The organism is Bifidobacterium sp. W8103, from assembly GCF_016100775.1.
GTDB lineage: Bacteria > Actinomycetota > Actinomycetes > Actinomycetales > Bifidobacteriaceae > Bombiscardovia > Bombiscardovia choladohabitans.
Map to the genome: position 1 here is coordinate 909,706 of NZ_JACFRV010000001.1, position 57,671 is coordinate 967,376.

Sequence of the window (57,671 nt, forward strand, 5' to 3'; positions counted from 1 at the left end):
GGGTTGCGGTCGGATCGGCCAGCATGGGGTACTGGACCTTGGCGATCTTCTCGTTGGCCTCGTGCCAGGCCTTGTGGACGAACTCGGTGTCGCAGGAGACGGAGTAGATCTCGCAGCCGATCTTCTTGAAGTCCTCGTACTTGCTGGCCAGATCCTCCAGCTCGGTGGGGCAGACGAAGCTGAAGTCCGCAGGGTAGAAGAAGAGCAGGGACCAGTGGCCCAGCAGATCCTTCTTGGAGACCGGGAAGGTCTTGTTGTCCTGGTAGGCCTGCGTGGTGAACTCAGTCAATTCGTGCTGAAGCTGTGACATGAAAAATCCTTTCGGGAGCGTTGGGAATGTCGGCTTGAAGCCGAACCTGCTTCCGTGTTTCATGCTAGTCAGGTAGCGCTATATGGGGAAGACGGAGGTTCACCGCTGGGGTGTGACATAGGGCACATGGGGCGTCCATACCCTAGCATTGGAGGCATGGCATTATGGCTGAACATCCTGCTCATTCTCTTCTTCCTCCTGCTCGGTTCCGTCTTCTCGGGGACTGAACTGGCGCTGGTCTCCCTACGAGGCTCGCAACTGGAGCAGATGGAGCAGCAGGACGCGCGCGGCGCCCGGGTGGCCCGCATCGCCCGCGACCCCAACACCTTTCTTTCCGCCGTGCAGATCGGCGTGACGCTGACGGGCTTCCTCTCGGCCTCCTTCGGCGCATCATCCATCGCCCCCTACGTGGTGCCCGTCCTGACCGGGTGGGGCGTACACGAGGGTCTGGCCAGCACCCTGACCACGGTGATTCTGACTCTGATCATCTCCTACTGCTCCATCGTCATCTCCGAGCTGGTGCCCAAGCGGATCGCCATGCAGCGCACCGAGGCCATCGCCAGGGCCGTCGTTCCGGCCATCGACGTCTTCACCACCCTGTGCAGGCCGCTGATCTGGCTGATCGGCAAGAACACCGACCTCATCGTGCGAATCCTGGGCTTCGACCCCCAGCAGACCGACACCGAGGTCAGCGACGACGAGCTGCGGATGCTGGTCTCATCCAACACCAACCTGAGCAAGGACGAGCGGATGATCCTGGGCGACGTCTTCGATGCCTCCGAGACCAGCGTGGCCGAGGTCATGCGCCCCAGGGCCGACGTAGTCTTCATCGCCGGGGACATGCCGCTGCAGGAGGCGGTCGAATTCGTGCACGACGAGCCCTACTCGCGCTACCCGGTGACCGGACGCGACTTCGACGACGTGTTGGGCTTCGTCCACGTGCGCGACCTGATGGACGTGCGCAATCCCCAGGCCAAGACCGTGGCCGACGTGACCAGGCCCGGCATCGCCCTGCCCGGCACCTCCAAGCTCCTGCCCAGTCTGGAGAAGCTGCGCAAGAAGGGCATCCACCTGGCCGTGGTCATCGACGAGTACGGGGGCACCGACGGCATCGTCACCCTGGAGGACATGACCGAGGAGCTTGTGGGTGACATCCGCGACGAGTACGACCTGCCCGAGGAGCAGAACCCGGCCCATCCCCAGGCGACCGCCTTCGTCAACGGGGTGGCCACGGTCGACGGCGGCATGACCATCGAGGACTTCGCCGACCTGACCGGGATTGAGCTGGAGGATGGCCCCTACGAGACCCTGGCCGGCTACTTCCTGGCCCAGACCGGACGCATGGGGCAGGTGGGCGACGTGATCCACTCCGACGACGGGTATGACATGGCGGTAACCAAGGTGGACGGGCGGCGCATCGAGACCATCGAGGTCAGGCGGCGCCAGGAGGCTGAGGACCAGGCTGGCGATGATGACGAAGGCGGCGAAGACAGGAAAGATGAAGACAGGTCGAATCCCAAAGCGGGAGCAGACCGAAGATAACCGGACCGGGTCCAATCTGACCGAGACGACGCTACGACTGGAGCCTAGCTATGGTCCAACCGAATCCCAGCTGGCAGTCGGCCGGGGACCGTCCCACGCCAGTCAAGAAAAAATGACTGTCAGCGTAGCAGATGGTCCGTGAATGATTTCACTGGTTGATTCCGGCAAAATCCAAGCGTTTCCTTGCCTTTTCCTCTAGTCTGGAGATACAAGGTCGGGCTGACCCGACCGCAGGCATAATTTCACATTTAAGGAGCGATTATGGCATTGAACTTTACCGTACCGGGACTCGACGAAGCGACCAGCGAGAAGGTCATCGCCATCCTGCAGAGCCGTCTGAGCCAGGAACAGGAGACTGCCCTGATCCTCAAGCATGCCCATTGGAACATGAAGGGCAAGGAATTCATCGGCATCCACGAGATGATGGACCCCGAGGTCGATTCGGTGCTGAACATGGCCGACGAGACAGCCGAGCGCATCGCCACCCTGGGCGGCTCCCCCGCCGGACGGCCCGACGACATCATGAAGAACCGCGACTGGGATGGCATCACCATGACCGGCCGCCAGGATGCTCTGGACTACCTGAAGGCCCTGGACACCTACTACACCACCTTCATCAAGCGCGACCGCGAGGCCATCAAGGAGCTGGACGACCTGGACATCGTCAGCTCCAACATTCTGCAGGACCATGTGCAGGAGCTGGAGCACTTCCAGTGGTTCATGCGCAGCCACCTGTTCTGAGTTTATTGAGTTGCTAAGTTACTGAGTTCTGAGAGCTCATCACCGCTCCGATAAGCGGTATGCCAGCGACCCTGCATCGTGAAAGGTGCAGGGCCGCTGGCATTTTCTCTAACCGAGATAGACTGCTGGGCTTCAGGATAGAATTGACACTTGGGAGACGGCCGGGCGCCGCCTCACGCCGGGAAGACTGGTCGGCCATGGAAGACCGAACCCTACCCGCCCAACCAGGAGCATTATGCCGCCCACGCCTACCTTCCCAACATTCCCAATCAATCCACGACGTCAGGATTACGACGATTCGAATCCGCAGCAGAATCTTAAACCTTTCAATCCCAGGCAGTCGGGCCTCCAACCATCAGACCCCCAACTGAATTCCGGACCGTCGGATTCCAAGCCATCGAATGCCCAACCATCAAATCCACAGCGCGGGCAAGGCGGATCTGACATGGGCCGGCACAACCGACTCCATCCTTCAACCTTCTTCGCCGCTCTGTCATCGTTGGCTGAGAACGATCGGATCACAGGGCTATTCATGATGGCCTGTGCCTTGGCCGGGCTGATCCTGGCCAACCTGCCAGAGACCGGGCCGGGGCTGAACGCTCTTGCCGCTTGGATTCCTCTGGATCTGCCCGGTGGATTGAACCTGTCCCTCAAGGACTGGATACAGGACGGGCTGCTGACCATATTCTTCCTGACCATGGGTCTTGACCTGCGCCAGGAGGCTGCCACGGGCACGCTACGCGACCACAGGCAGGTCCTGCTGCCCATGCTGGCCGCTCTGGGCGGTGTGGCCATTCCGATCCTGATCTACTGCCTGTTCAACCTGGGCTCCCCTGCCGGGTTGCGCGGCTGGGCTGTCCCAACGGCCACCGATGTAGCCTTCTCCCTGGCGGCTCTGCAACTGCTCCTGCCCAAGGCCGGGCCCGCCCTGCAGGCCTTTTTGATGACTCTGGCCATCTTCGACGACCTGATCGGCGTCCTGCTGATCGCCCTGGGTTACTCCAGCGCGGTTCAACCCGGCTGGCTGCTTGTCTGCCTGGTCGGTCTCGTGGTCTGGGCGTTGCTGATCCGGGCAGCGAGCCGTTCCGCCCGGCTCTGGCGACCCTTGGTGCCTCTCTGCTTGTTGGGTGCCCTTGCGGGCGGTCTACTGGCCTGGTACAGCCTCTTCAAGGCCGGAATCCACCCTGTGCTGGCAGGAGTTGCGATGGGGCTGCTGGCTCCTGTCGCCAGGTCGAAGGCGGCTGAAGCGGAAGCTACAGAAGCGGAAGAATCTTCGGCCAATACCGCGTCGGACATAACTGAGCCAAGCGAGCACAGGCCAACCGGGGCAAAACCATCCGAGACAGAACCGACCGAGACCAATCCACCAGGAATCAGTCAAGCTAATACCGAACCAGCTAGGTTCGAACCAACTGTGATTGAGCCAAGCCGCAACCCGACGTCATCGCCGGCTGAACGGCTGGACCACTTCCTTACCCCCTTGAGCGCCCTAGTAGTCCTGCCCCTTTTCGCTTTCTTCTCGCTGTCCATCCCCCTGGATCGGCTGGGACCCGGACTGCTGACTGACCGGGTCTTTTGGGGCGCCGCGCTGGGACTGGCCTTGGGCAAACCCTTGGGAATCATGACCATGGTGATCCTGGCAAGTCATCTGGGGCTGCGGCGACCTGCCGGCTCCACGACCGGAAACATGATCGGCCTCTGCCAGCTCTGTGGAATCGGCTTCACCATGTCTTTCTTAATCGCCAACCTGGCCTTCGCCGGATCCCCGCACCTGGAGTCAGCACTGCTGGGCGTGCTGGCAGGGTCAATCCTGTCCGTACTCATCGTGGCCGTCGGCACCATTCCCGGTCGACTGCGTTCCGCCAGGCACACATAGGCTTAGCTGCCAAGACCCAACCTCTGCCAGACCCGGTTCCCGCCGGAATCAACCTGCCAAGCTCGGTTTCTGACAGAATCAGTTTTGACAGCATCGGTCCCTTACCAGGCTCAGCTGCGACGGTAAAGCTTGGTGTAGGAGCCTTCGGCCCGGGGACGGACCACAATCTGGTCGATGTCCACAGTGTCGGGCTGCTCCAGGGCCCAGGTGACGCATCCTGCGATGTCTTCGGCGGTCAGCGGGTCGGGCACCCCGGCGTAGACCGCATCGGCCCGGTCGCTATCACCGCCGAACCGTTTCAGGGAGAACTCATCGGTGTGGACCAGACCAGGGGCGATATCGACCACGCGCACTGGCTCGCCAATCAGTTCCAGCCGCAGAATGCGGGCCATGACCCGTTCCGCCGCCTTGGACGCGCAGTATCCACCGCCGCCCTCGTAGGGCTCGATGCCTGCCGTCGAGGAGATGACGAGAACCGTGCCCTCCGACTCTTTCAGGGCCGGGAGCAGCTTCTGGATGACCCGCAGGGTGCCGATGACGTTCAGCTCGTACATGCCGCGCCAATCGTCCAGGCTGGAGATAGCCACCGGATCCTTGCCGAAGGCCGCGCCAGCACAGTTGACCAGAGCTTTGACTGGACCGCCCTTGAGCACGGCATCGACGGCCGCCTGGGTGGAGTCCTCATCAGTCACGTCGCAGACCTCATAGGTGAAGTTCTGACCCAGCTGGTCAGCCAGAGCCTTGAGATTGTCCTCGCGCCGGGCCAGACCGACCACCTTCCAGCCCTTGTCCACCAAGGCCCGCGCACTGGCTTGGCCGATGCCGCTGGAAGCGCCGGTCACCAAGGCACGCTTGGTTGTCTTCTTGGATTCCGTCATTTCATCCGCTCCTTCATGATCGATTGCCCCGGATCGGTTCCACACTCGCCTCCGGGTCGCAGGGAGCCTGCCTGGCTGCTGCAGGATCGCCCCTCTTCCTCAACGTTAGCGCACCAGCAGGGGCTGCGGCAGTCTCCCGTCGGTCTTCGATGACAAATGTGGTGGAGTAAACCAACCTTGAGCAGGGTCGGAACGAATCAAAGCAAGATCGGGTTGAGTTAGAACAGATCCGAGTTAGAACAGATCAAAGTCAGATCGGTCTGAATCAGGCCGCATAGTCAGGTTAGATCAGGATAGACAGGACACATCAAAAACCATTCCAGCTTCGTATCAGATGGCCTAGCGAGGGTTCGGATTCGGAAATCACCAGCACGGATGATGCCCCAGGTTCATACTTCACAAGCGCGCATTGCACAAGTTCAGAAATCACGCGGAGTTAATGGCTCCGGAAATCATGGCTCTAGGAGTCATAGCTTCAGATGTCTAAGCTTCTGGAGTCACAAAGCCAGATAGCGGTTGAGCCGACGACGGCGCTCTGTCCAGTCAGGCATATAGCGATCCATCCGCGCGCGGAAGCCGGGGCCGTGGCCATGCTCATAGAGGTGGGTCAGCTCGTGAACCAGCACGTACTCCAGCAGGTCAGGAGCCAGCCAAGCCAGGTCGGTGTTGAGCCGGATGCTGGCAGTGGCAGGGGTGCAGGAGCCCCAGCGCGTTTTCATCTTCCGCAGACTGATACGCTCAGGCCGACGGCCCACCACAGGAACCCAACGATCCAGCAAAGTTGGCAGCCTCTCCTGTAGAATTCTCTTGGCTTCGGCCTCGGACCGGTCCGGCGACAGCTGGCCATCGGCTCCGGGTTGGGTGTAGACATCGCGTGAACGGGCCAGACGTTCCCTAGTGGTTGCGATCCAGCGGCGCTTGCCGTCGATAAAGAGGCGAATCCGGTCATCGCTCAAGGCCAGAGGCGCCGTCACTTCCAGATGGCCGTCAGGCGGTTTGACCCGCAGATAGACGTTGGCAATCCGCTTCCTGATGACCAGAACCGTCTCGCCGCCGACCTCCAGCTGCTCCGACCGGACTGGTTCCGCACGCCGTTTCCGCCTCATAACCACCATTCTTCCGCCAAGACGCGACGCGACGCCGCCGAGATTGACTTGAGGGGACACTATGGTAAGCTATCCATTTGTGTGATTCTTCGATCACACGGCATGGGCCTGTAGCTCAGCTGGTTAGAGCGCATCCCTGATAAGGATGAGGTCGGAGGTTCAAGTCCTCCCAGGCCCACGCATTCTTGCGCGGTTGAAGTTCTTTTCACATTCACGGGGCTATGGCGCAGCTGGTAGCGCATCTGCTTTGCAAGCAGAGGGTCGCCGGTTCGAATCCGGCTAGCTCCACAGGTAGGGATTTCCGAGGTTCTTCAAGACTCCTTTTGCATCATCTTTTTGGCAAATATTGACTCTCCAACTGCGACTACAGCGTGGATGGCAATGATGCAGTGGGGTAGACACCCTAGCGGCTGAAGCTCATACAGCCGAATGTATCTTCACTGTTATCATTACGCCACTGAATGGATGACCACACCCTACCAAATCATTCTATTTAAAGATAACTTTCAGCAATGCTTCCGGCAGGAACAAAGAAATCAATGATAAAAGCCTGGAATCACTATTGAGTTACAGAGTCGGTTTCAACACTAATAAACAAGGAAAGTGCCGACCATTCTACCAAAGACGGCCAAAAATTTTGCTCTCCAATAAACAGATCACCTTGAACTGTTGACTGAACAGAATTCACTTAACAGAAGAAGGCTGAGGGATAAAATGCAATCTTCCGCTTTGATGCGGCTGGTTTCTTTCAACTTTAATGTAATTCGAGAACGCTCTCGAAATACGAATAATGCACGCAAGGGTATTCCTTAAGTGGATGCACTCCGGGTTCCCCTGATAATACTGCTCGTAATTCTTGCATATTCTTTGTTCTAGATCTAATATCAATTTTGCTGCTATGCGTCGTATGGGCATACTGTTACAGACTATAAGAAACATGCACAAGAAACTTGAATAGTCATAGACAAGTTGCGATTTCTTAATCGTACTTGGAATAGGTGCCGGGGGGTTATCCATTTGGAATAAATCACACAAACACCCATCAACAAACTCAGTCTGAGGCACATGGCCCTGCTTGTTTGTTCTATCCACATCCAACAGTAACGGGGCACTATGCGATACCGCATTTCGTAGCCTACGGAAGTTGCCGAAAAATTTTGTAGCATTATCTCTCAGATGTAATGACTTCAAATACTTCATGTATGAATCAATCAAATCACCTAGATTGAAGCATTCCCAGAGATTCCATATTTCCGGGTCAGGGAAATATCTGCGAACCATATCATCTGAATAAGGAGAATATTTAAGCTTGATTCCTGTCTTGCCAGACCTGCCATCGTGCTGATTTCGATAGCCAATTTTTTCATCAAATACAAAGCGATCATCTGGATCAACCAGCTTTGCGACTCGTCTACCGTCAAGCTCAGAATTTGACATCAACAAATTATTAAATCGCACTTTCAAATCATGTTCCGCGTTTGCTACCAGATATTCCAGTGCCATCCTGAGCTCATAGTCAATGACCGCCAAATCCTTGAGTACAGCGAAATCGAGATTCTTGTACTTCCCGTCATCGTGCTTGTTGAAATTGGAAGCATATCGCTTAATCCTAAATAGATAGGTATTTGCAGATAGATATGCTTTAGCGGATTCCTCATTACAGATGTCGAATACGATGCCATCGTTTTGCAAATTAGCAATTTGAAAATCGAGGCTTTTAGCAAGACACGTGCGCTTTGAACTGTCCACATTGGCCCCCGCAGTTAAACTAATGGGGCATCCGCTTCGAAAAGCGCTGCCCCATTAGTGAAGAGCTGGTCAATGTGACCAACCCTCTTTTGACTTTGTACCTACAATGTTAATTGCATATAAGCATCTGTCAATTTATTTCGCGCGTGTTGAAAATAAAGTCTGGCGCAGACAAAGGATAGATTTTTCTGTTTTTTCAAGGACTTATCAAGTGCTGCTGAGTCTGTTTTTTGAGATTATGGATACTGGTTAAGTTTCATAATATTTAAAACTTATCGGCTATCGATTCAACATAACAGCCGCAACAAAGTACTCGATATAAAGATAAAATTACTAAACTCCTGGTCTTTGCTGTTCACTGAAATCAGACTAGTTATATAAGTGCTGCTTTCATAGTCAAACATACTGATTCTGCGATCGATAGAAAGACAGAAACCTGTATTAACGCCGTTAAGCTCAGCGCCGGTCGTTGAAGCCTGGATAACCAACTTGCTAATTTCCGGACAATGAGAAGAGACCGAACCCATGCAGGTCCATATCCGTTTTCCGGCTGACAAGAAAAGCGCCACAACAGGCATTGTCTGGTTGCGGCGCCGATTCGATATAGCAAAGAAACGGCTCTACGCTTCCTTCTCCTTGTCCAGCTCGGCGAGCATGGTCTTCTGCTCATCCGGTGTCAGCTTGCGAATGCCGATTCCAGTGTATCCCCAGATGGTGGCGAAAATCACACCGGTCCAGCAGAGGGTTGCCCAAGGCATATATATAAGAGAGCGTAGGTACGCCCAAGGTGGCCGCCATATAGGCGCCAGCGGCTATCCAGGGCAGGATCGGCTCGAATATGGTGCCGGAATCCTCTATGCTTCGACCAAGGTTGCAGGGGTGCAGACCTCGGCGGATGTAGGCAGGCCTCAGCAGCTCACCAGGCAGCAGGAGGGATACCTGGCCGTTGCAGGTGGTGGATATGGTCAGGATGCCGGTCAGCAGGGTGACGACAATCAACGAGCCGGTGCTCTTGCTGATCTTGAGCAGGGATTCCACGATCTTGTTCAAAGCCCCGGAGGCCGAAAGCACCCCTGCGAAGGACAGGGCACAGAATGCAATCAGGAGGGTGCTCATCATGCTCTCCATGCCACCCCGGTTCAGCAGACTGGTAATGTCCTTGGCTGCCGGGCCCAAGTTGAAGCCCTTGGGGAGCATAGAGGTGTCGAACCCGTTGACGATGGCGTTGAATGCATTGGTGACGGAGAAGTGCTGGATGACGACGGCATTGAACATAGCCACCGCGGACGAGAGCAGCATAACCGGAATGGTCGGCTTCTTCCACGCCGACCCGATCAGGATGATCAGGAGGGGTATAAGCAGCATGACCACGTTCCAGGTGAAGGCCTGCGAAAGCGTGTTGTTCATCTCCGCGACCTTGTCAAAGCTGCGACCACCTGTGGATTGGGCTCCACGTCCCGCCACGAACATGACTATCGCTACCACCAACAAGGAGGGGAAGGTGGTCCACAGCAGGTGCTTCATATGCGTGAACACATTCACATGGGTGATGGCCGCTGCCAAGTTGGTGTCTCCGGACAAAAGAACAACTTGTCCTCGAAATAGGCATCGTTGATCAAAGCTAACATTCACCTATTTATAGTGAAGTGAATCAGTAAAGTGGTAACTTTACTTATGCACTAAACGACCTCGACTTTGTCAAACGGGATCGTCCGCCTTTCAGCTGTTCTAAGACAGCTAAGCTCCGTGAACCTCACTTATGCGGAACCTTGTTGAAATACCACCACCCCGAATGAGAGCAGACTCCTATTTGGCTGAACCACTTTTCTCGGAACTGACTCCAATCGGGCTTCCCATTTGCACAGTCAATAGATGGTATTCGCTGCCGGAATCACCCGTTGAAATGGACCAGCGCCGGATCAAATTACGCCGATAACACTGCCAGCAGCAATTCGAAGTGACACTATGAATTGCACCTCGAATTGCACCTCGTTCTCTATGAAATGTTCAGGCGGGGATAAGCTTGCCATTTTGTAGCGTCAGCAGCCGGTCCACCCGAGCAAGGACCGAGGGCCGGTGGGAGACAATCAGACAGGTACGGTCACCCTTCCGCTGGATCAGCCTGGTCAGAACCCGGCCCTCAAGAAGGGCATCCATATTGCTGGTGGGCTCATCCAAAAGCATGAATGGTGCCGCGCTCAAAAAGGCGCGAGCCAAGGCCACTCGCTGCCGCTGTCCCTCGGACAGATCTGAACCATTATCGGCAAGCAGATGATCCAAACCGTCAGGTAGCTGGTCAATCAGATCATCCAAGCAAGCGTCATGGGCGGCCTGCTCAATATCTACCCTGCTGGCATCGGGCCGGGCCAGAGCGATGTTATCTGCCAAAGTAAGACTAAATATATAAGTGTCCTGGCTCACCAGAGTCTGCTGGGCACGCAGGTCTGCAGTGCGGATGGTCTCGATAGGCAGGCCGGAAACCGCCAGATCCCCACCACTGCGCTCCTGGAACCTCATCAGCAGGTCGATCAAAGTCGACTTGCCAACCCCGTTGGCACCTTGGATGCCAATCAGCTCGCCAGGCTCGACAGAAAGATTCAGACCCTCCAAAACCGAAGTCCGGCCGCCAGAGCCACGCGAATCGTCTGTACCCGTGTCAGTCTTGCCAGCGTAAGAGAAGGAAACCGCCTTGGCCTCTTCTCCGGTGAACTCCGCCAAAGGATTCCCGTGATCGGATTCCACCTCACGTACAGGCGGCTCCTTGTCCAAAAGAGAGAAGACCCGCCGAGCGGCAGCCAGTGTAGGCTGCAGGCCAGCGCCTAGCCGGGCCACAGGTATCAAGGGGGCGAAGGAGGAGAGGAAACCGACCAGTCCAATCATCCCCCGGGCAGGATCCACCAACCCCTCAGAGCCAAGCCAGCAGGCCATCAGGGTGAAAGCTCCAACGCAGATCAGAGTGACCACGTTGGTGACCATGTCGTTGGCGATGGTCCGCCCAGAGGTGCGCCCCCGGGCTTTCAGCATCTGATCCGTGGCAGCTCCCACCCGGCGACGGGTGTTGCCGAGGGCACCCAGCCCCGCCAGCTCTGTACGGCCCTGCAGGGTCTCCAGAAGTAGAGAGTGCAAATTGGCTTGGGCCGTTCGCTCCTGCATAGCTACCTTGAAGGTGGGCCTTGCGCTCAGGATGGGGATGAGCAGGCCGACGATCAGGTAGGAGACCAGGGCAGCCAGACCCATCCAGGGCGAGAGCCAAGTGAGCAGGGCCAGATTGGACAAAGAGGTTACCAGGGCGATGGCGATGGGCGATAGGGTATGAGCATAGAAGATTTCCAGCAGCTCGATGTCGTTGGTAATCACCGTCACCATGTCCCCGCGCGCCTGGTTCCGCAGGCCGGCAGGGGCCAGGGACCGCATCTTGTCGAAGACCGTCGTGCGGATGTCACGAAGCATGCTGAAGGCCATCTCATGGTTGTAGTACTGCTCCCCATAGGCCATGACCCCCCGGCTGAGAGCAGTCAGAACCGCCACCAGGGCCCAGACGACCCACTGGCCACTCAGCGGCGGCCAGTCCGTGACCAGGCCAATCAGGGCCGCAGCGGCAGCCATCATGCTCCAGACAGCAAAAAGATGGCCTAGGCTGCCACAGAGGATGGCTTTGCCCTCCGTACCAGCCAGAGGCTTCATCAGCCGGGCCATGCGGCGCATCATCGTCAGATTGCCGGTCGTCTGCTGCATGTCGTCACTCCCCGTCCTCATACTGGGCCTGCTCCTTCCACTGGGCCGCAAATCCGCCCCCGGCATCCATCAGTTCACGGAAGCCACCACTTTCCATCAGACGACCCCCTTGCAAGAAGAGAATGGCATCGGCATTACGAACCCCGGCCAGGCGGTGGGTGATGGTCAGGACAAGGGACTCCTTGCCCAGCGCGTCCATCAAGGCGGCCAGAGTGGCGTCATGTTCACGGTCCACGGCACTGGTAGCCTCGTCGAAGATGTAGACGGGGGAACGTCGCAGGAGTCCGCGGGCAATGGACAGGCGCTGGCGCTGCCCTCCGGAGAGGTTGCCTCCCTCAGGATCAATGAGAGCATTCAGCCCGCCCTTGCTCTGGACAAGACCGGTCAGGCCGACCTGGTCCAGCGCATCCTGCAGCTCCCAATCCGAGTAGCCCAGTCCGGCCGGATCGAGATTCGACCTGATGGTCCCGGTAAAGAGGCGATCGGTTCCCCGAACCACAGTCTGCAGGCCGACCAGGTCCTCGCGTGACAGGTCGCCGATCTGGCGCCTGCCAATGGTCAGCTCTCCGGTATACCCCTGAAGACGCCCGGACAGCAGACCCGCCAAGGTGCTCTTGCCAGAACCCGAAGCGCCGACCAAACCCACATGCCCCTTGGCAGGCAGATCGAAGTTCAGGTCAGTCAAGGCCTGGAAGCCGTCAGGATAGGTGTAGGTCAGATTGCGAGCGCGGATGCCCGGCGAATCGTCTCCAGACATATCCGCCTGATCTGCCTGCGCCGAGCTCAGCCGTACCGAACCAGCATTCTGCCCCACCACATCGGCAGAACCTGATACAGGCGCTTGGACAGCGTCCAAAGTAAGCTCCGAGGCGGATCCACTTGCAGGAATTCGGCCAGCACCCGATGCGGATTCCGGGTCAGACTCCCGAGCTGCTTTCTCAGATACTTCAAGACTCGTTCCTGGATACACTTCCTCGGGCGCTTCCGGAATCGTTGCTGGAGCCACATCCGAAGCTACTTTCTTTCCTGACTCAGGGGTCGTCTCCGGGGCCGCAGACTCTCGATTGCTCCCCTGCCGCGCTTGCAGAATATCGTCGATGGCCTTGCCCTGCTTGATGGCGACCATGCCGGAATGCATCATGTAGACCAACTGCCGCTCAGGGGCGAAGAGCCGGACCCCGGCCAGGGCGACAACCAGGCAGGACAGCACTCGTGAGGAGCCGCCCTGCCCGATCAGGACCGTGGCTGCGACCGCCAGGATGAGGCTGGTGTAGATGACCACGTCGGCCTTGATCAGCGAGCGCAGCTGCCCGCCCAGGACCCCCATGGTTATCCGGCGGAATCCCTCGGACTCCTCGGCCAGATCGTCGGCCTGCCGCTGGTCTGCCCCGAATATCTTCAGGGTGTTGAGCCCCCTCAGGGCATGCTCAAAGTGGACGCCGACCTTGTCGTACTTGCGCAACTGGCCTAGCTGCACCTTGATGTTCTCGCCCATGGTGGGCTTGGAGGCCAGGGGCAGGGCCACCATGCCAATCACGACGATCACCGCAGCCAGGGGGCTGACAGGCAGGAGGACAGCCAACGCCACGACCAGCATCAGGGCGGTCTGGACCAGCGCCGGAATGTAGGCCGTGAAGTAGGAGACGACCGACTTGACCCCCTCGGTCGAAAGCCTGGCCAGGGTCTGCGCCGGAACGCCCAGGTCGTCCTCCTGCCTGTTGGGGTCGAACACGGATAGGTAGAGGGCCTGGGAAAGCGCCTTGCCCATCCCATCGGCCAGCCGGGCACTGACGGACTTGGCAACCGCCTGGGCCAGGAGCCGAACCAGGATCAGCCCACCTATCAAGGCCGCCAGAAGTCCGGGCCGACCGGGCACCCAGGCAAGGGCATGGGGAACAGGCAGGCCAAGGGAACGGCCCACGGCCGCGATGGCCACCGGCAGGAGGAGCACCTCCGCCAACGCACCGATCGTCTGCAGGAGGGCCAGCAGGAGGCTGGCGCCCATCCTGGCTCCCGGTAGATGAAGTAGTCGCTTGCTGATCATGCCTGTCCTCCGTGCCGCCTTTCTGATACGCCTCTCTCAGTGGACACTAACAAAATCCTCGCGCGCCAAGCAAGAGACATAAAAAAATATCATTTACTTTCCCTCCCGGCCCTCCTAAACTTGACGGCACAACCTGAAATCGGCGGATATGGCCTAGGGCCGAGCGACCGCCACCCAGATGGGAGCGATCCTTTATGAAAGCACTGAAGACAAAAGACCTGGTCAACGTCGGCATTTTCACGGCCCTCTACTTCGTCAGCATGGCGGTGGGCAACTTCATCACCGTCTTCCTGGCTGGCCTGGTCATGCCCGGCCTGTCCTCCCTCTTCATCCCCGCTGTGGTGGGGCTGGTCTCCGGCCCGGTCTACATGCTGATGATCCGCCGGGTGCCCAGGTTCGGGGCCATCACCATCGTCGGCGTCATCATGGGCCTCTTCCTGCTGGTTTTCGGCCACTTCGCCCTCTCCTTCATCCCCTACGCCTTCTGCGGCCTGCTGGCTGACCTGGTTCAGTCCTCGCTCGGGGAGAGTCGTCCCAACCTGGCCCGCTACCTGAGCTATGTCATCCTCACCTTCGGCTGCACCGGCCCAGTTCTGCCCCTCTGGTTCATGAAGGACGCCTATGTGGCCAGCCTGGTCCGCCGCGGCAAGAGCCAGGAGTATATCGACGGAGTCTTCGCACCCATCACCGGAGCCACCTTCCTGGTCTGCATCCTGGCCACCCTGGTCGGCGCCCTGCTCGGGGCATGGATAGGCGCCCGGATCGTCGACCGGCATTTCAACCGGATACCCGCCAAGCAATGAGGCCCATCTCCATCTACACCAGATTCCTGCTGGTCATCTTCGCCAACGCCCTGATCTTCGTCACTCTGCCCACCCCGCTGGTCCTGGCCATCAACATCTACTTCTGCAGCTTCCAGGTCATCGTGGGCAGGGTCAGGAAGGGCCAGGCCTGGCTTCTGGTCTGCCTGGTCTTCGCCCTGGGCGCCTCCCTGGCCATGGTCTTCCCCGAGAACCTGCCGGGACATTACCTGCTCTTCCTCTTCGTCGGCGTGGGCAGGGTCCTCCCCCTGGTGCTGGTTGCGGCCTTCATGATGGGCACCACCAAGGTCTCGGAGCTGGTCTACCTGCTGCGCAAGATCCACGCCCCCCAGTGGCTGGTCATCCCCGTCAGCGTCCTCTTCCGCTTCTTCCCGACCGTCAGGCACGACTATGCCCAGATCAGACGGGCCATGAAGTTCAGGGGAATCGCGGTCACCACCGGCGATATGGTCCGGCATCCGATGCGAACCATGGAGTACATCTACGTCCCCCTGCTCAATAACGCCACCAATGTGGCCTCCGACCTGACCTCGGCCGCCCTGACCAGGGGGATTGGCGACCCCGGACCCAAGACCTCCATCCAACGGATTGCCTTCACCGGACTGGATGCGCTCATGTGCGCCCTGGGTCTGGTCCTTATGGGATGTGGAGCCTATGTTGCGATGTTCCAGGCTTAGCTTCACCTACGAGGGCGCCAGCAGGCCTTCCCTCGAAGAGGTCTCCTGCCGGATGGGACAGGGCCGACTGACCGTGGTCACCGGGCCGAGCGGTTGCGGCAAGACCACCCTGTCCAGGGTCATCAACGGCCTGATTCCCGAACTCTACGAGGGCAAGCTGGAGGGAGAGTGCCTGATCGAGGGCGAGCCCACCACGGCCCGGCCCATCTACCAGCTTTCGGAGCAGGTGGGGTCGGTCTTCCAGAACCCCAAGACCCAGTTCTTCACCACCGACGTCCGCAGCGAGCTGGCCTTCCCCCTGGAGAACACCGGGGTCCAGCCGGAGGCCATCCGGGAGCGTATAGACCAGGTGGCCGACCTCTTCGGCATCGCCCCGCTTATGGACCGGGACATCTTCTCCCTGTCCGGGGGCGAGAAGCAGATGATCGCCATCGCCTCCTCCTGCATGATGGACCCGGAGATTTTGGTCCTGGACGAGCCCTCCGGAAATCTGGACGTGGAAGCGGTGGCCAGCCTGGCGCAGATTCTGGGCCGCTTGAAGGACCGGGGCCTGACCATGGTCCTGATCGAGCACCGCCTCTACTACCTGGACGGCCTGGCCGACGACTTCCTGGTCATGGAGGACGGCAGGCTGACGGAGCACCTGACTCCGGCCGCCATGAGGGGGCTGGATGGCCCAAGCCGCCAGGCCATGGGGCTGCGGGCCCTGAATCTGGACGCGACCGAGAATGCGAGCGCCCCAGCCAGGGTCACTACCGAGAAGACCCCCGACCTCTTGCGGGTCAGGAACCTAACCTATGCCTACCACCACGACCAGGATCCTGCCCTGGATGTGGACGACCTGACCCTGTCCAGCGAGGACATCACCGGCATCATCGGCCGCAACGGAGCCGGCAAGAGCACCTTCGCCTCCGTCCTGACCGGACTGCTCAAGCCTGGCGACAGGTCGGAAATCAGCCTGAACGGGACCAAGCAGACCGCCAGGGAGCGCGTCGAGGACTCCTACATGGTCTTCCAAGATGTCAACTACCAGCTCTTCAGCGAAACCGTGGAGGGCGAGATGCTCCTTGGAGCCAAACGGACCGACCTCTTCGAGGAGGTGGCACGAAAGCTGGACCTGGAGCGGCTCCTGGGCCGGCACCCCAACACCCTCTCCGGCGGGGAGAAGCAGCGGGTGGCCATCGCGGCCGCCATACTGTCGGGCAAGCGCCTGGTGGTGCTGGACGAACCCACCAGCGGCCTGGACCTGCTCCACATGAACCAGGTGACCGGGATGATCCGCTACATGCGCTCCCTGGGGGTCATGGTGATCGTCATCTCACACGACCAGGAGTTCCTGGCCCAGACCTGCCAGCGGTTCATCACCTTCCGCCAGGGCAGACCGGTCAGGGACAGCCGCAAACTGGGCAACCTCCTGCAAGCCCTCTGAATCTCCGAACCCTTGCAAGGCCGGCGAACATGACGCCTCCCGGCAGGCGGTTCTTCTGTGCTCCCGACCCCACAAACGTATACAGTAGTGGGGAAAAGAGCATCAGGAGGGCGTCCCTTGCGTCGGACGACCCCGCCGCACAGCCAGGGTTACGAGAGGGCATGATGGGCTATATCGACGTCATCGGAGAGACGAAACGGTATGTGACCGGCGAGACGACCATCGTGGCCAACAATGAGGTCACCTTCTCCATCGAGAAGGGCGAACTGGTGGTCATCCTCGGCGCCTCAGGGGCGGGCAAATCGACCGTACTGAACATCCTGGGCGGCATGGACACATGCAACGAGGGCCAGGTGATCGTGGACGGGAAGGACATCGCCGGCTATGACGCCCGGCAGCTGACCACCTACCGCCGCTACGACGTGGGCTTCGTCTTCCAGTTCTACAATCTGGTGGCCAATCTGACCGCCAGGGAGAACGTGGAGCTGGCCTCTGAGATTGTCGACGATGCCGCCGACCCGGTCCAGACCCTGGTCGACGTGGGCCTGGGCGACCGGATCGACAACTTCCCCGCCCAGCTTTCCGGCGGCGAGCAGCAGCGGGTGGCCATCGCCCGGGCTGTGGCCAAGAACCCCAAAATCCTGCTCTGCGACGAACCCACCGGAGCCTTGGACTACCGGACCGGCAAGCAGGTGCTGCGCATCCTGCAGGACCAGTGCCGCAAGAAGGGCGCCACCGTGGTCATCGTCACCCACAACGCGGCCATCGCCCCCATCGCCGACAGGGTCATCCGCATGCACGACGCCCGGGTTCAGGCCGTGCAGACCAATGACAGCCCCGAAGACATCGAAAACGTGGAGTGGTGAGGATGCAGCCCGTCAGGAAGGTGCTCTGGCACGACATCCGGGTCTCCCTGCGCAAGTCCCTGGGGCGGTTCATCTCCATCGTCTGCCTGGTGGCGTTGGGCTCCTTCGCCCTGGTCGGGCTGAGCGTGACCGGGCCGGACATGCGGCAGGCCGGCAACGCCTACCTGTCCGACCACCATCTGGCCGACCTGATGGTCATCAGCAGCTATGGGCTGGACCAGGAGGACCGGAACGCCATCGACACCGCCCCGGGCAACTCAGGAATCGAATACGGGTATCTGAAGGACGTGGTGCTCAAGGGCACCGACAAGAGCCTGCGCATCTACTCCGCCCCCGACCGGATCTCCACCTATGAGCTGGTCGACGGGACCATGCCGACCAGGTCGGACCAGATAGCGGTCGACACGGCCCTGGGTGAGAGCCACCCCATCGGCAGCAGCATCCAGGTGGATGAGAAGGCCGACCAGCTGGGCAGGAAGGTCTTGAGGCACCACAAGCTGCGCGTGGTGGGCACGGTCAGGTCGACCGAGATCCTGAGCAAGGTCAACATGGGCCCCTCCACAGCCGGCTCCGGGTCCCTGGACTCCTACGCTGTGGCCACGCCCAAGGCCTTCGACTCGGACGAGTACATGATCGCCCGCCTGACCTTCAAGGACCTGGACCGGATCAGGGACCACTATTCCGACCAGTACATCCAGGCCCTGCAGACCCACAAGGACGACCTGAACAGGATCCTGTCAGGCCGCCCCACAGCGAGGCTCAACGCCATCAAGGCTCCACTGCAGAAGCAGCTGGACCAGGGACAGGACCAGGTGGACCAGTCCAGAAACGAACTCGAGGGGAACCGGCAGCAGCTGGACCAGGCCAGGAAGGATCTGGACCAGGGTGCCCAGAGCATCCAGTCCGCCAAGAACCAACTGGCTGCAAAGACGGTGCAGGCCCAGGCGGCCATCGACCAAGGGCAGCAGGAGGTGGATCTGAGTTCGGCCGAACTGGCTCGAAAGCAGAAGCAGTACCAGTCCTCCGCCAGCCAGGTGGCCCAGGGCAGGCAGCAGGCAGATCGCGGGCAGCAGGACATCGACCAGGGGCAGGCCAAGCTTGATGGTTCCCGCCAGCAGCTGGAGGGTGGCAAGGCCCAGGCCGACCAGGCTGTGGCCCAGGCCCAGGCAGCGCAGAAGCAATGCAGACAGGGCATCGCACAGGTCACCGGCCTCATTCAGACCATCGACGCCCAACTGGCCACACCCGGGCTGACCCCTCAGCAGCAGGAGGACCTCAACCGCAAGAAGGCCGGGCTCCAGGCACAGCTGACCGAACTCAATCGGCAATCACCGCAGATCGATGCCCTGGTGACCAAGGCCAAGACGGGCCGCGATGCCTTCATGACCAACCAGTATGCCCCCGGCATGGCCCAGGTTGCGGCCAACCAGCAGACCCTGGATGCAAAGCGTCGGGAGCTGACCCAGGCAAGAGCCAAGGTGGAGGAAGGCGAGCGCCAACTGGCCCAGGGCAAGACCCAGCTTGACCAGGCCTCCGCACAGCTGGCCCAGGGCAGGACCAAACTGGCCCAGGCCCGGCGGCAGCTGGCCGGCAGCCGGGCCTCGGCCCAGGGGCAGATCGACCAGGCCCAGGCCACCCTGGATCAGAAAACCGCGGAATACCGGGCCAAACTGGACAAATTCAACAAGGAGAGCCCGGATGCCCAGAAGAGGATCGACGACTCCCAGAAGAAGCTTAACAAGGCGGCTGACCAGCTGAGCCGACTGGAAAAGCCGGTCTACGCCCTGGACTCTCGTCGTGAGGCGCCCGGCTCGGAGGGCTATAAGGTCTACGCCTCCGTCTCCTTCATCGTGGACTCGCTGGCCAAGGTCTTCCCCTACTTCATGTATCTGGTGGCCGCCCTGGTCACCTTCACCACCATGACGCGCTTTGTGGACGAGGAGCGGATTAACGCAGGAACACTCAAGGCCCTGGGCTACAGGGACCAGGATGTCATGGCCAAGTTCCTGGTCTACGGCGGAGCAGCTTCCGCCCTGGGCGCGCTCCTGGGCATCATCGCCGGCCACACCCTGCTGCCCTGGATCGTCTACCAGGCCTATGTCCACGCCTTCGACATGCCGCCCATTCACTACGGCTTCCACCTGCCCATCACCCTCCTGGCCTGCCTGCTGGCCTTCCTGAGCGCCGTGGTTCCGGCCTTCCTGAGCGCCTGGCGGGAGCTGCGCGAAAAGCCGTCGGCCCTCCTCCTGCCCAAGCCGCCCAGCGCCGGATCGAAAATCTTCCTGGAGCGCATACCCCTGATCTGGAACCGGCTCAGCTTCACGCACAAGGTCACCGCCCGGAACATCTTCCGCTACAAGCAGCGGATGCTGATGACCATCTTCGGGGTCTGCGGATCGGTGGCTCTGCTGATGGCCGGTTTCGGCGTGCAGGGGTCCATCTCCGCCATCAACGAGCACCAGTTCGGTCAGGTGATCCGCTACGACCTGATCGCCGCCGAGAACAGCCAGGCCACATCCGACCAGCGCCAATCCATCAAAAAACGGCTGGAAAAGCCCGATGTGAGCCGTTCCCTGAACGTGCGTTACGAGGAGATGAGCAAGACGGCCGGCCACAACGCCGACAAGCAGTCCATCACCATGATCGCGCCGGCCAGCGCCGAGCACCTGGACGACTTCATCCGCATGGACACCCGGGCCGGGCACAAGCCCCTGAGTCTCAAGGGCGATGGCGTGATCCTCTCCGAACGGATCGCCCAGCTGACGGGGACCAAGACCGGCGACAGGATCACCCTGCAGGATTCAGGCGGCAGGGACAGGACCATGCGGGTGGACGGCATCTGCGAGATGTACCTGGGGCACTTCGTCTTCATGAGCCCATCGGCCTACAGGACCGTCTTCCATCAGGACTTCTCGCCCAACGCCCACCTGGTCACCTTCAAGGACTCCAGCGCGGAGAACACCAGAAGGCAGGCCGCCTCCTTCATACGTATCGACGGGATCCAGGGGGTGGTGCAGAACACAACCCTGATGAGCCAGATCGACACCGTGGTCAAATCCTTGAACATGATCATGCAGGTGCTGATCATCGTGGCCACCCTGCTGGCCCTGGTCATCCTCTACAACCTGACCAATCTGAACGTGGAGGAACGGATCCGTGAGCTGAGCACCATCAAGGTGCTGGGCTTCTACGACCGCGAGGTGACCATGTACATCTACCGGGAGACCATCCTTCTGTCGGCCATCGGCGTCCTGGCCGGGTACGGGTTCGGGGCCTGGCTGCACCATTACATCATCACGACCGTCCCGCCGGACAACGTCCTCTTTGACCCCTCCATCAGCTGGGTAGCCTTCGTCGTGCCCCTGGTCATGATCACGGTCATCACGGCCGGCCTGGGCTGGATGGTCAACAACAAGCTCAAGCATGTGGACATGCTGGAAGCCCTCAAGTCGGTGGACTAGGCCATATCGGCATTTACCCATGCTGATGGCGTAAGCTGGCACTCCAAGAGTCCATAAGTCCATGCCATTAAAGCCATTGAGAATCCAGAAAGCGGAGGACGACGGTGCTGCAGATCGAACACATCTCCAAACAGTACAAAACGGGGGACTTCGTCCAGCAGGCCTTGAATGATGTCAGCGTCAACCTGCGCGACAACGAGTTCGTGGCCATCCTGGGCCCCTCCGGCTCTGGCAAGACCACCCTGCTCAACATCATCGGCGGGCTGGACCGCTACGACCAGGGCGACCTGATCATCAACGGCACCTCCACCAAGAAGTACAAGGACCGTGACTGGGACTCCTACCGCAACCACACCGTAGGCTTCGTCTTCCAGAGCTACAACCTGATCCCCCACCAGAGCATCCTGTCCAACGTGGAGCTGGCCCTGACCATCTCGGGCGTGCACCGGCAGGAACGGCGGGAGCGGGCCAGGCAGGCCCTGGAACAAGTGGGTCTGGGCCAGCACGTGAACAAGCGGCCCAACCAGCTCTCGGGCGGACAGATGCAGCGGGTCGCCATCGCCAGGGCCCTGGTCAACAACCCCCGCATCCTCCTGGCCGACGAGCCCACCGGAGCCCTGGACTCCGAGACCTCCATCCAGATCATGGACCTGCTCAAGGAGGTGGCCCAGGACCGGCTGGTGGTCATGGTCACCCACAACCCCGAGCTGGCACACCAATACGCCACCAGGATTGTGGAGCTGCACGACGGATCGGTCATCAGCGACTCCGACCCCCTGCCCGACGACCAGGTGCCCATCCGCCGGGCACGCCACCGCACCTTCGGCAAGGCCTCCATGGGTCTGCTGACCTCCCTGTCACTGAGCTTCAACAATCTTCGGACCAAGAAGGCCCGGACGGCCCTGACATCCTTCGCCGGATCCATCGGCATCATCGGCATCGCCCTGATCCTGTCCGTGTCCACCGGGGTCAACCGCTACATCGACAGGGTGCAGCGGGAGACCATGACCTCCTACCCCATCACCATTCAGGAGCAGTCCTTCGACCTGAACAAGATAGTGGACTCCGCCCAGGAATCCCAGAAGGAGGCCAAGGCCCACAAGGATCTCAAGGCCATCCAGCCGGACGACTCCAGCATCAAGGGAGCCTCCAGCCTGACCAGCAGCATCACCCAGAACAACCTGACAGATTTCAAAAAATACTTGGACAATCCCAAGAGCGAAATCCACCAGTACGTGGGGTCCGTCGGCATCCAGTACTCCTACGCCACCAAGTTCTCGGTCTTCGGGCATGACCCGGACGGCAAGCTGGTCTCTGCGGACAAGGTGACCATGAGCGGGCAGGACGACGCCAGCTCCACCGCCAGCCAGATGGCCACGGCCAACACCGACAGCGACATGGGCGACATCCAGTCCATGCAGATGTCCTACCTGACCGGCAAGACCGAGAAGAACAAGGCCCCGGAGATCTTCGGCGAAATCATGCCGGGGGCCGATGCCAAGACCACCATCAGCAAGGTGGTGACCGACAACTACCAGGTGGTGAACGGCACCTGGCCCAAGGCCAAGGATCAGGTGGTCCTGGTGCTGGACAAGAACAACCAGATGCCCGTCACCAGCCTCTACAAGCTGGGCATTCTCCCCTCCAGCCAGTACACCGACATGATGAACAAGCTCAACAGCGGCCAGGAGGTCAAGGTCGACACCAAGCCCATCGAATACGCCAAGGCCATGGACCAGAAGCTCTCCCTGGTGCCTGCTGCGGACCAGTATGCCAAGGGGACCGACGGCCACTACCACTACATCGGCGACAGCACCGACCAGATGACCAAGGCCGCAGATCAGGGTCTGCAGCTGCACATCGTCGGCATCGTCCGTCCCAACCAGGGAGCCAAGGCCACACCCCTCAAGGTGGGCGTCGGGTATACCCGCCAGCTGACCGACTACCTGATCGACCAGGCCAAGACCAGCCCCATCGTCACCGACCAGGAGGCCGACCAGGGCCACAGCGTTCTCAACGGGATGGCCTTCGCCCCTGCCGACGATGCCGCCAAAGCCAGCGATGCCAAGGCCTACATCGCATCCTTGGGCGTCAGCCAGAAGGCCAGCATGGCCCAGGAGATCATGAAGAGTTCGGCAGCCATGGCCGGTCAGGAGGCCCAGCGTCAGGGTCAGGGCCGGGTCGGAGCCGCTGCGGGAGCCCAAGGTCCTGCCGGCATCCCCACGGGGGCCTCAGCCGAGCAGCAAACGGCCCAAGCTTTCGACCAATACATTGCCACCGCCCCTCAGGAGGCCCTGGTCGCCATCTACAACCAGTACGTCTCCACAGGCACCTACGCCGACAACCTGAGCGACTTCGGCCTGATCTCCCGGGACGCCCCCTCCCGCATCAGCATCTACACGGACAGCTTCGAGAACAAGAATTCCGTGGGCGACTCCATCAAGCACTACAACGACAAGGCCGCGGAGAAGAACCGGATCGTCTATACCGACTACGTGGGCCTGATGATGAATTCGGTCACCACTATCATCAACGTCATCACCTACGTGCTGATAGCCTTCGTCGGGGTCTCGCTGGTGGTCTCCTCCATCATGATCGGCATCATCACCTACATATCGGTTCTGGAGCGGACCAAGGAGATCGGCATCCTGCGCGCCATGGGCGCCTCCAAGCGGAACGTCTCCAACGTCTTCAACGCCGAGACCGGCCTCATCGGACTTCTGGCGGGCCTGCTGGGGGTGGGCATCACTCTGCTGCTGATCGTTCCTGCCAACAGCATCATGCACCACTTCATGGGCACCACCGAGGTGAATGCGGCCCTGCCTGCCTCGGGTGGCGTGGCTCTGGTCATCCTGAGCGTGATCCTGACCCTGATCGGCGGCCTGATCCCCTCGCGGAAGGCGGCCAAGCAGGATCCTGCCACCGCCCTGCGCACCGAGTGAGGCTGGGTGACACCGGCAAAGAAGTGAATTCCCGCACAGTAGGGCCCTAAGGACGGTCTCTCTTTACTCGGGAATGTCATAATAAACCCCGTGAATGAGCAATCCAATCAGATGACAGATCAACAGAAGAGACAGCCCCTCTTCCCCGGGCGGGCCTTCATCAGCACCGTCCTGGACGTGGTCGAGAGCAAGAAGACCATGAGTGGCGCCCTGACCGGCAAGTACATGCAGCGAGCCACCATGGCCGGCCTCTTTGTGGGTATCTTCTTTACGGCCTTCTTCGTCATCATGGGCCAGGCCGGCCAGAACCCCGCCGACCACGGTCTGATCCTGGCAGGCCGGGTCCTGGCGGCGACCACCTTCGGCTGGGCCCTGGTCCTGATCTACTACACCAACTCCGAACTGCTGACCTCCAACATGATGGTGGTCACCATAGGCGCCTATCACAAGCGTCTGGGCTGGCTGGCCTCCCTGCGGATCCTGGTCCTCTGCCTTCTGGGCAACCTGGCCGGAGCCCTGATCGTGGCCGTCATCCTGCGTTTCTCGTCCATCGTCAGCGGTCCCACCCTGGACCAGATGCTGGCGGCCGCGACGACCAAAACCGGCTACGTCTCCGGCGGTCCCATGGGCTTCGCCGACCTGTTCGTTCGCGGCATCCTGTGCAACTTCTGCATCAACATCGCCATGCTCATGGTCTATAACGGCAAGCTTTCCAACGACTTCACCAAGTGCATCATCATGGTCGTGGCCGTCTTCGTCTTCGCCTTCTGCGGATTCGAGCACTCGATAGCGGATTCGGCCCTCTTCCTCATCCTGGGCGTCTTCGGACGGGTCAACGCCTGGAAGGCGATTCTGGTGGTCCTGGTGGCCATGCTGGGCAACTACATAGGCGGCGGCATCCTGATCGGTCTGAACTTCGCCACCATGAACGACGAGCGCCACTTCAAGGCCTGATAGCCTTTCCGTAAGCCACCATCCACCTGCTCACCTTGGTCTCATGCACGCTTACGAGCCTGAGCGAAGACACCCATCATGAAGAAACTCGAAAGCCTGCGTACTGGCAGAAGGCGAAGGTTCATGATGAGCGTGAGTCAGACAGCAGCCGACAAGTCCCTGGTGCAGGAGTTCTACGACCAGGTCTTCAGCCAGGGGGATATCAGCAGCCGCTCCAGGACAGGGATGTCTCTTTCAAACTGAGTCCAAAATCCTCCTTGATCATCCAGTCACCTGCAGCGTCGATATGGTCAGTCAAGATGGATTCGGCTGTTCCCATGTCGTTTTGCTGACCATATAATCGCGGTCTGCTCGGCAATCCGTCTGTGCGAAAGAAACCCGCGCCCGCATTCATGGCCGTCTCCCAATGGCCCGGGCCTCCCGGTCGTCTGGCGATCAACATTGACCGACCAGAGCCGCACGGGAGCCCCGGAATCATTACCGTCCCAGACTTATGTATGCACGATGCCCCCTTACAATTGGCACTCAAGCCCGATCACCTGCCCGCACCTATTCGGTCTTGTGTGGTTATTCCAGCAGGTTGCGGCGCAGGGCCTCCACCTGGTCGGGTCCGAACCCCAGAGCCTGACGTGCATAGGCGAAGACATCGCCGTAGGCGTCGATCATGAGCTGGCGGGCGTAAATCAGATATTCCTTCTTGACATAAAGTGCAACCGCCAGTGCGTCCAGTGAATCCTGGTCGAAGCCCTTGGCCCTGAATTGGTCCAGCAGCTGATTGTTGGCCGCGACCCTCTCCTGGTTGGTCTTCAGATAGTCAGCGAATATCTGGTCGTCGTCCACCTCCAGCAGCCAGAGCACCAGGGCCGCGGCGAACCCGGTCCGGTCCTTGCCGGCAAAGCAGTGGAAGAGCGTGGCCCCCTGGGTGTTGCCCACGACGATGCGCAGGAAGCGCCCAAAACCTTTCTGAGCGCCTGGATTCAGGACCATGTCGTGGTAGGTGCCCAGCATATGGTCATTGACCCGATCGACCGAACCGATCGAGGCGAAGTCGTCCAAGCTGGTATTGCGGGCACCGATCATACCCAGCAGATCGATGTTGGTAAAAGTGATGCCTTCGATTGAGTCGTCAGGACTCTCCTGTATCTCGAAGGGTCGGCGGAAGTCCACGACCTGCGTGACTTGGTAGCGTTCGACCAGATCCCTCCTGGTCTCCTCGTCCAGGCCGACCAGCTGCCCGGACCGGATGAACCCGTGGGGACGGACCCGGCGGCCATGGATGGTCCGCATGCCACCCAGATCCCGAAAATTGGTGATGTTCATCGACGACCTCCTCTGATACGTTTCTCTTCCATCAAGGCCACCAGGCCCAAAAGTACGACCGCACAGACAATGGCGATATACAGCACGATAAAAGTGTCATTCCAACCATGCAGCACATGTCCCAGCACGGTCAGCCCATCGGACGAGGAATCCGCGATCTTGGCCAGCAGGACCTTGGCGGTGGAATCACCGAACAGGTAGGCGAATGCGCCGACCATGCCGCCGGACAGCACATTGGCCCGCTTGGGAATTTGATTGAGCATGGAAATATTGATCAGCATCTGGGGTCCGAAGATGAACATGCCCAAGAAGAAGAGCGAGATGTAAATGACCACAGGGGTGCGGCCCAGCTGGTAGCCTGCCATTCCGAGCGGCAGGCAGATGGCGCAAAGCGTGGAGACGAGGGCGGGCCTGCCACCCAGGAAGTCAGACACCACTCCCCAGAGAAGGCATCCAATCAAAGCACCCATCTCGAAATAGAAGATGGTCCGCGCGCCGACCTGATTGCTGAAATGCAGCTGCTCAGTCACACGCAGAGGCGCCCAGTTGTCGATGCCGATGCGGATCAGATAGACGAAAACGTTGCTGACGCAAAGCACCCAAACCCAAGGGTTCGAAAGCAGATACCGGCGGAAAATCTGCCAAGTGGTATCATCATGCGACTCTTCGTCCTCCTGTTTGACAGGCTCATTGAAGATCTTTTCTGAGGGTTCCCACCCGAGATCCTCAGGCCGGTTCTTACCGACCAGGAAGCACATGATTGCCACAAGAAGCGCCACTACACCCGGGACGATAAACATCCCCGCCACCTTGCCTCCGAAGAAGGTTTGGGCACACCAGATGGCGAATACTCCAGCCAGGCCACCGCCTATATTGTGGGAAGCGTTCCAGACGCCCAAATAACGGCCGTAGGTCGTCTTCGTCGTCCAGTTGGAGATCACCGTGGCGCAGCTTGGGCCTCCGGCGCACTGAAAGACCCCATTCAAGGCCCATAGAACGATCAACCAACCCATAGGCACGTGGCTTAAGGTAAAGAGGAAACCGATGCAGATGACTACGATAGACGAGCAGAAAAGCATAATCGATGCAATCTTCTTGTTGTCTTTGCCTGTGACCAGATATCCCACAACGATTTTTCCGATCCCATAGACAACAGAGAAAACAAAACCGATTACGCCCAACTGCTGGGTTGTGATGCCCAGCTGCTGCTTCATCAAAGGCTGGGCTGCTTTAAAATTATTCCGAACAAGGTACATGGTAATGTACAGAATGATGACCATCAGATATGGTTTCATAAACTCACGGAACCAAAGATGTCGTTGTTCGGTTACCGATATGGTCGCCTTCGGCACATGTTTGTCCAAGTGGATATCGAATATCCTGCCAGCCATCTAATACCTCCCTGTATATGGTGGGCAACAGCTGACATTCTACTTATTTGCTTTAACGTTTTATGTATTGACACACAGGGGTTTTGAGACAGTGCTGAAATACCTCAAAACACAGTTTTCGGACGGGTTTCGCTGAAGGCACGGGGCGCCCCATGGATACAACACAGCCTTATGCTTTTTGGGCATGGTGTTTGACAGGGCACTGATCTCGATCAGAGCAGTTAACCTCAACAAATGGTTTATCAAAGTATCGTATGAGCCAGAATGTCATTAGTTTGCTCAACAGAAGTTTCATTTTTATTGTCCATTGTGTCCTGATGGCACTGGCTCGGATCTCATAAGGCGGGCGAGTATGTGCAGTTTGGCAGTATCGTGCCATAAAGCGTACTGATATAGCTCAAGTACTCTGAGGTATAGAGGCGCGGCATGCAGACAGAAGGTGTTTTGTGGGGTATATGCCCTGAAATACAGTAAAGGCCCCTGGTGACTGCTGTCACCAGAGGCCTTTGCTTTTCATGTGTAATGGCGGCGGTGTGCTACTCTCCCACACTCTTCCGGGTGCAGTACCATTGCCGTGCTGGGTCTTAGCTTCCGGGTTCGGAATGGGACCGGGCGTCTCCCCCAGGCCATGACCGCCGCGAATCTTCAATTCTTCCAACCCCGTGTGAGGGGGATGGGGTCTTCTGGTGGTTCGGGGACCGGATGGTGGACGCGTGTTCCGTTGTCGATCGCCTGTGCGTGTTCGTGTTCATTGCCGCAGGCATGTGTTTCGCAGTCGGGTTGATGCCGCCACCCCTCCAGGGGGGTGGGTGTTGTGTTGTCCTCGACCATTAGTGCCGGTCGGCTCCGCCCCTTGCGGGGTGTCCACGTCCGGTCTATCGACCATGTGTTCTGCATGGGGTCTTCAGAAGCCCGGAGGCTTCATGGAATCCTTATCTTGGAGGGGGCTTCCCGCTTAGATGCTTTCAGCGGTTATCCCATCCGAACGTAGCCAACCGGCCGTGCCGCTGGCGCGACAACCGGCATACCAGAGGTTCGTCCACCCAGGTCCTCTCGTACTATGGGCAGGGCTCCTCAAGATTCCAACGAGCGCAGAGGATAGAGACCAAACTGTCTCACGACGTTCTGAACCCAGCTCGCGTGCCGCTTTAATCGGCGAACGGCCGAACCCTTGGGACCTGCTCCAGCCCCAGGATGCGACGAGCCGACATCGAGGTGCCAAACCATCCCGTCGATATGGACTCTTGGGGATGATCAGCCTGTTATCCCCGGGGTACCTTTTATCCGTTGAGCGATGCCGCGTCCGTACGCCGGCACCGGATCACTATCTCCGACTTTCGTCCCTGCTCGACCCGTCGGTCTCGCAGTCAAGCTCCCTTGTGCGATTGCACTCGACACCCGATTGCCAACCGGGCTGAGGGAACCCTTGGGCGCCTCCGTTACTCTTTGGGAGGCAACCGCCCCAGTTAAACTACCCGCCAGGCACTGTCCCTGGCCGGGATGACCGGCCGAGGTTAGAGGCCAGATGAGGACAGAGCGGTATTTCACATTACGGCTCCACGGATGCTGGCGCACCCGCTTCGAAGCCTCCCGCCTATGCTACACAGTCCGCACCTAACGCCAATACCAAGGTATAGTAAAGGTCCCGGGGTCTTTTCGTCCTTCTGCGCTTAACGAGCATCTTTACTCGTACTGCAATTTCGCCGAGCTCCTGGTCGAGACAGTGGGGAAGTCGTTACGCCATTCGTGCAGGTCGGAACTTACCCGACAAGGAATTTCGCTACCTTAGGATGGTTATAGTTACCACCGCCGTTTACCGGGGCTTGAATTCACCGCTGCCCCCTCCGAAGAGGGATGACGGATCCTCTTAACCTTCCGGCACCGGGCAGGCGTCAGTGCATATACAGCGACTTACGTCTTCGCATGCACCTGTGTTTTTGGTAAACAGTCGCTACCCCCTGGTCTGTGCCGCCCCAGCCGGCTCCGCGCGCAAAGGCGCCTCACCGGCCGGGGCCTCCCTTATACCGAAGGCACGGGAGTGATTTGCCGAGTTCCTTGACCAGGATTCGCTCGATCGCTTTGGTATACTCTACCTGACCACCAGTGTCGGTTTGGGGTACGGGCGGCGCCACTCCTCACGCCGAAGCTTTTCTCGACGGAACGGCACACCGGATTCGGGGCACAAGACCCCCCATCATCACACCTCGCGCTCATGCCGGGCGGATTTGCCTGCCCGACGCGCCGCATGCTTGACCACGGATAACCACCACCGCGGCCCGGCTCCCGTTCCGTGTCACTCCCGCGCTACCCGCCACGCATCCACACGCCGGTCCCATGCCATCGGACGGTCCGAAGACCACCACCCGACACAGGTAAGGGCATGCTTCCACGTCTTGGATTGGACGGCTTGACGCCGGTAGGAGAATATCGACTCCTTCATCCATTCGACTACGCCTGTCGGCCTCGCCTTAGGACCCGACTCACCCGGGGACGACGAACGTGGCCCCGGAACCCTTGGTCATCCAGCGGACGGGATTCTCACCCGCCTCTCGCTACTCATGTCTGCATTCTCACTTCCACGCGGTCCACGGCCGGCTCACGCCGCCGCTTCGCCCCACGCGGAACGCTCTCCTACCCAGCACAGCGAACTGCGCTGCCGCGTCTTCGGTGGCGTGCTTGAGCCCCGCTACATTATCGGCGCGGAACCACTAGACCAGTGAGCTGTTACGCACTCTTTCAAGGATGGCTGCTTCTGAGCCAACCTCCTGGCTGTCTATGCGACTCCACATCCTTTCCCACTTAGCACGCGCTTGGGGACCTTAGACGACGATCTGGGCTGTCTCCCTCTCGACGACGGAGCTTATCCCCCGCCGACTCACTGCCGCGATACACCTCACATGTATTCGGAGTTTGGCTGCTGTCGGTACCCGATACGGGCCCTCAAGCATCCAGTAGCTCTACCCCATGGAGGCACTCACGCGACGCTGCACCGAAATGCATTTCGGAGAGAACCAGCTATCACGGAATTTGATTGGCCTTTCACCCCTAGCCCCAGGTCATCGGCCCGGTTTTCAACCCAGGTCCGTTCGGTCCTCCACGCGGTCTTACCCGCGCTTCAACCTGCCCAGGGCTAGATCATCCCGCTTCGGGTCCAGGACACGCGACTGGAAACGCCCTTATCGGACTCGCTTTCGCTACGGCTGCCCCACACGGGTTAGCCTCGCCACGCACCACTGACTCGCAGACTCATTTTTCGATAGGCACGCCGTCACCCCGAAGGGCTCCGACGGATTGTAGGCACACGGTTTCAGAAACTCTTTCACTCCCCTCCCGGGGTGCTTTTCACCTTTCCCTCACGGTACTCGTACGCTATCGGTCAGACAGGAATATTCAGGCTTACCCCACGGTCGGGGCGGATTCACACGGGATTCCACGAGTCCCGCGCTACTTGGGAACAAGAACCGGCAGGCGGCGCGCCTTCGGCTACGGGGCCATCACCCTCTACGGCCGGGAATTCAATCCCGTTCGCCTCACACGCCGCTTTATCACTGCCGCCGGGCCCGTCGGAGCCCGGACGCCAAGTCCCACAACACCCATGCCGCAACCCCCGACGGGTATCACACGGCACCGGTTTGGCCATCATCCGCTTTCGCTCGCCACTACTCACGGAATATCCTTTCCTGCAGGTACTGAGATGTTTCACTTCCCTGCGTACCCCCCGCACGAATGCGGTGCCGGCCCATCACGGCCGGCGGGTTACCCCATTCGGACACCCTCGGATCAAAGCCCTGTCGGCGGCTCCCCGAGGCCTATCGCGGCCCCACGCGTCCTTCATCGGTCCTGTCTGCCAAGGCATCCACCATGCGCCCTTGCCGACAACACGACCACAGGCCATGCCACGACAACAACAACTGCGAACTGCCAGACGACAAATCATCACACTAAACGATCACAAAACGATCGACCCGAACCCACTCAAAAAAATAGGCTCGGACGAAACAATACAGCAGACAGCCAGCCCGAAAAGCCGGCCATCCGCTCGCGTCCACTATCCAGTTCTCAAACCACCAGCACACCGACAGGACCCGACGCGGGACAAACCCCACGCAGGAACCCGACGGGCGACGGGAACACCACCCACAAAGGTGGCGGTCCGGGAACCCAACAGCGCATCCATGCCACAGCCTCAAGACCGTTCCACGCCAGCACGCCCACACCATCCGGCCATCCGGCCGGACCCGCAGGCACGACCCCCACGCAGACCGCGCAGGGGATTTCCATAATCTCCGTAGAAAGGAGGTGATCCAGCCGCACCTTCCGGTACGGCTACCTTGTTACGACTTAGTCCCAATCGCGGACCTCACCTTAGACGGCTCCCCCCCAAAAGGGTTGGGCCACCGGCTTCGGGTGCTGCCCACTTTCATGACTTGACGGGCGGTGTGTACAAGGCCCGGGAACGCATTCACCGCGGCGTTGCTGATCCGCGATTACTAGCGACTCCGCCTTCACGGAGCCGGGTTGCAGGCTCCGATCCGAACTGAGACCGGTTTTCAGGGATCCGCTCCATGTCACCATGTCGCATCCCGTTGTACCGGCCATTGTAGCATGCGTGAAGCCCTGGACGTAAGGGGCATGATGATCTGACGTCATCCCCACCTTCCTCCGGGTTAACCCCGGCGGTCCCCCGTGAGTTCCCGGCACGACCCGCTGGCAACACGAGGCGAGGGTTGCGCTCGTTGCGGGACTTGACCCAACATCTCACGACACGAGCTGACGACGACCATGCACCACCTGTGAACCGGCCCCGAAGGGAAGCCACGTCTCCGCGGCCGTCCGGCACATGTCAAGCCCAGGTAAGGTTCTTCGCGTTGCATCGAATTAATCCGCATGCTCCGCCGCTTGTGCGGGCCCCCGTCAATTTCTTTGAGTTTTAGCCTTGCGGCCGTACTCCCCAGGCGGGATGCTTAACGCGTTAGCTCCGACACGGAACCCGTGGAACGGGCCCCACATCCAGCATCCACCGTTTACGGCGTGGACTACCAGGGTATCTAATCCTGTTCGCTCCCCACGCTTTCGCTCCTCAGCGTCAGTGACGGCCCAGAGACCTGCCTTCGCCATCGGTGTTCTTCCCGATATCTACACATTCCACCGTTACACCGGGAATTCCAGTCTCCCCTACCGCACTCCAGTCCGCCCGTACCCGGCGCCGATCCACCGTTAAGCGATGGACTTTCACACCAGACGCGACGAACCGCCTACGAGCTCTTTACGCCCAATAAATCCGGATAACGCTTGCACCCTACGTATTACCGCGGCTGCTGGCACGTAGTTAGCCGGTGCTTATTCGAAAGGTACACTCACTCTCGCTTGCTCCCAATCAAAAGCGGTTTACAACCCGAAGGCCGTCATCCCGCACGCGGCGTCGCTGCATCAGGCTTTCGCCCATTGTGCAATATTCCCCACTGCTGCCTCCCGTAGGAGTCTGGGCCGTATCTCAGTCCCAATGTGGCCGGTCGCCCTCTCAGGCCGGCTACCCGTCGAAGCCTTGGCAGGCCATCACCCCGCCAACAAGCTGATAGGACGCGACCCCATCCCATGCCGGTAAACCCTTTCCCACACCATCATGCGACAGTGCGGAGCATCCGGCATTACCACCCGTTTCCAGGAGCTATTCCGAAGCATGGGGCAGGTTGGTCACGCATTACTCACCCGTTCGCCACTCTCACCAGGCAGCAAGCTGCCCGGATCCCGTTCGACTTGCATGTGTTAAGCACGCCGCCAGCGTTCATCCTGAGCCAGAATCAAACCCTCCACAAAAAAACATCATGAAGAAGCCGAAACGACTCACATCAATAATTGACGGGCCGGCTTCCATAAGGAGGAAACCAACCCACGAAAAACCCCGACACCCCTCACAACGCTCCCACGTACCCGACAACAGTCGGGCGGGCATCGGACTGGCAATCAAAAAGCTATAAGTAGCACAAACACGCTCTTGAGTTCTCAAACCACCACCACACCAACAGCTCCAAGCCCTCCGAAGAGTTCTCATCACTGCCGGGCAGCAAGAAGTAAACTTACACGAACTTGGGTTATCCCGCAAATTGGCATAGAAAAATATCGGAGGATCCCAATGATTCCGGTGATTCTACGGCGTGTCGATTTTCATCGACATAGTCCCCGTTTCATCGACCTTCGTCCATCCAGGAACCCCGCGCACTCTTCAGCGAGGCTCAAACCAATATCTTCAATGACTCATATTAGTAGATTCAGCCCCTTGCAGGATGTATTTCCACCATGCGGATGAGCCCGAACGGTGAGGTAGCTGTTTCTTCATTGAACATGCGCTACAGGCAGATGGCTTTAACCGTTGCCACGAACCGTTCTGGCTCATCCCACTGCGGGCAGTGCCCTGACCGATCAAAACGGATAAACCGATGCGGGCTCTTCAACCCATCTGCGAACCGCTCAACCAGACTGCCCGGCAGATGACGGTCATACTTGCCGCTGATGAAATATACCGGCGCCCCGAAGGAGGTCTGCCCGCTGAAATCGACCTGCTCCAGCTCAGCATCCAAGCGGGCGCGGGATTGAGACACCCCCTTGGCATGGTTGAGAAGACGCGACCAGTTGTAGTAGGGCGAGCGCAGGTAGGTCATCATCCGTCCCAGGGATCCGAACAGCATGGCAGCCCCACCACGAGAAAGCAGCTCATCAATCATCAGCACCATGTCGGCAGCACCGCTCTCTCTGCTGACGATCGAACCGAGCCGGGAGCCCAAGCTCTGTTGCCCCCAATGCCGTCTTAAATGAAGAGCGGCCCGCATGCTGACGACCTGTCCAAGGCCGATGTAGCAGCGAATAAGAGAGGGATACCGCTTCACCATCTCCAGCCCCAGGACGCTGCCCCAGGAATGACCGACGAGGATAAGGGAATCCTGTCCGCAGGCTCGAAGAAGCTTTAGCACAAACCGGTGAACATCTTCAACCATCGAATCGATGGTCACCACCTCGTCAGGCGCAAAAGGATGGTAAGACAGCCCGCTGCCCCGCTGGTCCAGGTTGATGAAGCGGAAATCGCGCTCCAAGGCCGCGTTGTAGCGCATGGTCAGCGGAATACAGGCATCGCCCGGACCACCATGGAGGTAAAGGATAATAGGGGCACGGCGAGGGGCCGGATTCATCGAGAAGACCAGACGCGTACCTCTAATCCACATCCAATACAAACGTGAATGAGTAGAACACTGAGGCTGAACACAGAATTTGCCTTGGGCCATAACAGAATTCTATCGGGAAACGGACCTCAAGAATCTCTCATTCGAACAACAAAACGAGCAAGAGAGTAATCCTGGTTAGTCCCATAATACCCGTCAGGGAACCGATCGCAGCGCCAAAATAACAGTTTTATGGCGCCCACCAAGTCCGCTTTAAACACTCTTTTCTTTGGAACGTGCCGGGTGTCGACGGCATCAAGAAGATCTCCACGAACCTTCCAACATTTGACAGGCCTCACCTATTGAAACCGCATGATTCTTGGAAAGTACATCCCCCCTCCCCCTGACTTTACGGTCAGCATCATGGGCCGCCAAACATAAAACTGGGGCAACCGTTGAATCACGGTTGCCCCAATTGGGCTTGAATCCAATGATTGATCAGATGTGGATCCTTGAATCCTGAGCCCTTACACCATTACGCCTTGACCTTTTTACGGCTCTTTGGCTTCTTGTAACGGTCTGGGTTGGCCTTTTCGTCAAGTCCTCGCCGCACAATCCAGAAAACGATGAGAGCTGCCACAACTACGATAGCCACATCAATTCCGTAGAGCAGTTTCTTCCAAGGACTCATGGAATATCCCAGCCGTGACCTTGGAGTGATGCCATTCATGGCGTTCGAGTTCACTGTGGCGTAGCCAATGTTGTGCAGGGCTTTCCTCATAGCCATACGAGCGGTCGGGCTGTCGTAATCCTTTGCCGCGTTCTCCATCTGGTTCATGAAGAGATCGTTGCCTGCGCGAAGAGTCATATCGCGCAGCTGATGCTGCTTAGTTGGATAAAGATCCGTGATTACTGCGCCTTGGAAGCCCCACTCGCCACGGAGTACATCGGTTAGCAGACCACGATGCGCAAACCCGATCACACCTCCAATGCTGTTCTGGGAAGACATGATGCCCGTAGCCGAACGAATGACCTTGGTTGTCATCGTCCCTTTGCTGTCACCAATGTACTTTTCAGTGCTCCTAGCCTCCTTGACGGCAATTTCAAAAGGCTTCAAGTAGATCTCGCGCACTGCTTGTTCATTAGCCCAAGTAGCCAGGTACATATCGCGGAAGGTCTCCTGCTCGTTGAGCGCAAAATGCTTCAAATAGCTGAAGATGCCCTTATTTCCAGCACCGCTTATCGAGGCCGCAGCCAGCTTCCCGGACAGGAGGCCATCTTCAGAGTAGTACTCGTAGACACGACCGCTGAAAGGAGACCGGTGAGTATTGACTCCAGGAGCATACCAAGCGTTCAGACCAGACTGCAGACCCTCCTCACCCAGGGCCTCACCCATCTCCTTCAGAAGATTTACGTTCCAAGTGGAGGCTATGACATTGGCGCCTGCCCAGGATGAGGCGCCCTTGATACTCCATCCCATGGCACCGTCCTTATCCACAGTTGCAGGCTTGTCGATGGACGGAATCGCAGCGGTTTGGTAGGCGGCCTTGAAAAGAACCTCAGTGATGCTCTTCTTATCACCCTGCCAATCAATCTGATCCAGCAACTGGTCCCACTTCTTGCTGTTGTAATCCTCGCCACGCAGGTCGATCAGAGCCAGATCATGCTTGGCTTTGGATTTAGGCTCCTTGTCTTGGTAGACCTTGCTGGCCTTGTCATTGCCTAGAACCTTATCGGTATCAGGGTCGAACTTGTCAAACCAAGAGAATTCATCCAGAGCAACCTGTGGAGCCACACCCTTACGTCCCTCTGGGGCTGTTGGGAAGGTTCCCTTCCAGTTGCTACGTGAAAGCTGGGTGACGCCCTGTTCATCCATATAGGCGTTCATGGTCTGGAAATGGTTGCTGGGCGCCTTGAAACCGGCCTTCTGTTCAGGTTTGCCTGTCGGTTCACCCTTGTCGTTGAGCTTGGATTGTGCATCCTTGTCAGACTGCCGTGGATTGTTGCCTTCATAGAACTGGGTATTGGCAACAGTGAACTGGTAGGTGTCCAGGACATCATGGGAATTGTTCTTGAGTTGCAGCATGTAATTCCCGGCCTCCAGAAGATAGGCACCGGTGGAACCGTCATGATTCCTATGGTGGTAGTCGTAGGAAGCCATATCGTCCTCGGAGAACTTCAGTTTGATCTCCTGCCCAGCACCAGGCTGTAGAAGCTTGGTTTTGGCGAAGGCGCCCAGTTCGGTGGCAGACTTCTCCACATGATTGCTCCTGTCATAGTCGGTGTAGGGAGCTGTGTAGTACAGCTGGACGGTATCCTTGCCAGCGACCTTGCCGGTATTCTTTACTTCGACGGTGGCTTCCACCTTCCCGCCGGACACCTGAACATCCTTGAGTTTCCGGTCAAAAGAGGTGTAGCTCATTCCGTAGCCGAAAGGATAGGCCACAGCGCCAGGTTGGACGATGCCGCCGTTCTTATTCAGCCTGCCATAGATGAAATCAGGATCTTCGACACTGGCCGTCTCATAATAGCGATAGCCAACGTATATACCTTCTTCATATTCGACATAAGGACGATCGATGGTGCCGCGGTTAGCTCCAGGCATGAAATCGCCCAAGACTGATTGATCTTTGACCTTGGTGTTGGTGTAGTGGTATTCACCAAAATTGGCAAAAGTTGGGTCCTTGGTGAAATCGGTCGGATAGGTATCTGTCAAGCGACCGGAAGGATTAACCTTTCCGCTCAGTATCCTGCCAAGTGATTCAAACCCGCGAGAGCCAGTGGTGCCGGTCCATACAATGGCATCAGCCTCAAATTCTCCACCCATAATTGGGGTCAGCTCCATAGGATTCGCACTGTTGAGCACCACAATCACCGATGCGCAGTGATCCTTGGCAAACTTGATTGTGTTCTTCTCCGCTGCAGTCAAAGCCAGATAATGTGGAGTTCCATCGTCATACCCCTGCGTGCGCTTGTCGATTCCTTCGGAACCTGAACGCTTGATGAAAACTATGCCCGTTGTGTCCTTGACCTTGTCAGCAAGTGGCGTATAGATGCTGGGATCATACTCATCGATATGAGCTGACTTCCCCTTGTCCATGATGGCTTGGACCGAGTTCTTGTCCGCATTCAGTGCCTTGGTGCCTGGCGCAGCACCTGGCGACGAAGTCTTAGCTCCCTTCATGGCTTGGACTGTTGCATTATTTACTTTGAAATAATGCTTGAGCCCCTGCTCGGAGGTAATCATCTCCTTGTCCGTCGTAGCCGCTGCTCCACTACCGGAATAGGCTGGGTCCATATATCCCGCTCCGAAGGGCGAAACTATACTTTGCTCCTTCAAAGGGAGTACACCGTCATTCTTCAACATGACGATGCCCTCATCGGTTACCCTATGGGAGACGGCATCGCTTTTCGTCTTGGCCTCCTGCATAGAATTGGTGGCCTTGGCGTTGTAAGTGGTGTTCCAGGCTGAAGTTCCCGGGGCTTTCTTAACGACCACGTGGCCCCCACCCAGGTAACTGTCAAGCACACTGGCAAAAGAATTGCCAGCCACGGTCAAAGCCACAGCCAGAGCCAGGATGACCACGATAACGGTGATCCATATCCGCTTGAACGTCCGTCCGCTCATCTTTAGTTTCTTCGGTTTTTCCGATTCCACGATTTCTCCTTGCAGTCTCTTCATTGACACTTGGGGAAAGCACCGACGACGGTCATCAGCGATGAGGAATCGCCCTGTACGTTCCCTAACATCTCAGTTGTTTCGAACACGGTCAGAATATCCATCACTTTTCCAGCAATCTTCGGGAAAAGCACAACCTGTCGCTTTGACACCCTAATCTGCTGGCATCTATAGAGGATTCGCATAACGATTCTGCTGGTGTAGTAGCTTCTCGCAGCAAGCTTTTACAGTTAGGCACGAAAACAAATATTTCGGTCTTAGAGCTTGTAATGAGCCACACTGTAAACAATCAAAACTCATATAGGGATAGACTCCAAAAGCGAAGCATTCCCGGATGACATGGACGACTCGCGTTCTTGCTTAACCCTAGTCAATAGTTGCATGCAAATGGTTTGCTCAAGCCCGAAACTCCCCTATTCAAGCAGTGTCCAGGATCGTATGCATACGTCCCTCTCAAAACTAGTAAAAATAGCTGAAGGAACTTTTCCAAGAGAACAGCATTTCATATCAGAGAAGGCGCTGCCGACAACCATTTATGCGCCCAATCGAACAGGTTGGTCTCAAAGTGCTGCACAGGGAGGTGTAAACACCGATAATACAAACGAAGCAGAACCGAGCCTTTACCAGAAAACTTCGGTGTTTTCTGAGCCTGAAGAGAATTTCGACACGGGTCTTGACCTCTCTGGGAGACTGGCCGGTTAACCACCGAAGGAGTCGTGGAGAGGGAACACTATGGAAGTCAAGGATCTGACAGTTCTGGAACGGGCATCGCTGCTCTCCGGAAAATCCACCTGGGCGACCCGAGCCTTGAAGAGGGCGGGCATCCCGAGCATGGTCCTAAGCGACGGCCCGCACGGTCTGCGCCGCCAGACCGGATCAGGGGACAACCTAGGCATGGGCAAATCCAAGCCCGCTACCTGCTTCCCCACAGCCGGCACCGTGGCCTGCTCATGGGACCCGGAGCTGGCCAAGACCATGGGCCAAGCGCTGGGCAGCGAAGCCAGAAGTCTGGGCGTCAACATGGTTCTGGGTCCTGGCATGAACATCAAGCGCAACCCCCTGTGCGGCAGAAACTTTGAATACTATTCCGAAGACCCCCAGGTGGCCGGTCGTATGGCTGCAGGCCTGATTGAAGGCATCCAGTCCCAGGGCGTGGCCGCCACCCCCAAGCACTTCGCCATGAACAGCCAGGAGCTGCGCCGTCAGGCATCCGACTCCGTGGTGGACGAGCGCACCATGCGCGAGCTCTATCTGACCGGATTCGAGATCGCCGTGTGCCAGGCCCACCCCTGGGCCATCATGACCTCATACAACATGGTCAACGGCACCTATGCCAACGAGAATCCCCACCTGCTCAAGGACATCCTGCGCAAGGAGTGGGGGTTCGACGGCATGGTGGTCTCGGATTGGGGCGGCTCCAACAGTGCAGTTGCAGCAGCCGCCAATGGTTCCTCCCTGGAGATGCCCCAGGCCGGTTATGACTCCGTGCGACAGGTTGCCAAGGCCGTGCAGGAGGGCCGCCTGGCGGAAGCCGACCTGAATGCCCGGGCCGAAGAGGTGGCACGGCTGGCCAAGCTGACCTACCACTCTGACATGGATCCTGATGGGAACCTGACCGCGGATCAGATACGGGACCACCATCAGGTGGCTAGGAGCATCGCCGAGGGATCCGCCGTCCTTCTGGTCAACCGGGAGGGACGCCTGCCACTGGCCGTCGGCACCCGGGTCGCCCTGGTCGGGGATATGGCCAAAACCGCCAGGTTCCAAGGATCCGGATCCTCAAAGGTCAATGCAGCCAAGCAGGAGAGCATGCTGGACCTGCTCAGGCAGGGCAACGGCGACGGCCTGGAGCTGGCCTCCTACAGCCAGGGATACGAACGCCATGGCGAGAAGAACCGGTCTTTGATCGACCAGGCCGTGGCTGCGGCTGGCCAGGCCGACGTGATCGTCGCCTGCGTGGGCCTGGATGAGCGCAGTGAATCCGAGGGTCTGGACCGTTCCCACATGGATATTCCCAGCAACCAGGTCGACCTGATCAAGGCCCTTGGTGCGACGGACAAGCCCCTGGTGGTCGTCCTGGTGGCGGGCTCCCCCGTCACCACCGACTGGATTGACCAGTGCGATGCCGTTCTCTATATAGGACTGTCCGGGCAGGCTGGAGCCTCAGCCACCCTGAACATCCTGACCGGCCGGGTCAACCCCTCCGGCCACCTGGCCGAAACCTGGCCCAAGTCCTATGCCGACTGCCCCAGCGCCGACTGGTACCCCGACCCCGCGCACGAGTCCATCTACCGGGAGGGGCCCTTCGTCGGCTACCGCTACTACCTGACCGCCGACGTGGAAGAACGCTTCCCCTTCGGCTATGGCCTGTCTTATGCACATTTCGCCTACGCCGATCTGTCCGTGGACGATAAGGGAGTCACCTTCACCCTGACCAACGACTCGGACAGGCAGGGGGCCACCGTTCCCCAGCTCTACGTCCAGGCGCCCAGGGGAGGCGTACTCAGACCAGTCCGCGAACTGAAGGGCTTCAAGAAGGTCAGCCTGGAGGCCGGCCAGTCAACCCAGGTCCGCATCGACTTCGACCAGATGACCTTCCGACACTTTGATACGGTCAGCAACTCCTGGCAGGTCGAGTCCGGCGACTGGACCATCATGATCGGGTCCGACGCGCGCAAGATGGAGCTGAGCGGGCATCTGAGAGTCCAGGGCACCGTCGACCCGCAGAGTCCCGACCCTGCCCTCGGCGCCTATCTGACCGGCCGGGTCAAGGAGGTCGACGATGCCGCTGTGACAGCACTCTTCGGCCACCCGGTGGTCCGACAGGGCGCCGTCAGCACCTTCGGCGTCAACGATCCGCTCTCATCCTGGAAGGACTCCAGAAGCGCCCTGGCCAGGTTCGTGGCCAACTTCCTGGCCAAGAGCGAGAGCCGCCACGAGGCCAAGACCGGCAACCCCGACCTGAACACCCTCTTCCTGCTCAACATGCCCCCCAGGGCCATGGCCAAGATGACCAACGGGCTGATCGACACGGCCATGGTCGAGGCCATCGTGCGCATCCCCAATGGCCACCTATGGCGGGGGCTGGGCGGATTCATCGCCGGATTCTTCAGGAACATGTCCGCCAACCGCAAGACCGGAAAGGAGCTCAATCATGAGTGATCAGCACAGCCAGCAGGCCGGACAGCCGGCCCAGGGGAAGGCGACGACGACCTCACAGTGGGCGATCGTCCGCTGGTGGCGGCGGTTCAGCGACCGGCACACCACCCTGGCCCAGTTCATCGTCTTCTTCATCCTGTCCAACGGGGTCACCGTCCTGCAGCTGGTGCTCATGCCCGTGCTCAAGGCCATCTTCAACGGCACCTCCCTGGTCGGCACCAACTTCCAGATCTGGCGCATGGGGACCGTCGGCGGCAAGCCCTACTACCTGTTTGACTACGCGGCCGGATCCATCGGCCACGGCGGCGGGGGCGGCCTGGCCTACTTCCTCGCGGTGGAGATCACCCTGCTGATCGCCCAGGTCATCAACTTCTTCCTCCAGCGCAACATCACCTTCAAGTCCAACTCCTCGGTCTGGAAGGCGGCCTTCTGGTACCTGGTGGCCTATGTGATCATCACCATCATCGCGGCGGCGCTGCAGGGCTGGTACAAGGACCCCATCTACGGCTTCTTCCAGCACACCCTGAACTGGGGCGGCCTGGGGACCACCATTGCTGATCTGGTCACCATGATCATCAACTCGGCCATCTCCTTCTGGGTCTTCTTCCCCATCTTCAAGGTCATCTTCCGTCAGGAGCCCACCGAATCCGAGACGAGCGCCCAGTAAAATTCCGCCCCCACTCCCCCGGCTGTCAATGAACCGGCATGCATCGGCATCCAGAGGGGCGGGGCCTTTTCCTCAAACCCATCATGTACAGTGGTCGCATACAACGGCCGCCGATATACCCGCCGACCCATTCTTTTGCGAAGTGATCGTTCATGACAGCTGACCGTCCGGCCCCCACGAGCCCGCTCGTTCTCACCTTCATCGTCCCTGCCTATAACATGGCCCGGCATCTGCCGACCTGCCTGGATTCGCTTCTAAGCCGGGAGGGGGACGATCTGGAGGTCATCGTGGTCGATGACGGTTCCACCGATGACACAGCACAGGTGGTGCGGTCATACCGGGAACGTCACCCGCACATTGTCCGCCTGATCAGCCAGACCAACAAGGGCCACGGCGGCGCGGTCAACACGGGTCTGGCAGCTGCCAGGGGCCGCTATGTCAAGGTGGTCGATGCCGACGACTGGGTGGACCCGACCTCCCTGGGCCTGGTTCTGGATCAGCTGCGCGACCAGTCGCGACGTACGGATCCGGTGGACATGGTGGTCACCAACTATGTCTACGAAAAGGAAGGCCGCAAGCATAAGCGGGTCATCAACTTCCGCAGCGTCATGGACCCGGGACGGATGCTGGACTGGAACCACCTGCGGCGGTTCGGGCTGGCCCAGTACATGATCATGCACGCCCTGATCCTGCGCACCGAGGTGCTTCGTCAGGCCCATACCCGCCTGCCCGAGCACACCTACTACGTGGACTTCATCTACTCCTATCAGCCACTGCCCTGGGTGCACACCCTGCTCTACCTGGATACTGATTTCTATCGCTACCACACTGGACGCCAAGGCCAGTCGGTGCAGACCTCGATCATGATCGCCCGGGTTTCACAACTATTGCTGGTCAACGGGCTCATGGCGGATTCCACGCCTGACCCGGGGACGGTTCCCCGTGGACTTTATCGTTATATGATCCACTATCTGTCCATCAACTGCGTGGTGACCTCGGTCTTCCTGATCCTCTCCCGCAAACCCAGCAACTACCGGAACAAGGACATGCTTTGGCGAAGGCTGGAGCACCGCTCCCCCATCATCGCCTCCGACGTGCGATCCACCCTGCTCTGCCGGATAATCAACATGCCGGGCAGGCCGGGCCGCCTGGCCATCCGTCTGGGTTACAAGGTCGCCGAGGCCGCCATGGGTTTCAATTGATTGCCCTCCCTCGGCAGGAGCACGCAGAGGCTGAACCAGTGATGCTCTGTGCGCAGGGTTATCTCGCCCTGGTAGCGATGGGCTATGTGCCGGATGGACTTGACCCCGTACCCATGCAGGCCATCGTCGGTCCTGGTCTTGGTGGTCGCCAGTTCGCCATTGTCCTTCCAATTAAGATGCGAGGCGAAATAGTTTTCGATGCGAATCACCACGAATTGTCCTCGGGCGTACAGGGCCACTTTGATTAGGCGGCGGTCGGGCTCCTTGACCTTCCTCAAAGCCTCGATGGCATTGTCCAAGGCGTTGCCGAAGAGGGTGGAGACATCCATGGGCGACATCCCCTCCAAGAGCGAGCCGTCGGCCACCATGGTCAGGGTGATCCCCTCTTCCGAGCAGATGCGCTCCTTGGTCGACATGACCACATCAAGGATGGGGTTGCCGGTATGCTGCTGCGACCCGTACCGCCCGACCGCAGCCTCCAGCTCCTCGAAGTCCTGGGACTTGCGCTCAGGGTCCATCTGCGAACGCAGGGCGGCAATCTGATGCTTGAGGTCGTGGGCAAGCCTGCCCATGGCCTCCAGATTCTCCTTGGAGCGCATATACTCCCGATGCTGGCTGTAGGCCCGGGCGTTGATTGAGGCCAGCTCGGCGCTGGCATGGCTCTCCCGCAGCTGCTCCTGCTGGGCGTAGAGCATGGCGAACCCACACAGGTCCACAAGGGTGCGGATGTAGAAAATCTCCAGGCCGACCCGACCCGAGAAGGGGGTGTTGGTGGAGACGAAGCTCAGATTGGACATGGCGAAGGTGACCACCGCAATGACCGCGGCCATGAAGACGCTGCGTCCAGGCACCGAAGGCTGTGCATCGGCGAAGTTGCGCCGCTCCGCCACCCAGGCCAGCAGCCCTACGCCACCATAGATCAGCACCAACAGGATCAGGGAGGCCGGGTCGTACAGGCTGTGGCTGGCAGGCCGCATGAAAGAGTCCAGCTGCCAGTGCAGGGAGGCAACCAGTTCAGCCAGGACGAAGGCACGGGCCAGTAGATAAGCCCCATCCAACGCGCCCAACCCTGAAGCCAGCATGATGATGGCATACATGCAGGCCACGGCCAGGCACATGCTGATGATCCAGAAGGCGATAGGGAGGGTGCCGGCCCAGTATTGAACGACAACCAGCACGGCCAGACCAGGCAGAAGGACCGCCGCCATCCGAAGGCGGGAGATTCTCGGCCCGATGGCCAACAGATAGACCAGGCAACCCAGCCATTCGCTGATGGCCGTATAGAGCCGGGGTATGTCGGGCAGGGCGTTGAGGATGTGGGTGGTGGTCATGGCCGACCTGCCACGTAGGCGGTTAGAGCCGTCATAAAGGATTTCTTGCGGGGTCGGCTGACCCGCAGCCGCTGACCGGTGGACATAATGCAGTCCTGGTCCTCCATGCCCGTCACATGGGCCAGATTGACCAGGTAGCAGGAGTTGGATCGGAAGAATCCCCGCTGGTCCAGCTGGCCCTCCAGACTCTTCAAGGTGCTGTTCGTGGTCAGCGAGGAGCCCAAGGTATGGATGACGCTGCTGTGACGGACGGATTCGATGAAGACGATGTCCTTGAGGGGAATCCGGGTGGATCGTGCTCCCTCGGTAATCAGGATGGACAGGTCCACGCGGCCGCGCACCTGGGCGATGGACCGGTCCAGCTCCTGGGAGAAGGCGAACCAGGGCAGGGGCTTGAGCAGGTAGGAGAGTGCGCCCACCTCATAGCCGTTGATGGCGTACTGGGGGGCGGAGGTGATGAAGACGATGACCACCGACTCATCACGGGCGCGCACTCTGCGGGCCACTTCAATCCCGTCCATGGGGATCATCTGAATGTCCAGAAGAAGGATGTCATACACGGGTCGATAGCCGTCCGCAAAGGCCTTGCCATCGGTGAAGACGCTGACCGACAGCTCTTCCTGGCGTTCCTTGCGGTAGCGGCTCAGGTAATTGACCATGGTCCGGCAGCTGATGGAATCATCATCCACCACTGCGATTCTGATCATCCTGGCGCACACTCCTTACCCCGGCGGCCGAAGACCCAAGGCCGCCGTTATCACCGTTCTTCCATGATATCGGAGATGTCCGCATGGCAGACTCCGCTTTCCCGAAGCCGAACTCGGACTCAGTGAGTCTCAACCACCCGTGCGGTCTTGTAGCGCTCGGCCCGGGTCAGAATCAGGAAGCAGATGATTCCCAGCAGGGCAGATACGGCAATAATGCCAAAGCCCACGTTCCAACCCGATTTGCCCACGAGCGCACCGATCCCGTAGGAGGCAGTGGCTTCGCCGAATATGTAGCCGAACAGGCCTACAAACCCGGTAGTACTGCCAATGGCAAAACGCGGCGCCAGATCGATGGTCAGAGCGGCGATCAGCATCTGCGGTCCGTAGACGAAGATGCCCATCAGGGCTATCTCCAGGTCAATAGCCCAAAGGTCACTGGAAGCCCAGTAGCCCAGGAAGACGACCCCCAACAGGGCCATCAGACCTGCGGCCATGCCGGCGCGCTTGCCGTGGAAAAAGTGGTCGCTCATCCAGCCGATCAGGATGGTCCCCGGGATGGCCGCATACTCGAAGAGCGCGAAGCTGGAGCGCGCCTGAGCAAGGGAGAACCCTTTGGCTTCGTTCAGGTAGATGGGAATCCAGTTGAGCACGCCATAGCGCAGAATGTAAACGAAGGCATTGGACAAGGCCAGGACCCAAATGTAGGGGTTGGAGGCCACATACCGTAGGAAAATCTGCACAATGGACAGGTCGGAATGGGTCTGAAGCTTGGCGGCATCAATATTCTCGTCCTCATATTCCTCGGCCTTGTACTCCTGGATGGGCGGCAGGCCTACCGACTCGGGGGTATCGGCTCCCAGCAGCACAACCAGCAGGGCCATAATAAGCGAGATGATCGAGGGGACGAAGAAGATGCTCTTCCACATGTGAGGCCCGAAGGCGGCCAGGGCTACGCCCACAATAGGCGCCACAGTGCCCGAGCCCAGATTGTGGGAGGTGTTCCACATGGACACGAAGGAACCGCGCTCTTTCTCAGCCCACCAGTTGGACAGCGACTTGTGCGCGGCAGGCGCCCCCATGCCCTGGAAAATACCCAGCAGGACCATGAGCACCATCATGACCCCCTTGCTAGCCGTGGCCCCGAAGATCAGGTTGAGCAGGGCAGACAGGACCAGTCCGGTGGCGATGTAGTAGCGAGGGTTGGATTTGTCGGATAGCATGCCCATGACGAACTTGCTGATGCCGTAGGAGACGGCCAGGCAGAGCGTAATCAATCCGATGTCCGCTGTCGTGAAGCCATAGTTGCGCTTAAGGTAGGGGGAGGCCACAGAGAAGTTGGAGCGGATGATGTAGTACCCTGCATATCCTAGGTAGATGCTGAAGAATACCCGTATGCGATAGGAACGATAAGTCGCAGGAATCTTCTTTTCGGGAACCTTCACCTTGGCAGGAGGGGCTGGTTTGAGAAAAGCAAACATAGTTTGAACTACTCTCTCTCTTTCCTTTTGCAATCAATCGGTCTGCACGCCTATGTGCACAGACTTGACACTGGAACTGCTCAGTCCAGACGCCACATTCGCAGTATAGGACGCCTTGGTGGAACAAGTCGGCATAGGACTCGATAGTCGGATGTATACATGTCTTGCGAATCAATTCTCACTTGTGGACGGGAACGGTTAGAGTCGAAACATGTCTACCTCCGCACCCTCTTCGTCCTGGAAACCCTCCACCTGGCTGGCCCGCCTGATGCTGCTGATGGCCGCGGCCGCCTGGGGAGCCGGATACACCTTCGAAAAGGTTGCCATGGAGACCCTGACCGTGCGCTGGCTGATGGGCATTCGAATCCTGTGCGCCATCGTCATCATGACGCCTTTTCTGTTGCCTCGGCTGCGCAGGACCGGGGCCATACACACCCTGGTGCCGGGACTGATTCTTGGGGTCAGCTACTGGGCGGCCTTCAGCCTGCAGATGATGGGACTGACCACCATTGCTCCGGGCCGCAACTCCTTCCTGACGGCCACCTACTGCATCTTTGTACCCTTCCTGGTCTGGATCATGGCCCGTCGACGGCCGGCCCTGCGCCACTTCGTCGCTGCCGCCATCTGCATCCTGGGCGTGGCTCTGATCTCGCTGCCGGCCCAAGGCGGGGGACAGGGGCTGTCCTTGAGCACCGGCGACCTGCTGACCCTGGCCGGTGCCCTACTCTACGGGGTCAACCTGGTCATCACCGGCTTCCTGACCAAGAAGTTCGATGCGCCCACGCTTACCTACCTGGAGCTGCTCTTCGGCGGCATCCTCTTCCTGGTCTGTGCGCTGATCTTCGATTCCTTCCCCACTGCGGCCGACTTCACGCCCTCAACCCTGGGCTCCATGATTTATCTGACGCTGATCTCGACCCTGATGGCCCAGAACTTCCAGAACATCGCCTTCTCCAGGGTCCCCGCCGCCCAGGGTTCGCTGATCCTGTGCTCGGAGAGCCTGTTTGGCATGCTGGTCTCGGTCCTGGTCCTGCACGAGGAGCTGACGGCCACCCATCTGCTGGGCTTCGCCATTATCTTCGCCGCCATCATCCTGTCCGAGGTCAGGTTTCACCCCCGCCGGTCGTCGGCGGATTCCTCTGCACCTGTGTCCTCCTCCCGGTAGGCTGTCCCGGGCAGGAGGTCGTAGGGCATCTGCCGCTTGATCAGATAGAAGACCAGCAGGAGCAGGGCCAGGATACGCGTTGCAATCTGAACGTTGCCGGTCCAGGGGCCGAAAACGGCCAGGATGATTGCGGTCCGGAACAGATAGAAGAAGAAGCGGGACCAGCCATGCCGTTGCTTGGTCTCGATAGTCATGTGGGTGAAGGTGGCACCCAGCGTCCGTCCCCGGCGGGGCAGGGGGATAAGCAGTTCGAAAATCAGCAGCATGGCCAGATCCACCACGGTCCCGAACACATCCAGAGCGGATGTGGCGATCAGCAGCCCGCCAAAGCGGTAGTGGCCATCCAGCTGATAGGTGCCCAAGCGATGGACCGCATAGGTCACGCCCATCCCCAGAGACATGGACAGGATGGTGGCCAGGAGCAGATCCAGAGCCAGGGAGACGGCACGGTGTATGAACCCGGGGTTGGTGACCAGCTGGGCGGCGTCAGCCTGACGGGTGGGAACGAGTTTGTTGGCCGCCATGGCCACCAGGTAGCCGATTATGGCGCCTGAGGTATTCCAGATCAGGTCGTCTACGTCGAAGAGGCGATAGGCGCAGCCCACGATGCCGAAGACCCCGGTCAGCTGGGCCGTCTCAATGAAGAGGGAGACCAGGATGGCGACCGGCAGGGCCAGGATGAAGCGCCAGCGGAAGACCCGCCCCATAATAAAGCCCAGGGGCAGGAAGAAGGCCACATTGAGCAGGATCTGCAGCATGGCCATCCGTCCGCCTGTGCTCAGGTCGGTTAGGAACTGCAGGGGGTTGAGCTGGGGAGTCAGATGATGGGTGGCACAGAAGGCGGCACGATCGTCGGGCATGGGCCAGAGGGTGAAGAAGACCAAGGCCAGCAGGTATAAGACGGTCAGGTAGGCCGCCATGGCTGCGGTCAGCCGCAGCCGGTGGTAGCGGTTGTAAATCAGGGCAAGGATGGGCAGGGTCAGAATCAGCGAGGCAAGGGGCCAAAAGACCAGAGATATGCCGAAGGAGCCGCTGAAATAGTCCAAGTACGTCGAGAGCATAATTCCAGTCTAAAACGCTCCCGGGTCTATCGGCCGATTGACTGCTCCGAGCAGGTGTTCAGTCGTCGCCCAAGGTCACGTGGATGCCGCCCACCAGGGAGCTGACCAGGTTGTACAGGAAGGCGAAAATGGTGACCAGAACCACTACTATGACAATCTCGAAAATGGAGAAGATGGTCACCGAACTCAGGACCGTCCCCAGACTCAGCACCTGGCCCAGATCGAAACCACCCGCGTCCAGACCTGTCTTGGAAATGACCTGGGTCAGGTTGTCGAAGAGCCCCATAGCGTTGAGCAGGAACCAGAGCAGGGCAGCGGCCACCACTTGTATGATGCCCCCGGCGATGGCCAGCAGGAAGGTGACCTTGGCCACCGACCAGGGCTCCAACCGGGTCATGGACAGCTGCATGCGCCGGGCCCGAGGCACGTGAGGACGCGCCGCCGAAGCCGAAGCCACAGGCCGGACAGGACGGGATGAGGATACCTTGACCGGACCGGTAGCCGAGGCTGTGGTTCTTGCTGAACGTCCCGATGCCGTCCTGCCGGCTGCAGGAGCCGGGGGAGTGACCGATGATGACCGACGGGACTCGCCCTGTGCGGATTCATCAGCCTTGGTCTTCCCCTTTTGGGACTTACCAGCACCCTGCTTGCCGGCCTTGACCTGCTCCTGATCATCCTGGCTCATCGGCACTCCTTGATCCTTGCGTTCAATGGCCCGCGCATACCGCCGCTGGGCCTGCATGACTTCTTATGAGGCTACCAGTCTTGTCAGACTGGTAGCGGACCAACTCAGTCCTCCTGGGTCAGGCTCTGGCCGTCTCCGGTTCCGGTGGTGGCGATGGGCTGATCCTTGGCTGCCAGGGGAGCGGCAGTAGCCAGGTCACTCTGACCGGCGTCCCCTTCCTGGTCGTCACGTTCGGCATTACGGGCGATGGAAAGAATCTCGTCGCCCTTGTCCGGTTTGGCCAGTGTGACCCCCTGGGTGTTGCGACCGGTCCGCTTAACCTCGGCCACGTCGGAACGGATGACCTTGCCGGACTTCATGATGGCCATGATCTGGTCGTCCTCGTTCACCACCAGGGCGCCGACCAGGGATCCCCGGCCCTCCACCATGGCGATGGCCTTGACGCCATAGCCGTTGCGGCCCTGCAGGCGGTACTCGCTCAGGGCGGTTCGCTTGGCAAAGCCCTCGTCGGTGACCACCAGCAGGTCATCCTCGGACTCACTGGCGATCACGTCCATGCTCAGCAACTCATCACCGGGGCGGAACCGCATGCCCTGGACGCCGGCGGTCTGCCGACCCATGGGCCTCAGGGTGGAGTCATCGGCCGGGAAGCGCACACTCATGCCCTTGCGGGAAACCAGAATGATCTCGTCATCGGCATTGCAGAGGGCGGCACCCACCAGCTCGTCGCTCTGGGGCACCTCCTGTCCCTCCTCGTCGGTAACGGTACCCAGCTCCATCAGCCGCACGGCGATCAGACCACCCTGGCGGGGCGAATCATACTCAGCCAGGCGGGTCTTCTTGACTCGTCCGGTTCGGGTGGCCAGAACCAGATAGTCGGCATCGTCGTAGCCGTGCAGGGAAAGGACCTGTTCAATCCGCTCGCCCGGGCCCAGCTGGAGCAGGTTGGCTACATGCTGCCCCTTGGAGTCGCGGGAACCCTCAGGCAGTTCATAGGCCTTGAGCCGGTACACCCGGCCCTTGTTGGTGAAGAAGAGCAGCCAATTGTGGGTACTGGTCAGGAAGAAGTGGTCCACCACGTCGTCCTCGCGCAGCCGGGCCCCGCGGATGCCCTTGCCGCCGCGGTGTTGGGCCCGGTACTCGTCGGCCTTGGTCCGCTTGACGAAGCCGGAATGGGTGACGGTGACCACCACCTGCTCGTCGGCAATCAGGTCCTCCACGTTCATCTCGCCCGAGTAGGGGACGATCCGGGTACGACGTTCATCGCCGTACTTGTCGACGATCTCGTCCAGCTCGTCGCCCACGATGGTGCGCTGGCGCTCGGGATGGGCCAGGATGTCGTTGTAGTCGGCGATCTTGCGCATGAGATCCTCGTGCTCGTCCAGGATCTTCTGCCGTTCCAGGGCTGCCAGACGACGCAGCTGCATGGCCAGGATGGCATCGGCCTGGACCTCGTCCACGTCCAGCAGCTCCATCAGACCGGTACGGGCCGTCTCCACATCCTTGGAGGCGCGGATCAGGGCGATGACCTGGTCGATCATGTCCAAAGCCTTCAGATAACCCTGCAGGATGTGGTCTCGATCCTCGGCCTCACGCTTCAGATAGCGGGTGCGCCGCTCGACCACGTCCAGCTGGTGGTCAACCCAGTGGCGGATGAAGGCGTCCAGGCTCAGGGTCCTGGGGACCCCGTCCACCAGAGCCAGCATGTTGGCCCCGAAGGTCTGCTGAAGCTGGGTGTGCTTGTAGAGGTTGTTGAGGACCACCTTGGGCACGGCATCGCGCTTGAGCACCAGGACCAGACGCTGGCCGGTGCGGCCCGAGGTCTCGTCGCGCATATCGGCGATGCCCTGGATCTTGCCGTCGCGCACGGCCTCGCGGATGGAGGAGGCCAGCCGGTCGGGGTTGACCTGGTAGGGCAGCTCGGTGACCACCAGGCACATCCTCCCACGGATCTCCTCGGTGTTAACCACTGCCCGCATGGTGATCAGCCCGCGTCCGGTCCGGTAGGCCTGCTCGATGCCCTTGTGACCCAGAATGGTGGCGCCGGTGGGGAAGTCGGGCCCCTTGATGATGGCGATCAGGGCGTTGAGCAACTCCTCCTTGGAAGCCTCGGGATGCTCCAGGGCCCAGTGCACGCCCTTGGCCACCTCACGCAGGTTGTGCGGAGGGATGTTGGTGGCCATGCCCACGGCGATGCCTGCCGACCCGTTGACCAGCAGGTTGGGGAAGCGGGAGGGCAGAACCGTGGGCTCCTGGGTCTTGCCGTCGTAGTTGGGGATGAAGTCGACCGTGTCCTTGTCGATGTCTCGCACCATCTCCATGGCCAGGGGGGCCATGCGGCACTCGGTGTACCTCATGGCGGCCGCCGGGTCGTCGCCTGGAGAGCCGAAGTTGCCCTGGCCGTCCACCAGCGGATAGCGCATGGACCAGGACTGGGCCAGACGCACGATGGTGTCGTAGATGGCCGAATCGCCGTGGGGGTGGTACTTGCCCATGACGTCGCCCACCACGCGCGAGCACTTGTTGTAGCCGCGATCGGGCCGGTATCCACCGTCGTACATGGCGTAGATGACCCTGCGGTGGACCGGCTTCATGCCGTCGCGGACATCGGGCAGGGCCCGCTCCACGATCACGGACAGGGCGTAGGACAGGTAGGATTCCCGCATCTCCTGCTGGAGGTCAATGGGCTGAATCCGTTCGCCCTTGAGGAGGCCGTAATCGGTGTTGTCCATCTCCTGGGGGCTGAGCGGCTCGCGAGACCCGTCGGGCAGGTTGAGGCCGTCCTGGTCCGGACTGTTGTCGTTGTTGTTATCGTCTGCCAAAATCGATCCTTAGCTCAAATTGTGAAAAGGGGAGGGCGTCCGTCTCAGGCGTCGATGAAACGGGCGTCGTGGGCGTTGCGCTGGATGAACAGACGCCGGGGTTCGACCTCGTCGCCCATGAGCATGGTGAAGGTTTCGTCGGCCTGCTCGGCGTCATCGATGCGGATCTTCTTGAGGATGCGGTGTTCCGGGTCCATGGTGGTCTCCCAGAGCTCCTGATAGCTCATCTCGCCCAGACCCTTGTAGCGCTGGATGCCTTCGCCCTTGGGCAGCTGCCGGCCGGAGGCCTTGCCCTCGGCCAGGACCCTGTCGCGCTCGGCATCGGTGTAGACGAAGCTGTGGGGCCCCTTGGTCCACTTGAGCCGGTAGAGCGGCGGCATGGCCACGTAGACGTAGCCGGCCTCGATCATGGGCCGCATGTAGCGGAAGAAGAGGGTCAGGTTCAGGGTGGCGATGTGGGCGCCATCCACATCGGCGTCGGCCATGATGATGACCTTGTGGTAGCGCACCTTGTCGATGTTGAAGTCCTCGCCGTATCCGCCGCCCACAGCCGTGATCAGGGATTCAATGGTGTCGGACTTCATCATGCGGTCCAGACTGGCCCGCTCCGTGTTGAGAATCTTGCCGCGCAGGGGCAGGATGGCCTGGGTCATGGGGTTGCGCCCCTGGATGGCCGAGCCACCTGCGGAGTCGCCCTCCACGATGAACAACTCGCACTCCTCGGGGTCGCTGGACTGGCAGTCCTTGAGCTTGTCGGGCATGCCGGCAGTCTCGAAGATTGACTTGCGACGGGTGTTCTCGCGGGCCTTCTTGGCTGCGATCCTGGCCCGGGAGGCCTCCATGGCCTTCTGGATGATGGCTTTGGCCTCGCCTGGGTGGGCGTCGAACCAGTCGCTCAGCCTCTCGGTCATGACCCGCTGGACGAAGGTCTTGGCCTCGGAGTTGCCCAGCTTGGTCTTGGTCTGGCCCTCAAACTGTGGGTTGGTCAGCTTGACGGAGACCACGGCGGTCAGCCCCTCGCGCACGTCGTCGCCAGAGAGATTGTCATCCTTGTCCTTGAGGATGTTCTTGTCCCTGGCGTAACGGTTGATCATGCTGGTCAGGGCCGCTCGGAACCCCTCTTCATGGGTACCGCCCTCGGTGGTCGCGATGGTGTTGGCGAAGGTGTGCACCGACTCCGAGTAGGCAGTGGTCCACTGCATGGCCACTTCGGCTGAGATGCCCAGCTTCAAGTCCTCGGCCTCGAAGTCGATGACCTCGGCCTCCACAGGCGTGGCCTTCCTAACCTTGACCAGGTAGTCCACATAGTCCTTGATGCCGTTGGCATACTGGTAGCTGACGGACTGGCCCTTCTGCTCCGGGGTCTGCTCCTCGCCCGCCACCTCGTCGCCGGCCTGGTCATTGGGACGCAGGTCGGTCAGGGTGATCCGCAGGCCCTTGTTGAGGAAGGCCATCTGCTGGAAGCGGCTGCGCAGGGTCTCGAAGTCATAGACCGTGGTCTCGAAGATTTTGGGATCGGCCCAGAAGGTCACCGAGGTGCCGGTGCTCTCGTCCGGCCCCATGGCCTGGTCCATGGACAGGGGAGCGGTGGGCTTCTGGTTGCGGAAGTTCTGATGCCAGTGGTAACCCTGTCGACGCACCTGGACATCGATCCGGGTGGACAGGGCGTTGACCACGGAGATGCCCACGCCGTGCAGGCCGCCCGAGACCGCGTAGCCGCCGCCACCGAACTTTCCGCCGGCATGCAGCTTGGTCATCACCACCTCGACGCCGCTCTTGCCCTCGCCTGGCACCTCGTCCACAGGGATGCCGCGGCCGTTGTCGTCCACGCGGATGCCGTTGTCGGGCAGGATGGTGACTTCAATATGGTCGGCGTACCCGGCCAGGGCCTCGTCGACCGAGTTGTCGACGATCTCGTAGACCAGGTGATGCAGGCCCCTGGGGCCCGTCGAGCCGATGTACATGCCGGGACGGACGCGGACCGCCTCCAGCCCCTCCAGCACCTTCAGATCGCTGGCGTCATAATGCTCTGGGGAAAGCGAGTCATCCAGCTGCGCGTCGTCCAGCTGATCCTGGCCCGTCATACCGTCATCCTGAGGCTTGTCCTCCTCATGCTCCCGACCCTCTTGCGGGGTCCTGGACGGGTCAGTGTTGAGTTCTGCCACGGATAGTCCTTTCTGCACCCCCATCGTCGGCCACTGACGACAAAGCGGCTTCCGTTCGTAGTCGAGCGGGGGATCGAGTCATGGTCACCAGGTTCCAAATCGTCCATAAAGGGGCCTTGGAAGCGTTTGACCCTATAACCTATAGATTACCAGCGCTAGGGGACTTTAGGCTTACAGAAAGCTGGCAAAACGGTATTCGCAGATTATGGGTTCACCCGTAGGTGTCGCGTACGCCTCGGCCCGGCGGATCGAACCGTGAACGGCGGAAGCTGTAGTTGTGGGGGCCGGTCACCCGGATCTGCTTGACCGGCATGCCCAGCCGCCTGACAATGGTCGCCTTGAGCTGGGGAACCAGGTAGGTCAGCTGGGTGGCCCAGACCGTGGTCTGCGCCTGGATGATCAGCACGCCATCCCGGTAGGAAACCACCCTCGAATGGGCGGCGATGCCGGGTCCCACCACACTGTCCCACTGGTTGCGCAGCCGGGCCACCTTCAGATGGCTGGTCCACCCGTTTCCGGCAGCCAGGCTGGTCACCACGCCTCCAAGTTTGGCTGGGTCGCGGCCGGGCTTGCCAAATGCGTACCAGGCCTTGCGGGAATTGTCCTCCCGCTGCCGACGAGTGGCGGCCCGTCGGGTGCAACCCTCGAAGACCAGGGCCGGCAGCCGACGCTGATCCAGGTGCAGTGTCTCAACCATGGGCGCCTTCATGACAGGTCGTTCCCCTCCGCCTCATCCGACATACCCGAGTCGCCATTGGCCGTCCCTCTGGTTCGACGCAGGTCCTGCATGGCACTGGCGATGGCCGGATCCTGGGCGGCCGGATCGGATGGCTGCACAGGCTTCAGCCCGGACACATCCACCAGCCTGGCTCCCTGTAGGGAGGGAATATCGCTGTCGGCGGCCACGGTGATCAGCACCTGGTCCTGCTGGCGGGAAAAGTCCAGAATCTGATCCCTGCGGCCTCGATCCAACTGGGCGAAGACATCATCCAGAATGACGATGGGCTCCAGGCAGCGACGATCCTTGACCACCTGCAGCAGAGCCAGCCTCAGAGCCAGGGCCAGGGTCCACATCTCACCATTGGAGGCGAACTCCCTGGCAGGCATGCCACTGAGGGTGAAGGTCAGATCGTCACGCTGGGGACCGATCAGATTGGTGCCCCGGGCCACTTCTCCCGGGTATATCCGCTGAAAGTGGCGGCTGACGGCCTCGGCGACCTCGGGACCGGTCTGCCTGTCAGGTCCGATCTCCTCCAGGGAGGGCCGGTAGGTCAATCGAGCATCCTGACCAGGACCTGCCAGCCGACCATATAAATCACTGAAGGGCTGGCCCAGTGCCTCTACCAGAGCCGCTCGTCGTCGGCTCAGATCCAGACCTGTCCGAATGAACTGTCCGGTCCAGACCTCAAGGCCGGACAGGGCGGCGTCACGCCCGTCACCGGAGAGGTCATGGCCCGCCTGGGAGAGCTGCTTGAGCAGGGCGGCACGCTGTCTGGCCACATGGCGAAAATCCTGCCGAACCTGGAAGTAGTCAGCATCGAGCTGGCTGCCAGCCTGGTCCAGCACGGTCCGCCTGGCTGCCGGCTCCCCGGAGACCATCAGCTGATCTTCGGGGCTGAAGGTCACGCAGGGCACCCGGCCCACCAGGTCACGCTGATAGAGGGAAGGCCCACCGTTGATTCTTCCCCGATTGGCTCCCTTGGCGGCAATAGTCAACTCATAGTCAGTGGCGGCCCCATCCTGCTCCAGCCTGGCCCTGATGGTGGCCTTGGACTGCCCGCGCTCCACCAGTGGCAGGGAAGATGAAGTCCTATGGCTACCGCCGGTGGACAGGACCTCGATGGCCTCGACCAGGTTGGTCTTGCCCAGGCCATTGCGCCCCTCCAGAATGGTCACCCCGGGCTCCAGATCGAGGACACAGTGCTCCCAGGAACGGAAGTGATCCAGAACCAGACGGGAGATGTGCACGGCGATTGTTCCTCGAACCTGCCCGGCGTCAGTTGTTGAAACGCATGGGTACCAGCAGGTAACGGTAGTCCATGGACTCCTCGGAATCCTGCTCCTGCTGACCGTTGAACTCCACAGCCTTGACTGCCGAGGTCATCTTGATGCGGACAAAGGGCTCAGCGATGGCGCCCAACCCGTCGATCAGATAGCTGGGGTTGAAGGCCACTGTGATGTCCTCACCGTCCAGATCCGCCTGCAGAACCTCATGGGCCTGTGCCTCGTCGGCCGTGCCTGCACTCAGGGTCACCTCGTTGCCGGAGAAGACCATACGGATGGGGGCGTTGCGCTCGGCTACCAGGGCCACACGCTTGATGGCATCAATCAGATCCTGCCGGGCGATGACCGCCTGGATGGGGTATTCGTCCGAAAAGAGACGATCCACGGCCGGGAATTCCCCGTCAATCAGCTGGGTGGTGGATATCTTGCCAGCGTTTTCCACGCCCATGATGGTGGGGTTGTCGGCCTCGTAATCCATGGTCACATTCTGGTGCTCGTCAAGGGAACGGGCGATGTCCCGTAACAGAGAGCCGCGGATCAGCATGGAGGT

The 57,671-nt window shown here is 59.7% G+C and carries 35 protein-coding genes, 2 tRNA genes and 3 rRNA genes (2 of these 40 only partly in view); 16 read left to right on the forward strand and 24 right to left on the reverse strand.

Annotated elements, in window-relative coordinates:
• Positions 1-310: the 5' portion of a peroxiredoxin gene (locus H3U90_RS03430; RefSeq protein ID WP_015021096.1), read on the reverse strand. Its footprint begins 254 nt before the window's first position; the window shows 310 of its 564 coding nt (coding positions 1-310); it begins with the start codon at positions 308-310; its stop codon lies off the left edge, out of view.
• A 156-nt stretch (positions 311-466) separates the two neighbouring features.
• Here H3U90_RS03430 and H3U90_RS03435 point away from each other — a divergent pair, with 156 nt between their 5' ends.
• The 3 genes from H3U90_RS03435 to nhaA all read left to right on the forward strand — a co-directional run bounded on the left by H3U90_RS03435 (position 467) and on the right by nhaA (position 4,469).
• Positions 467-1,852 carry a hemolysin family protein gene (locus H3U90_RS03435; protein ID WP_232340493.1) on the forward strand — a complete coding sequence of 462 codons (1,386 nt, stop codon included), beginning with the start codon at positions 467-469 and terminating at the stop codon, positions 1,850-1,852.
• A 261-nt stretch (positions 1,853-2,113) separates the two neighbouring features.
• The gene (locus H3U90_RS03440) at positions 2,114-2,593 is read left to right on the forward strand and encodes a Dps family protein (RefSeq protein WP_015021094.1); all 480 of its coding nucleotides are present in this window, start codon (positions 2,114-2,116) and stop codon (positions 2,591-2,593) included.
• Positions 2,594-3,038: 445 nt separating this feature from the next.
• Positions 3,039-4,469: a Na+/H+ antiporter NhaA gene (nhaA, locus tag H3U90_RS03445; RefSeq protein WP_198177053.1), complete on the forward strand. Its 1,431-nt coding sequence runs from the start codon at positions 3,039-3,041 to the stop codon at positions 4,467-4,469.
• A 110-nt stretch (positions 4,470-4,579) separates the two neighbouring features.
• Here nhaA and H3U90_RS03450 read toward each other — a convergent pair whose 3' ends face one another.
• Positions 4,580-5,347 (reverse strand): SDR family oxidoreductase, encoded by a 768-nt coding sequence (locus tag H3U90_RS03450; protein ID WP_198177054.1) that lies wholly within the window; start codon positions 5,345-5,347, stop codon positions 4,580-4,582.
• A 497-nt stretch (positions 5,348-5,844) separates the two neighbouring features.
• Positions 5,845-6,453: a M48 family metallopeptidase gene (locus H3U90_RS03455; protein ID WP_198177055.1), complete on the reverse strand. Its 609-nt coding sequence runs from the start codon at positions 6,451-6,453 to the stop codon at positions 5,845-5,847.
• Positions 6,454-6,557: 104 nt separating this feature from the next.
• Here H3U90_RS03455 and H3U90_RS03460 point away from each other — a divergent pair.
• Positions 6,558-6,631, forward strand: a tRNA-Ile gene (locus H3U90_RS03460).
• Between the two features lie 37 nt (positions 6,632-6,668).
• Positions 6,669-6,741 (forward strand) — tRNA-Ala (locus H3U90_RS03465).
• Positions 6,742-7,137: 396 nt separating this feature from the next.
• On the opposite strand, the gene H3U90_RS03470 is transcribed toward H3U90_RS03465, so the two are convergent.
• From H3U90_RS03470 to H3U90_RS03485, 4 genes are all read right to left on the reverse strand, one after another.
• A complete protein-coding gene (locus H3U90_RS03470; protein WP_198177056.1) occupies positions 7,138-8,202 on the reverse strand; it encodes an Abi family protein in 1,065 nt (354 codons plus the stop codon).
• Positions 8,203-8,868: 666 nt separating this feature from the next.
• A complete protein-coding gene (locus tag H3U90_RS03475) occupies positions 8,869-9,726 on the reverse strand; it encodes a Na+/H+ antiporter NhaC family protein (protein ID WP_232340492.1) in 858 nt (285 codons plus the stop codon).
• Positions 9,727-10,209: 483 nt separating this feature from the next.
• Complete coding sequence (locus H3U90_RS03480; protein ID WP_198177058.1) at positions 10,210-11,958, reverse strand: amino acid ABC transporter ATP-binding/permease protein; 1,749 nt, start codon at positions 11,956-11,958, stop codon at positions 10,210-10,212.
• Complete coding sequence (locus H3U90_RS03485) at positions 11,942-13,981, reverse strand: ATP-binding cassette domain-containing protein (RefSeq protein WP_198177059.1); 2,040 nt, start codon at positions 13,979-13,981, stop codon at positions 11,942-11,944. The genes H3U90_RS03480 and H3U90_RS03485 overlap by 17 nt, the downstream gene beginning before the upstream one ends.
• A 194-nt stretch (positions 13,982-14,175) precedes the next feature.
• Here H3U90_RS03485 and H3U90_RS03490 point away from each other — a divergent pair, with 194 nt between their 5' ends.
• The 7 genes from H3U90_RS03490 (at position 14,176) to H3U90_RS03520 (ending at position 25,131) form a co-directional block, all read left to right on the forward strand.
• On the forward strand, positions 14,176-14,784 hold the full coding sequence (locus tag H3U90_RS03490; protein WP_045934821.1) for an MptD family putative ECF transporter S component: 609 nt from the start codon (positions 14,176-14,178) through the stop codon (positions 14,782-14,784).
• Complete coding sequence (locus H3U90_RS03495) at positions 14,781-15,479, forward strand: energy-coupling factor transporter transmembrane component T (protein WP_044097939.1); 699 nt, start codon at positions 14,781-14,783, stop codon at positions 15,477-15,479. Before H3U90_RS03490 ends, H3U90_RS03495 begins: the two co-directional genes overlap by 4 nt.
• Positions 15,457-16,908: an ABC transporter ATP-binding protein gene (locus H3U90_RS03500; RefSeq protein ID WP_198177060.1), complete on the forward strand. Its 1,452-nt coding sequence runs from the start codon at positions 15,457-15,459 to the stop codon at positions 16,906-16,908. The genes H3U90_RS03495 and H3U90_RS03500 overlap by 23 nt, the downstream gene beginning before the upstream one ends.
• A 164-nt stretch (positions 16,909-17,072) precedes the next feature.
• Positions 17,073-17,774, forward strand: coding sequence for an ABC transporter ATP-binding protein (locus tag H3U90_RS03505; RefSeq protein ID WP_045923831.1), 702 nt, complete (start codon positions 17,073-17,075; stop codon positions 17,772-17,774).
• Positions 17,775-17,776: 2 nt separating this feature from the next.
• On the forward strand, positions 17,777-21,235 hold the full coding sequence (locus H3U90_RS03510) for an FtsX-like permease family protein (protein WP_198177061.1): 3,459 nt from the start codon (positions 17,777-17,779) through the stop codon (positions 21,233-21,235).
• Positions 21,236-21,339: 104 nt separating this feature from the next.
• Positions 21,340-24,177, forward strand: coding sequence for an ABC transporter ATP-binding protein/permease (locus H3U90_RS03515; protein ID WP_198177062.1), 2,838 nt, complete (start codon positions 21,340-21,342; stop codon positions 24,175-24,177).
• A gap of 111 nt (positions 24,178-24,288) precedes the next feature.
• Positions 24,289-25,131 (forward strand): formate/nitrite transporter family protein, encoded by an 843-nt coding sequence (locus H3U90_RS03520; protein WP_232340491.1) that lies wholly within the window; start codon positions 24,289-24,291, stop codon positions 25,129-25,131.
• 567 nt (positions 25,132-25,698) lie between these two features.
• On the opposite strand, the gene H3U90_RS03525 is transcribed toward H3U90_RS03520, so the two are convergent.
• The 7 genes from H3U90_RS03525 to H3U90_RS03555 form a co-directional block, all read right to left on the reverse strand.
• Entirely contained in the window at positions 25,699-26,451 is a 753-nt protein-coding gene (locus tag H3U90_RS03525; RefSeq protein WP_198177063.1) for a tyrosine-protein phosphatase, read from the reverse strand.
• Positions 26,448-27,842, reverse strand: a complete 1,395-nt coding sequence (gene uhpT, locus H3U90_RS03530; RefSeq protein ID WP_198177064.1) for a hexose-6-phosphate:phosphate antiporter — start codon at positions 27,840-27,842, stop codon at positions 26,448-26,450. Before uhpT ends, H3U90_RS03525 begins: the two co-directional genes overlap by 4 nt.
• Positions 27,843-28,365: 523 nt before the next feature.
• Positions 28,366-28,482: ribosomal RNA gene (gene rrf / locus H3U90_RS03535) — 5S ribosomal RNA — on the reverse strand.
• 171 nt (positions 28,483-28,653) lie between these two features.
• Positions 28,654-31,725: ribosomal RNA gene (locus tag H3U90_RS03540) — 23S ribosomal RNA — on the reverse strand.
• A 409-nt stretch (positions 31,726-32,134) separates the two neighbouring features.
• Positions 32,135-33,659 (reverse strand): 16S ribosomal RNA (locus tag H3U90_RS03545).
• The 16S, 23S and 5S rRNA genes sit together here, the layout of an rRNA operon.
• 530 nt (positions 33,660-34,189) lie before the next feature.
• A complete protein-coding gene (locus H3U90_RS03550; RefSeq protein WP_198177065.1) occupies positions 34,190-35,119 on the reverse strand; it encodes an alpha/beta fold hydrolase in 930 nt (309 codons plus the stop codon).
• A 412-nt stretch (positions 35,120-35,531) separates the two neighbouring features.
• A complete protein-coding gene (locus H3U90_RS03555) occupies positions 35,532-38,654 on the reverse strand; it encodes a glycoside hydrolase family 3 C-terminal domain-containing protein (protein ID WP_198177066.1) in 3,123 nt (1,040 codons plus the stop codon).
• Positions 38,655-39,407: 753 nt separating this feature from the next.
• Here H3U90_RS03555 and H3U90_RS03560 point away from each other — a divergent pair.
• The 3 genes from H3U90_RS03560 (at position 39,408) to H3U90_RS03570 (ending at position 43,703) form a co-directional block, all read left to right on the forward strand.
• Positions 39,408-41,837, forward strand: coding sequence for a glycoside hydrolase family 3 C-terminal domain-containing protein (locus H3U90_RS03560; protein WP_198177067.1), 2,430 nt, complete (start codon positions 39,408-39,410; stop codon positions 41,835-41,837).
• Entirely contained in the window at positions 41,830-42,501 is a 672-nt protein-coding gene (locus H3U90_RS03565; protein WP_198177068.1) for a hypothetical protein, read from the forward strand. Before H3U90_RS03560 ends, H3U90_RS03565 begins: the two co-directional genes overlap by 8 nt.
• Before the next feature lie 152 nt (positions 42,502-42,653).
• Complete coding sequence (locus tag H3U90_RS03570) at positions 42,654-43,703, forward strand: glycosyltransferase family 2 protein (protein WP_198177069.1); 1,050 nt, start codon at positions 42,654-42,656, stop codon at positions 43,701-43,703.
• Here the strand turns inward: H3U90_RS03570 and H3U90_RS03575 are convergent.
• From H3U90_RS03575 to H3U90_RS03585, 3 genes are all read right to left on the reverse strand, one after another.
• Positions 43,667-45,034 (reverse strand): sensor histidine kinase, encoded by a 1,368-nt coding sequence (locus H3U90_RS03575; protein ID WP_198177070.1) that lies wholly within the window; start codon positions 45,032-45,034, stop codon positions 43,667-43,669. The two genes, H3U90_RS03570 and H3U90_RS03575, sit on opposite strands and share 37 nt — an antisense overlap.
• Entirely contained in the window at positions 45,031-45,741 is a 711-nt protein-coding gene (locus H3U90_RS03580) for a LytR/AlgR family response regulator transcription factor (protein WP_198177071.1), read from the reverse strand. Before H3U90_RS03580 ends, H3U90_RS03575 begins: the two co-directional genes overlap by 4 nt.
• Before the next feature lie 119 nt (positions 45,742-45,860).
• Positions 45,861-47,183: an MFS transporter gene (locus tag H3U90_RS03585; protein ID WP_198177072.1), complete on the reverse strand. Its 1,323-nt coding sequence runs from the start codon at positions 47,181-47,183 to the stop codon at positions 45,861-45,863.
• A 247-nt stretch (positions 47,184-47,430) separates the two neighbouring features.
• On the opposite strand from H3U90_RS03585, the gene H3U90_RS03590 reads away from it, so the two are divergent.
• Positions 47,431-48,384, forward strand: a complete 954-nt coding sequence (locus tag H3U90_RS03590) for a DMT family transporter (RefSeq protein ID WP_198177073.1) — start codon at positions 47,431-47,433, stop codon at positions 48,382-48,384.
• Here H3U90_RS03590 and H3U90_RS03595 read toward each other — a convergent pair.
• The 7 genes from H3U90_RS03595 to dnaN all read right to left on the reverse strand — a co-directional run.
• Positions 48,330-49,445 carry a VanZ family protein gene (locus tag H3U90_RS03595; RefSeq protein WP_198177074.1) on the reverse strand — a complete coding sequence of 372 codons (1,116 nt, stop codon included), beginning with the start codon at positions 49,443-49,445 and terminating at the stop codon, positions 48,330-48,332. The two genes, H3U90_RS03590 and H3U90_RS03595, sit on opposite strands and share 55 nt — an antisense overlap.
• A 58-nt stretch (positions 49,446-49,503) precedes the next feature.
• Entirely contained in the window at positions 49,504-50,130 is a 627-nt protein-coding gene (locus tag H3U90_RS03600; protein WP_198177075.1) for a DUF3566 domain-containing protein, read from the reverse strand.
• Positions 50,131-50,234: 104 nt separating this feature from the next.
• Positions 50,235-52,862, reverse strand: a complete 2,628-nt coding sequence (gyrA, locus tag H3U90_RS03605; RefSeq protein ID WP_415873754.1) for a DNA gyrase subunit A — start codon at positions 52,860-52,862, stop codon at positions 50,235-50,237.
• Positions 52,863-52,996: 134 nt separating this feature from the next.
• Positions 52,997-55,036: a DNA topoisomerase (ATP-hydrolyzing) subunit B gene (gene gyrB / locus H3U90_RS03610; protein WP_232340603.1), complete on the reverse strand. Its 2,040-nt coding sequence runs from the start codon at positions 55,034-55,036 to the stop codon at positions 52,997-52,999.
• Positions 55,037-55,328: 292 nt separating this feature from the next.
• Positions 55,329-55,826, reverse strand: coding sequence for a DUF721 domain-containing protein (locus H3U90_RS03615; RefSeq protein WP_198177078.1), 498 nt, complete (start codon positions 55,824-55,826; stop codon positions 55,329-55,331).
• Positions 55,823-57,085 (reverse strand): DNA replication/repair protein RecF, encoded by a 1,263-nt coding sequence (recF, locus tag H3U90_RS03620; protein ID WP_198177079.1) that lies wholly within the window; start codon positions 57,083-57,085, stop codon positions 55,823-55,825. Before recF ends, H3U90_RS03615 begins: the two co-directional genes overlap by 4 nt.
• A gap of 28 nt (positions 57,086-57,113) precedes the next feature.
• Positions 57,114-57,671, reverse strand: partial view of a DNA polymerase III subunit beta gene (gene dnaN / locus H3U90_RS03625; protein WP_198177080.1) — the final stretch only. 567 nt of this gene lie beyond the right edge of the window; 558 of the gene's 1,125 nt are visible here — the last part of the coding sequence; its start codon lies off the right edge, out of view; it ends in the stop codon at positions 57,114-57,116.

Excerpts from the sequence above, each read along its gene's own strand:
- H3U90_RS03615 (WP_198177078.1), bottom strand. The coding sequence starts at position 55,826 with ATGAAGGCGCCCATGGTTGAGACACTGCACCTGGATCAGCGTCGGCTG.
- H3U90_RS03575 (WP_198177070.1), bottom strand. The coding sequence starts at position 45,034 with ATGACCACCACCCACATCCTCAACGCCCTGCCCGACATACCCCGGCTC.
- H3U90_RS03455 (WP_198177055.1), bottom strand. The coding sequence starts at position 6,453 with ATGAGGCGGAAACGGCGTGCGGAACCAGTCCGGTCGGAGCAGCTGGAG.
- H3U90_RS03475 (WP_232340492.1), bottom strand. The coding sequence starts at position 9,726 with ATGAAGCACCTGCTGTGGACCACCTTCCCCTCCTTGTTGGTGGTAGCG.
- H3U90_RS03570 (WP_198177069.1), top strand. The coding sequence starts at position 42,654 with ATGACAGCTGACCGTCCGGCCCCCACGAGCCCGCTCGTTCTCACCTTC.
- H3U90_RS03500 (WP_198177060.1), top strand. The coding sequence starts at position 15,457 with ATGTTGCGATGTTCCAGGCTTAGCTTCACCTACGAGGGCGCCAGCAGG.
- gyrA (WP_415873754.1), bottom strand. The coding sequence starts at position 52,862 with ATGGACAACACCGATTACGGCCTCCTCAAGGGCGAACGGATTCAGCCC.
- H3U90_RS03565 (WP_198177068.1), top strand. The coding sequence starts at position 41,830 with ATGAGTGATCAGCACAGCCAGCAGGCCGGACAGCCGGCCCAGGGGAAG.
- gyrB (WP_232340603.1), bottom strand. The coding sequence starts at position 55,036 with ATGACGGGCCAGGATCAGCTGGACGACGCGCAGCTGGATGACTCGCTT.
- H3U90_RS03600 (WP_198177075.1), bottom strand. The coding sequence starts at position 50,130 with ATGAGCCAGGATGATCAGGAGCAGGTCAAGGCCGGCAAGCAGGGTGCT.
- H3U90_RS03440 (WP_015021094.1), top strand. The coding sequence starts at position 2,114 with ATGGCATTGAACTTTACCGTACCGGGACTCGACGAAGCGACCAGCGAG.
- H3U90_RS03525 (WP_198177063.1), bottom strand. The coding sequence starts at position 26,451 with ATGAACATCACCAATTTTCGGGATCTGGGTGGCATGCGGACCATCCAT.
- H3U90_RS03450 (WP_198177054.1), bottom strand. The coding sequence starts at position 5,347 with ATGACGGAATCCAAGAAGACAACCAAGCGTGCCTTGGTGACCGGCGCT.
- H3U90_RS03485 (WP_198177059.1), bottom strand. The coding sequence starts at position 13,981 with ATGATCAGCAAGCGACTACTTCATCTACCGGGAGCCAGGATGGGCGCC.
- uhpT (WP_198177064.1), bottom strand. The coding sequence starts at position 27,842 with ATGGCTGGCAGGATATTCGATATCCACTTGGACAAACATGTGCCGAAG.
- H3U90_RS03495 (WP_044097939.1), top strand. The coding sequence starts at position 14,781 with ATGAGGCCCATCTCCATCTACACCAGATTCCTGCTGGTCATCTTCGCC.
- H3U90_RS03490 (WP_045934821.1), top strand. The coding sequence starts at position 14,176 with ATGAAAGCACTGAAGACAAAAGACCTGGTCAACGTCGGCATTTTCACG.
- H3U90_RS03435 (WP_232340493.1), top strand. The coding sequence starts at position 467 with ATGGCATTATGGCTGAACATCCTGCTCATTCTCTTCTTCCTCCTGCTC.
- H3U90_RS03590 (WP_198177073.1), top strand. The coding sequence starts at position 47,431 with ATGTCTACCTCCGCACCCTCTTCGTCCTGGAAACCCTCCACCTGGCTG.
- H3U90_RS03505 (WP_045923831.1), top strand. The coding sequence starts at position 17,073 with ATGGGCTATATCGACGTCATCGGAGAGACGAAACGGTATGTGACCGGC.
- nhaA (WP_198177053.1), top strand. The coding sequence starts at position 3,039 with ATGGGCCGGCACAACCGACTCCATCCTTCAACCTTCTTCGCCGCTCTG.
- H3U90_RS03550 (WP_198177065.1), bottom strand. The coding sequence starts at position 35,119 with ATGGCCCAAGGCAAATTCTGTGTTCAGCCTCAGTGTTCTACTCATTCA.
- H3U90_RS03580 (WP_198177071.1), bottom strand. The coding sequence starts at position 45,741 with ATGATCAGAATCGCAGTGGTGGATGATGATTCCATCAGCTGCCGGACC.
- H3U90_RS03560 (WP_198177067.1), top strand. The coding sequence starts at position 39,408 with ATGGAAGTCAAGGATCTGACAGTTCTGGAACGGGCATCGCTGCTCTCC.
- H3U90_RS03520 (WP_232340491.1), top strand. The coding sequence starts at position 24,289 with ATGACAGATCAACAGAAGAGACAGCCCCTCTTCCCCGGGCGGGCCTTC.
- H3U90_RS03595 (WP_198177074.1), bottom strand. The coding sequence starts at position 49,445 with ATGCTCTCGACGTACTTGGACTATTTCAGCGGCTCCTTCGGCATATCT.
- H3U90_RS03480 (WP_198177058.1), bottom strand. The coding sequence starts at position 11,958 with ATGAGGACGGGGAGTGACGACATGCAGCAGACGACCGGCAATCTGACG.
- H3U90_RS03510 (WP_198177061.1), top strand. The coding sequence starts at position 17,777 with ATGCAGCCCGTCAGGAAGGTGCTCTGGCACGACATCCGGGTCTCCCTG.